The sequence below is a fragment of the Streptomyces coerulescens genome (assembly GCF_042657965.1).
GTDB lineage: Bacteria > Actinomycetota > Actinomycetes > Streptomycetales > Streptomycetaceae > Streptomyces > Streptomyces coerulescens.
This window is the reverse complement of the sequence record NZ_JBHSKM010000004.1, coordinates 1-57671: the sequence shown is the minus strand read 5'-3', so window position 1 is coordinate 57671 and position 57671 is coordinate 1. Positions and strand designations below refer to the sequence as shown.

The window sequence follows — 57671 nt, the reverse complement described above, 5'->3', positions numbered from 1 at the left end:
TACGCCGTCACCTTCAAGGTCGAGTCGCACAACCACCCGTCGTACGTCGAGCCCTACCAGGGCGCGGCCACCGGCGTCGGCGGCATCGTGCGCGACATCATCGCCATGGGCGCGCGCCCGGTCGCGGTCGTCGACCCGCTGCGCTTCGGCGCCGCCGACCACCCCGACACCAAGCGCGTCCTGCCGGGCGTCGTCGCCGGCATCGGCGGCTACGGCAACTGCCTGGGCCTGCCGAACATCGGTGGCGAGGTCGTCTTCGACGCCTGCTACCAGGGCAACCCGCTGGTCAACGCCGGTGCCATCGGTGTGATGCGGCACGAGGACATCCACCTCGCGAAGGCCTCCGGCGCCGGCAACAAGGTCATCCTCTACGGGGCCCGCACCGGCGGCGACGGCATCGGCGGCGCGTCGATCCTCGCCTCCGAGACCTTCGATGACGCCAAGCCGTCGAAGCGCCCGGCCGTCCAGGTCGGCGACCCCTTCCAGGAGAAGCTCCTCATCGAGTGCACCCTGGAGGCGTTCGCCGAGAAGCTGGTCGTCGGCATCCAGGACCTGGGCGCGGCGGGCCTGTCGTGCGCCACCTCCGAGCTGGCGTCGAACGGCTCCGGCGGTATGCGCGTGACCCTCGACGACGTCCCGCTCCGCGACTCGACACTCTCTCCCGAGGAAATCCTCATGAGCGAGTCGCAGGAACGGATGTGCGCGGTCGTCGAGCCGGAGAAGGTCGACCGGTTCCTGGAGATCTGCGAGAAGTGGGACGTCATCGCCACCGTCATCGGTGAGGTGACCGACGGCGACCGCCTGGAGATCTACTGGCACGGCGGCAAGATCGTCGACGTCGACCCGCGGACCGTGGCGCACGAGGGCCCGGTCTACGAGCGCCCCTACGCCCGCCCCTCCTGGCAGGACGAGCTCCAGGCCGACGATGCCGGCAAGCTGGCGCGGCCGGCCACCGGCGACGAGCTGAAGGACCAGGTCCTGAAGCTGGTCGGCTCGCCGAACCAGGCCGGCAAGAAGTGGATCACCTCGCAGTACGACCACTTCGTGCAGGGCAACACCGTCCTCGCCCAGCCCGAGGACTCCGGCATGATCCGCATCGACGAGGAGACCGGCCTCGGCGTCGCCATCGCGACGGACGGCAACGGCCGGTACGCCAAGCTGGACCCGTACACGGGCGCCCAGCTGGCCCTGGCGGAGGCGTACCGCAATGTCGCCACCACCGGCGCCAAGCCGCTCGCCGTCTCCGACTGCCTGAACTTCGGCTCGCCCGAGGACCCGGCCGTGATGTGGCAGTTCGCCGAGGCCGTGCGCGGCCTGGCGGACGCCTGTCTGCAGCTGGGCACCCCGGTGACCGGCGGCAATGTGTCGCTGTACAACCAGACGGGCGACGCGGCCATCCACCCGACCCCGGTCGTGGCCGTGCTGGGCGTCATCGACGACGTCGCCCGCCGCACGCCGGTCGCCTTCCAGGAGGACGGGCAGCTGCTCTACCTCCTCGGCGACACGCGTGAGGAGTTCAACGGCTCGGCCTGGTCGCAGGTCGTCCACGACCACCTGGGCGGGCTGCCGCCGAAGGTGGACCTGGAGCGCGAGCGGCTGCTCGCCGAGATCCTGATCTCCGCCTCCCGCGACGGCATGATCGACTCCGCGCACGACCTGTCCGACGGCGGTCTGATCCAGGCGGTCGTCGAGTCGGCGCTGCTCGGCGGCAAGGGTGCCCGTCTGGTCGTCCCGGACGGTCTGGACGCCTTCACCCTCCTGTTCTCCGAGTCGGCCGGCCGCGCCGTCGTGGCCGTCCCGCGCTCCGAGGAGGTCCGCTTCAACGACATGTGCGGTGCCCGGGGCCTGCCGGTCACCCGCATCGGCGTGGTGGACGGCGACGCGGTGGAGCTCCAGGGCGAGTTCACCCTGCCCCTCGCGCAGCTGCGCGAGACACACGAGGCGACGATCCCGGCGCTGCTCGCGTAAGCAGTCGTACGGCGTTCAAGCCCCCGTCCGGTCCACCGGGCGGGGGCTTCGGCATGTCGCCCCGCGCTGGTTGCACGTAATTACGTAGTTCCGTAATATCGAGGTGTGGAACTCGAACAACGCGTCGCCGACCTCGAACGTCGGCTGGCAGCGCTGGAGAACGCGCAGCGCACCGCCCCCCGCCTCGGCGAAGGCGACTTCTGGGCCCTGCAGGGGTTTAAGGAACAACTGGCCGAGCTGGGAGCGGCCGACGGAGGCGTGTTGTTCACCGGCGCCGTACGGCTGCCGACCGGGAAGCAGTACGAGTGGCAGCACGGGACGCTGACCGAGGGTCTGCTCGACGTCGACTGGACCGAGACCGCCGAGTCCTTCGCCGCCCTCGGGCACCCCGTCCGGATGCGGCTGCTGCGCGAGGTCCTCGGCGGTCGGTGCACCGCGGCCGAACTCGCCGAACTGGAGGAGATCGGCACGACCGGCCAGATCTACCACCACCTGCGCCAGCTGACCGGCGCGGGCTGGCTCCACACCACAGGCCGGGGCCGCTACGAGGTGCCGCCGGGGCGAGTCGTACCGCTCCTGGTGGCGCTGTCGGCGGCACGGCCGTAAGTCATCGACACTGGGGGAAACATGTCCGCACGCAAGCTCGCCATGATCGCCTTCCGGCTCCTGCTGATGTCCTTCTTCGCCGTGGTCACCGCGGACGCCTGGCTCGACTTCGGGTATCCGCACTGGTGGAACTTCCTGCCGCTGGTCCTGGCATTCGCCCTGGTCACCGCCGTCAACCGGACGGGCCGCACGCCCCAGGGACCGCCGAAGGACCGGGCGCCGATCGAGGTCCGACCGCCCGTCACCGGCCGCTGGTCGGCACTCAACAGCCCGGCCGACCGCACCCCGAGCCACGGCACGCACGCCTACGGTCAGACCTACGCCATCGACATCGTCGCCGAGCCCGAGCCAGGTACCCGCCCCGGGTTCAGCGCGCTGTGGCCGCTCGCCCGGCGGAACGCCGACTTCCCGGCCTTCGGCGCCCCTTTGCTCGCGGTGGCCGACGGCACGGTCGTACGGGCCGAGGACCGGCAACGCGATCATCTGAGCCGCACCTCGCTGTTCGGGCTGCTGTATCTGATGCTCGTCGAGGGGGCGGTGCGCGAGATGGCCGGCGTCCGGCGGATCGTCGGCAACCACCTCGTCCTCGACCTCGGTGACGGCACCCACGCGCTATACGCCCACCTCGGCCGAGGCTCGCTCACCGTCGCCGAGGGCGACCGGGTGCGCGCCGGCCAGGTGCTCGCCCGCTGCGGGAACTCGGGCAACTCCAGTGAGCCGCATGTGCACTTCCAGCTGATGGACGGCCCCGACCCGGACACGGCCCGCGGTATCCCCTTCACCTGGCGCGGCATCGGCGTCCCCCGCAACCGGGAGATCTTCGAGGCGCCCGCAGCGCAGTCGCAGCCCGCATAGGCTGCCGTCCATGCCCCCGGCCAAGAAGCGCGCCCGCACCTACGACCCCGCCAAGATCCGGACCGCGGTCATCGCCCAGTTCGGCCATGTACGGCGGGCCGTAGGCGCCCTCACCGACGATCAACTCGCCCTTCCCACCCGCCTGGAGGGCTGGACGGTACGGGACCTGGCCGCGCACGTGACCATGGCCGTGGAGACCGTCAGCCGTAACCTCGACCGCGACGAGCCGGCGAAAGCAGAGCTCACCCTCCTGGACTGGCCGTTCGCCACCGCGGCCCGCGCCGGCGACATCGCCGACGGCACCCGGGACCTCGCCGAGGCCAACCCCGACCTCGACGCCCTTTACGCCCGCACCGAGGAACGCCTCACCGCACACCTCGAGGCCGCCTCCGGCGAGCGCCTGCTCGCCGCGCGCACCGGCGTGATGACCCTCGCCGACTACCTGGTCACCCGCACCGTCGAACTCGTCGTCCACTCCGACGACCTGAACGCCGCCGTCCCCGGCCTCCGCATCCCCTACGACCGCCAGGCCCTCGCCGCCTGCACCCGGCTGCTCGCCGACGCGCTCGCCGTGAAGGCGCCCGGCGGTTCGACCGAGGTGCGGATCCCGCCGTACGCCGTGGTCCAGTGCGTCGAGGGTCCGAGGCACACCCGCGGCACCCCGCCGAACGTCGTCGAGACCGACCCGCTGACGTGGGTGCGGCTGGCGACCGGGCGGCTGGCGTGGCGGGACGCGGTCGCGGAGGCCAAGGTCAGCGCGAGCGGGGAGCGGGCCGACCTGGGCGGGCTGCTGCCACTGATGGGCTGACAGGCCGACAAGCGGAACCGGTCCCGTGTCCCTCCCGTCCCACCGGCATGGACACACTCGGCATGGACACAAAGCGACTGGCCGCCGTCGCCGCACTGACCCTCCTCCCGCTCGCCGCCGCCTGCGGCAGCGAGGACGCGGGCAGCGAATCGGTCGGTGCCGGGGCCGCGGCCTCCGTCACCGGCGTCCACTGGGCCGTCGACGGCGTCACCGTCGACGGGAAGAAGAGCGACGCCCCGGGCAGCGCCTGGCTGAGGATCGCCGACGGCGGCAAGGTCAAGGGCAACTTCGGCTGCAACAACTTCGGCGCCGACGCCGCCTTCGCCGACAGCCACGTCACCTTCGACCAGGTGCAGTCGACCGAGATGGCCTGTGACGGCGTCCCGCCGGACTTCGAGCAGAACCTCTCCCGCGTCCTCCTCGACGGCGACCTCAAGACCGAGGTCGACGGCGACAAGCTCACCCTCACCACCGCCGACGGCGACCGCGTCGCCCTCACCAAGCAGGAGGGCGCCTCCCTCTACGGCACGAAGTGGACCGTCACCGACCCCGACACCGGCGGCAAGGCCCACCTCACCTTCGACCGGACGACCGGAGAGGTCAGCGGCAGCCTCGGCTGCAACAAGGTGAAGGCCACCGCGACGGTCAGCGACGGCAGCATCACCCTCGGCACCGCGTCCACCACACGAATGATGTGCGACACCTCACTCATGAAGACGGAGAAGACGCTCCTCAAGCTCTTCGACGGCACGGTGAAGTACGGAATCGATCACCGCAACCTCACTCTGACCAGCGAAAACGGCGAGCGCGTGAACGCTGCCGCCGCAGAGTGATCATTTACAGGCGCGTATCCCCAATTCGGACCAGTGGTCGATCTCGCCTACACTCGGTGCCGTGCCACGTGGTGACGGTCGACTCAATCACGATCTGCTCCCCGGCGAGAAAGGCCCCCAGGACGCGTGTGGCGTCTTCGGTGTCTGGGCTCCGGGCGAAGAGGTCGCAAAGCTCACGTACTTCGGGCTCTACGCCCTCCAGCATCGGGGCCAGGAATCCGCGGGAATCGCGGTCAGCAACGGCTCCCAGATCCTCGTCTTCAAGGACATGGGCCTCGTTTCCCAGGTCTTCGACGAGACCTCGCTCGGTTCGCTCCAGGGTCATATCGCGGTGGGCCACGCCCGCTACTCGACGACCGGTGCCTCCGTGTGGGAGAACGCCCAGCCGACGTTCCGCGCCACCGGGCACGGTTCCATCGCGCTCGGCCACAACGGCAACCTGGTCAACACCGCCCAGCTCGCCGAGATGGTCGCCGACCTGCCCAAGCAGGAGGGCGGCCGCACCCCGCGCGTCGCGGCCACCAACGACACCGACCTGCTGACCGCGCTGCTCGCGGCCCAGGTCGACGAGGACGGCAAGCCGCTGACCATCGAGGAGGCCGCCCATCAGGTCCTCCCGCAGGTCAAGGGCGCCTTCTCCCTCGTCTTCATGGACGAGCACACCCTCTACGCCGCTCGCGACCCGCAGGGCATCCGCCCGCTGGTCCTCGGCCGCCTGGAGCGCGGCTGGGTCGTGGCCTCCGAGTCCGCCGCCCTCGACATCTGCGGCGCCAGCTTCGTCCGCGAGGTCGAGCCGGGCGAGTTCGTCGCCATCGACGAGAACGGCCTGCGCACCTCCCGATTCGCGGAAGCGAAGCCCAAGGGCTGTGTCTTCGAGTACGTGTACCTGGCCCGCCCGGACACCGACATCGCCGGCCGGAACGTATACCTCTCCCGGGTGGAGATGGGTCGCCGGCTGGCGAAGGAGGCCCCGGTCGAGGCCGACCTGGTCATAGCGACCCCGGAGTCCGGCACTCCGGCCGCGATCGGCTACGCGGAGGCGTCCGGGATCCCGTTCGGCGCCGGTCTGGTGAAGAACGCCTACGTCGGCCGTACGTTCATCCAGCCCTCGCAGACCATCCGCCAGCTGGGCATCAGGCTGAAGCTGAACCCGCTGAAGGAAGTCATCAAGGGCAAGCGCCTGGTCGTCGTCGACGACTCGATCGTGCGCGGCAACACGCAGCGCGCCCTGGTCCGTATGCTCCGCGAGGCCGGCGCGGCCGAGGTCCACATCCGGATCTCCTCGCCGCCCGTGAAGTGGCCCTGCTTCTTCGGCATCGACTTCGCCACCCGCGCCGAGCTGATCGCCAACGGCATGTCGATCGAGGAGATCGGCACCTCCCTCGGCGCCGACTCGCTGTCCTACATCTCCATCGACGGCATGATCGAGGCGACCACCATCGCCAAGCCGAACCTGTGCCGCGCCTGCTTCGACGGCGAGTACCCGATGGAGCTCCCGGACCCCGAGCTGCTCGGCAAGCAGCTCCTGGAGACCGAGCTGGCGGCCGGTCCGGCAGCCACGGCAGCGGCCGACGCGATCCGTCGCCCGTAAGCCCCGTAGAAACCAACCCGAAAGATCCCAGGCAATGTCTGAGACCAGTCCTGCCGGTGCTTCCTACGCGGCTGCCGGAGTCGACATCGAGGCGGGCGACCGCGCGGTCGAGCTGATGAAGGAGTGGGTGAAGAAGACCCAGCGCCCCGAGGTCCTCGGCGGCCTCGGCGGTTTCGCCGGCCTCTTCGACGCCTCCGCCCTCAAGCGCTACGAGCGTCCCCTCCTCGCCTCCGCCACAGACGGCGTCGGCACCAAGGTCGACGTCGCGCGCCAGATGGGCGTCTACGACACCATCGGCCATGACCTGGTCGCGATGGTCATGGACGACATCGTGGTGTGCGGCGCCGAGCCGCTGTTCATGACCGACTACATCTGTGTCGGCAAGGTCCACCCCGAGCGGGTCGCCGCCATCGTCAAGGGCATCGCCGAGGGCTGCGTGCTCGCCGGCTGCGCCCTGGTGGGCGGCGAGACGGCCGAGCACCCGGGCCTGCTCGGCGAGGACGACTTCGACGTCGCCGGCGCCGGCACGGGCGTTGTGGAGGCCGACCGGCTGCTGGGCCCGGATCGCATCCGTACGGGTGACGCCGTGATCGCCATGGCTGCATCCGGCCTTCACTCGAACGGGTACTCGCTGGTCCGTCACGTCCTGCTCAACCAGGCCGGACTCGCCCTGGACGCGCAGATCGACGACCTCGGCCGCACCCTCGGCGAGGAGCTGCTGGAGCCCACGAAGATCTACTCCCTGGACTGCCTGGCCCTCACCCGCACCACCGACGTGCACGCCTTCTCGCACATCACCGGTGGCGGTCTGGCCGCCAACCTGGCCCGGGTGATCCCGGACGCGCTGCACGCGACCGTCGACCGCTCCACCTGGACCCCGGCCCCGATCTTCGACCTCGTCGGCAAGACCGGCTCTGTCGAGCGTCTGGAGCTGGAGAAGACCCTGAACATGGGCGTGGGCATGATCGCGATCGTGCCGGAGGAGTCCGCGGACGCGGCCCTGGCGACACTGGCCGACCGCGGGGTCGACGCATGGGTCGCGGGCGAGATCACGGACCGCGGCGAGCACACCACCGGTGCCGCCCTGGTCGGCGACTACGCCTGAGAGCGGCGCGACAGCAGCGCAAAACCCGGTCCGGCGGGGTCACCGCTCAGGACCGGGTCAGGCACTGCTGGGTAGTCAAGCGCCGCGGCGTTGTTGCGACGTGGGACCGGACTCGTCGTCCTCGTCGTCCTCATCGTCGTCGTTGTAGAGATCCGCGTACTGGGCGTACGGGTCGTCTTCTTCGTCGTCCTCGAACGGCTCGCCGTTCGGCGGCTGGCTCGAAGTCGAAGCGCCCAGCTCGTTGGCCAGACGCGACAGGTCAGTCCCGCCGCTGTTGTACTTCAGCTGGCGGGCGACCTTCGTCTGCTTGGCCTTGGCCCGGCCGCGCCCCATGGCTCGACCCCCTCGGTGACGGGGCTCGACGGCCCCAGAGTCTTGACACGCGTTCATGATCTGGAACGGGCTCTCCTCGGAGAGACCGGTCCGTAGGGCTTCCACGGTACCTGAGCCCGCGCCCATACGGTACGTCGCCCGCAGCACGCGCGTGTGCCCAGGACCCTCGAGGTGCCCTGTCCTCGCTGGTCAACCGCGATTTTAACCACTTCTTGGCAGCCGACCCGCCGACGAACGTGAGAGTTCTCTCTAAGTGTGCGCCGACGGGTCCCTGCCCGTCCGGATCAGCGCGTCTTGCGCGCCGATGCCGCCTCGTGCATCCGCTGTTCGGCGATCCGGTCGGCTGCGGCAGCCGGCGGAATCCCATCCGTCTTCGCACGTGCGAATATGGCCAGCGTGGTGTCGTAGATCTTCGCGGCCTTCGCCTTGCACCGCTCGAAGTCGAAGCCGTGCAGTTCGTCGGCCACCTGGATGACACCGCCGGCGTTCACCACGTAGTCGGGCGCGTAGAGGATCCCGCGGTCGGCGATGTCCTTCTCCACACCCGGGTGGGCGAGCTGGTTGTTGGCGGCGCCGCACACCACCTTGGCGGTCAGCACCGGCACGGTGTCGTCGTTCAGGGCCCCGCCGAGCGCGCACGGGGCGTAGATGTCCAAGCCCTCGACGCGGATCAGGGTCGCGGTGTCGGCGACGGCGGTCACACCCTCCGGGTGCGCGGCGAGGATGCGGCCGACGGCCTCCTCGCGCACGTCCGTGATGAAGACCTCGGCGCCCTCGGCACGCAGGTGCTCCACCAGGTGGTGGCCGACCTTGCCGACGCCGGCGATGCCGACCTTGCGGCCGCGCAGCGACGGGTCGCCCCACAGGTGCTGGGCGGAGGCGCGCATGCCCTGGTAGACGCCGAAGGCGGTGAGCACGGAGGAGTCGCCCGCACCGCCGTTCTCGGGGGAGCGCCCGGTCGTCCAGCGGCACTCACGGGCCACGACGTCCATGTCGGCGACGTACGTACCGACGTCGCAGGCGGTGACGTAGCGGCCGCCGAGCGAGGCCACGAACCGGCCGTAGGCCAGCAGCAGCTCCTCGGACTTGATCTGCTCGGGGTCTCCGATGATCACGGCCTTGCCGCCGCCGTGGTCGAGACCGGCCATGGCGTTCTTGTAGGACATCCCGCGGGCGAGGTTCAGCGCGTCGGCGACGGCCTCTTCCTCGGTCGCGTACGGGTAGAAGCGCGTACCGCCGAGGGCGGGGCCCAGGGCGGTGGAATGGATGGCGATGACGGCCTTGAGGCCGCTGGCGCGGTCCTGGCAGAGCACGACTTGCTCATGACCCCCCTGGTCCGAGTGGAACAGGGTGTGCAGGACGCCGTGTGTTACGTCGGTCACTGTGGTGACTCCTGAGTACGGTGCGGCGGTTGGAGCGAGCTCCCGTACAGGTGGCGGGAGCTTGTTGAGCATGAGATTAGACCCGCGAGCGCCCGTCCAACCCGCAGTGCTCAGGATCACCTACTGGCGGAGTACGTCCGTGCGACGATTTGCATAGTTTTCCCGCGCATTTGTCAGCGGGTTTCGCAGGTTTCCCTGGCAGAGGGCGGGGGAGGGAGCAGGCGTGCCCAAGGTGTCCTCGGTGATCGTCCCGTACGCGACGTATCTGCGGGTCTATGAACCGCTGGCGGCCTTCCCGGAGCCGGAGCGCGGCCACTGGGCGCGTTACGCCCGCCGCCCCGACCGTCCCTCGTACCAGGACGAACTGCGCCGTTCCCTGGCGGACTTGCTGCCCACCCCGCCCGTCCCGGTGCCGGTGCACGAGAGCGGCGACGCCTTCGTGCTGGAGATCGACGGCGTGCTGTGCGTGTGCCCGTGGCGCACCCGGCTGCGCGGCTGGCAGGCGCTCGGGGAGCTGGGCGACGAGCTGCCGAGGCCCGTCCTGGACGCGGTGCTGCCCGAGTTCGTACGGCGGCAGGCGGCCCAGGACTACGAGCGCTGGCTGGCCCGCAACCCGGACGCCCGGCCATGGATCCGCACCTCGACCTGGCAGATCCCGCTGCACTGGTTCGTGCTGGTCTCGGACGAGGAGCGCCGGTTCGACAAGGGCTCGGGCGAGATTCCCCCCACGCTGCGCTACCGGACGCCGATGGTGCAGGCGCGCCGCCGGGTGGCGCGGGCCCTGCGGACGCTGAAGGACACGATCGACGAAGGACCGCTCATCGACGGCCTGGTGGACGTCGGGCGCTGGCTGGAGGAGTTCCATCCCCGCTCGCTGGTCGAGTTGGACTACGGCGGTCTGGTGCACACCCTCCCGGCCGGCGAGCTGGAGGACGACCACTCGGCGGCCGATGTGGCCGACGGCATCGAGGCGCTGCGGCAGGGCGACGGGGCGGGGGCCGGGGAGGCCTACGCACGGCTCGTGGAGCGATGGCGGTCGGTGCGGGACCGGCGCTCGGCCAACTGAGCCGCCGTCGGAGTGACCTGGAGCACAGCATGCGGTGTGATCTGACGCACTGTGTGAAGTAACGAACTGGCGTTTGACGGGACGCCCGTTTTGGGGTTTCGTGCTCGTTCTGAGGTCCTTGATGCCTCGTCAACAAGGGACGTAGGTCCCGATCCGGGCGCATGCATCAAGGGTGTGTCAACGGCCGCAAGCGTGACGGAATGCACGTACGCGGCTCTTGCGTCCCTAACCCCCCCTCGTGCCAAAATAGGACAAGGAGTCCGGGGAGGACTCCATCTCGACATTGCACGCTTTGGGGGGTCTTGAGACTCCTGCACGCCACTGTGACTGATCGTCACAGTGGCGTGACTGTCCGCTATGGCATGGTCCATCGGCATCCGTCGCTGATGACTACCTGGGAGGGCAATTCCATCGGTTTGGCCGACGCGGCTGGACAGATGGTGTAGTTGTAGTGCCGAGGACAAGCCGTTCGTCCTATAACCGACTCGACTCGCGTCCGCCATTTCGGGCAACGCGGGTCAAGGTGCAGAATTTAGAGGAAAGAACCGAGAAGGTTCGGTTCTCCCGAGGAGGCCGCTCATGACCGCTCGCACCCCTGATGCCGAGCCGCTGCTGACCCCGGCTGAGGTCGCCACGATGTTCCGCGTCGACCCCAAGACGGTCACGCGGTGGGCGAAGGCCGGGAAGCTTACTTCCATCCGTACGCTCGGCGGTCACCGCCGTTACCGCGAGGCTGAGGTCCGCGCTCTGCTCGCGGGTATCCCGCAGCAGCGCAGCGAGGCCTGAACAGCTGCATAGCCGGGCAAAACGGCGGTTCCCCCAACTCGCCGCAGCGCCCGGACCCTAGCTCCAAGCGACGCGGGTCCTGCCCCAACAGAGCCCACGCCCCAGCCAACAGAGCACTTCAGGCACGCAACAAGGGTGCGTCGTAGATCGCGCTGGACTCCGCCGAGTCCAGCGCGATCTTTTTTGTGCGCGGAGTGTGCGCCGGCCGGTGATCCTGTGAGTGGCCTTGTCGGAGTCTGGGGAGGGCTGTCGGATCTCCTGCGCGCTCACTCTGAGTGTTCGCCGTGTGTGAGCTGTGTGCGCGCCCGGAGCGAGGCGGGTGAGTGCCGGAGAAGGCCCGAAACCAGCGTGGATGCTGGTGCAATTGCACATATTAAATTGACCAGTTGTAGGAGGGGTGTAAGACCTACCCCCGAGGAAACTTATACGGTGACACCCGTCACATGCCACGGTGCTTGTTGCCTCTGGCCTATGTGCGCTAAAGGGAGACGCATGCTCCAGCGGCCAACGGCCGGACGGGAGTTGACGTGGCCCACGGTCATGCCGTGGACGGCGCCTCATCCTCGGTGACCTCGTACGGAACCGGCTGGTAGGCCCGCGTACCCGAGTCCATCGCGAGCCGCAGCAGCCGGTGGCAGATCGGGCAGTGCCGTGTGAGATGTCGATAGGAGGCAGCGGCCGACAGATGCGCGCGGAGCAGCGCCCGCGTCTCGTGCCTCGCCGTTGCCGCCATATGCCACCTCCAGGGGCCACGCGGGAAAGGGCCCTGATTTCTGGGTACCCAGTGAATGTGACGCCGTCAAGGTGGCATGCACCCAACCCGAGCTCTCGGTGGAGCGGCGGCAGGCGCGGCGTGGCATGCGGAAGGGCCCCGCATCCCTGGTCGGACGGACTTCGCTGGCGGCGGTCCTGACGGGATTTGCTGTACCCGATTGCGGCTGCGCCGCGGGCGCGGCCTCCGCCTTGGCAGGGTGGCGGGCGGTGGTGCGGCGGGATGCCGAAGGGCCCGCACCCTCTGTGGGATGCGGGCCCTTCTTCTTCACTGCGGTCCTGACGGGATTTGCTGTACCCGATTGCGGCTGCGCCGCGGGCGCGGCCTCCGCCTTGGCAGGGTGGCGGGCGGTGGAGCGGCGGGATGCCGAAGTGCCCGCACCCTCTGTGGGATGCGGGCCCTTCTCCTTCACTGCGGTCCTGACGGGATTTGCTGTACCCGATTGCGGCTGCGCCGCGGGCGCGGCCTCCGCCTTGGCAGGGTGGCGGGCGGTGGAGCGGCGGGATGCCGAAGGGCCCGCACCCTCTGTGGGATGCGGGCCCTTCTCCTTCACTGCGGTCCTGACGGGATTTGAACCCGCGGCCTCCACCTTGACAGGGTGGCGAGCACTCCAAACTGCTCCACAGGACCAGGTTTCGCTGCGCTATTCGTGCGTTGCGCTGCGAGAAGAGACTGTACAGGAGGGTGCGCCCGTTGGGCGAACTCACCCAGCGTGCACAGTCCGTCACGGAGCCAGCGCGTCGATCGTCTTCACGATCCGCTTGTCCGAGATCGGGTACGCGGTGCCAAGCGCGTGGGCGAAATAGCTGACTCGGAGCTCCTCCAGCATCCAGCGCACATCCAGCACCTGCTGCGGCACCGGACGCCCCTGCGGCATCTGCTCCAGCAGCCAGGCGTACTCGTCCCGCATCTCATGGACCTTCTCCATGCGCGTCGTGTCCCGCTGGACGTTCGTCGGCATCTGCTGCAGCCGACGGTCCACCGCGATCAGGTAGCGCATCAGATCGGGCAGCCGGCGCAGCCCCGCCTCCGTCACGAAACCGGGCTGCACAAGGCCGTCCAGCTGCCCCCGCACATCCGTGAGGTTCGCCAGCAGCGCGGGGCTGCGTACCGCCTTCAGACGACGCTCGGCGGCCTGCCACGCCGCCAGCACCTGCTGCACCTGGCCCACCGCACGGACCGTCGTGTCGACGATCTCGGCACGCACCTTCTCGTACAGCTTCCGGTACGACTCCTCGTCCCACGCCGGCCCCCCGAAGTCCCCGATCAACTTGTCCGCCGCCGCCAACGCGCAGTCGTCGAACAAGGCCTGGACCGACCCATGGGGATTCGCGGACAGGGCGAGCTTCTGGGCGTTCGTCAGGTGATCGCTCGCGTACTTCGCCGGACTGACCGGGATGTTGCGCACGATCAGCCGACGCGTGCCCTTCCACATCGCCTGCGCCTGCTCCGCCTCCGTGTCGAACAGACGCACCGACACCGTGTCACCGTCGTCCACCAGCGCCGGATACGCCTTCACCGGCTGACCCGCGCGACGGGTCTCGAACACACGGGTGAGCGAGCCGATGCTCCAGTCGGTCAGACCCTCGCGCTCCAGGGACTCCCCGCCCTCACGGGAGGCGGTGGCCGCCGCGGCCTGGGAGAGGGCCTTGCGCGCCTTCGGCTTCAGGCGGAGCTTCAGCGCCTCCAGGTCCTTGTCCTCCGCCAGCTTGCGGCGCCGCTCGTCGACGATGCGGAAGGTGACGCGCAAATGATCCGGGACCTTCGACAGATCGAAATCGTCGGCGGTGAAAGGCACACCCACCATGCGCTTCAGCTCACGCGCCATGGTCACCGTCAGCGGCTCCTGCAAGGGCACCGCGGAGTCCAGGAACCGCTTGGCGAAGTTCGGCGCCGGCACGTAGTTGCGGCGGATCGGCTTCGGCAGGGACCGGATCAGCTCCGTCACCAACTCCTCCCGCAGACCCGGGATCTGCCAGTCGAAGCCCTCGTCCGTGACCTGGTTGAGAACCTGCAGCGGGACGTGCACCGTCACACCGTCCGCGTCCGCACCCGGCTCGAACTGGTACGTCACCCGGAACTTGAGCTGCCCCTGCCGCCACGAGTCGGGATAGTCGGCCTTGGTGACCGCCTCCGCCGACTCCCGGATGAGCATCTCCCGCTCGAAATCCAGGAACTCCGGCTCCTCGTGCCGCTTGCGCTTCCACCACGAGTCGAAGTGGGCACCGGAGACGACATGCTCGGGCACCCGGGCATCGTAGAAGTCGAACAGCGTCTCGTCATCGACGACGATGTCCCGGCGCCGCGCCCGGTGCTCCAGCTCCTCGACCTCGCTCAGCAGCTTGCGATTGTCGGCGAAGAACTTGTGGTGCGTGCGCCAGTCCCCCTCGACCAGGGCGTTGCGGATGAACAGCTCGCGGCTGACCTCCTGGTCGATCCGGCCGTAGTTGACCTTGCGCTGGGCGACGATCGGGACGCCGTACAGCGTGACCTTCTCGTACGCCATCACCGCCGCCTGGTCCTTCTCCCAGTGCGGCTCGGAGTACGTCCGCTTCAGCAGATGCCCGGCCAGCGGCTCGACCCACTCGGGCTCGATCTTCGCGTTGACACGGGCCCACAGACGGGAGGTCTCCACCAGCTCCGCCGACATCACGAAACGCGGCGGTTTCTTGAACAGGGCCGAACCGGGGAAGACCGCGAACTTGGCGTTCCGGGCCCCGAGGTACTCGTTCTTCGCGCCGTCCTTCACGTCCTTCATCCCGACGTGGGAGAGAAGGCCCGCGAGAAGAGAGACATGCACGCGATCGGAGGGAGCGTCGTCCTCGTTCAGATGGATGCCCATCTGCTTGGCGACCGTACGCAACTGCGTATAGATGTCCTGCCATTCGCGAATGCGCAGGAAGTTCAGATACTCCTGCTTGCACATCCGCCGGAACGACGACGACCCCCGCTCGCGCTGCTGCTCCCGCACATAGCGCCACAGATTCAGATACGCGAGGAAGTCACTCGTCTCGTCCTTGAAACGTGCGTGCTGCTGGTCGGCCTGCGCCTGCTTGTCCGCCGGCCGCTCACGCGGGTCCTGGATGGACAGCGCCGCCGCTATGACCATGACCTCACGGACACAGCCGTTCCGGTCGGCCTCCAGCACCATACGGGCCAACCGCGGGTCCACCGGCAGCTGCGCCAGCTTGCGACCCGTCTGCGTGAGCCGCTTGCGTACGTCCTTCTCCGCCGGGTCGATCGCACCGAGCTCCTGCAGGAGCTGCACGCCGTCACGGATGTTGCGGTGGTCCGGCGGATCGATGAACGGGAACTTCTCGATGTCACCGAGCCCGGCCGCGGTCATCTGCAGGATGACGGAGGCGAGGTTCGTCCGGAGGATCTCCGCATCGGTGAACTCGGGGCGGGCGACGAAGTCGTCCTCGCTGTACAGCCGGATGCAGACACCGTCACTCGTACGCCCACAGCGGCCCTTGCGCTGATTGGCGCTGGCCTGGGAAACCGGCTCGATCGGGAGCCGCTGCACCTTCGTGCGATGGCTGTACCGGCTGATCCGGGCGAAACCGGGGTCGATGACGTACTTGATCCCGGGCACCGTGAGGGAGGTCTCGGCGACATTGGTGGCCAGAACGATCCTGCGACCCGTGTGCTGCTGGAAGACGCGATGCTGCTCGGCATGCGAGAGACGGGCGTACAGCGGAAGGATCTCCGTGAACCGGTACTGCTTCTTCGTCAGCGCATCAGCCGTGTCCCGGATCTCCCGCTCACCCGAGAGAAAGACGAGGATGTCGCCCTTCCCCTCCCCCATCAGCTCCTCGACCGCATCCGTGATCGCGGTGATCTGATCCCGGTCGGAGTCCTCCGAGTCCTCTTCGAGCAGAGGCCGATAACGCACCTCCACGGGATACGTCCGCCCGCTCACCTCGACGATCGGGGCATCGCCGAAGTGCCGCGAGAAGCGCTCGGGGTCGATCGTCGCCGAGGTGATGACGACCTTGAGGTCCGGCCGCTTCGGCAGCAGCTGCGCCAGATACCCGAGCAGGAAGTCGATATTGAGCGACCGCTCGTGCGCCTCGTCGATGATGATCGTGTCGTAGGCGCGCAGCTCGCGGTCGGTCTGGATCTCGGCGAGCAGGATGCCGTCGGTCATCAACTTGATGAAGGTGGCGTCCGGGTTCACCTGATCGGTGAACCGCACCTTCCAGCCCACGGCCTCACCGAGCGGCGTGTCCAGCTCCTCGGCCACCCGCTCGGCAACGGTACGAGCGGCGATACGCCGGGGCTGCGTATGCCCGATCATCCCCCGCACGCCGCGCCCGAGCTCCAGGCAGATCTTCGGGATCTGCGTCGTCTTGCCGGAACCGGTCTCACCGGCGACGATCACGACCTGGTGATCGCGGATGGCGGCCGCGATCTCGTCCTTCTTCTGGCTGACCGGCAACTGCTCCGGATACGTGACCGCCGGCAGACGGGTGCGCCGGGCGGCGATACGCTCCTCGCCCTTGGCGACCTCCGCCTCGATCTCCGCGAGCACAGCGGCCCGCGCCTCCGGCTTACGGATCTTGCGAGCACCTTCGAGCCGCCGACCGAGCCGGTGCGCATCGCGCAACGACAGCTCGTTCAGGCGGGGGGCCAGATGGCCGAGGGCGGGGGCGGGCTGCGTAGACATACGGACCCCAGGATCTCATCCCCCCGAAATCCATGGCGAACGCTTTTGCTCCGGCCCGCTCGAACCGACCGGGAACGGCCGCACACGAGAGAACCCCCGTCGATCACTCGACGGGGGTTCTGTCTGTGGCTGGGGCCGGGGTCGAACCGGCGACCTTCCGCTTTTCAGGCGGACGCTCGTACCAACTGAGCTACCCAGCCATCAAGGCCTTGTACAAAGCCTTGGCGGTCCTGACGGGATTTGAACCCGCGGCCTCCACCTTGACAGGGTGGCGAGCACTCCAAACTGCTCCACAGGACCTTGCGTTGCGTACGACAGTGTCGCACACCGTACTGCGTGCCCCCAACGGGATTCGAACCCGTGCTACCGCCTTGAAAGGGCGGCGTCCTAGGCCGCTAGACGATGAGGGCTATCGGCCCGCCTGGGCGCCTCTCAGCGCGTCGGGGACGTGAGAAGCATATGGGATGGCGGGAGGTATCGCCAAAACGGTTTACGGGGAGGGGCTGGGGGACGAGCCCGTCGGGCTCGGGGAGTCCGTCGCGCCCGGCTGGTTCTCCTCCACCAGGTGGCGTCGTACTTCCGCGGTGGTCAGGCCCAGGCCGCCCAGTTCGATCTCGTCCCAGGCCTGGAGGCGGCGGGTCTGGCGGTCGAAGTAGAGGACCGAGGTCTGGATGGGGTCGGGATGCTTGCCCTCGACCGCGCGCAGGCCGCTGCCGCCGGTGGAGCCCTCCAGGCGCAGCCGGGTGCCGTACCGCATGACCTCCATTTCCTGGTGGTGGAGGTGGCCGGCCAGGGCCAGTGGGACCTCGCCGTCGGTCTGGCGGGCGGCGGCCGGTTCGTGGGCGACGGCGACGTCGACGGGGGTGCCGGCGGTCTGCTGGTCGCGCAGGGCGGTGGCGAGGCGGGCGCCCGCGAGTTCGTTGGCGGCGTCGCCGCCGGCGATCTGGGAGCGGTCGGGGGTGAACTGGGGGTCGCCGATGCCGGCGAAGCGCAGGCCGGCGATGGTGCGTGCTGTGCCGTCGTCGAGGACGTGGACGTTCTTGAGGTTTTCGAGGTAGCGCTGGGTGAGGTGGGAGTCGTGGTTGCCGCGGACCCAGACGTAGGGGGCGCCGAGGTCCTCGATGGGGTCGAGGAAGCCGTTCTCGGCGGCTGTGCCGTGGTCCATGGTGTCGCCGGAGTCGACGATCACGTTGACCTTGTACTGGTTCACCAGTGAGGCGATGATCTTCCAGCTCGCCGGGTTGAGGTGGATGTCGGAGACGTGCAGGACGCGGATGGTGGACGGGTCGGGTGCGTAGGCGGGGAGGGTGGAGGTGGCGTCGTAGAGCTTGGTCACGTTGGTGACCAGGCGGGCCAATTCCTTTTGGTAGACGTCGAATTCGGTGACGATGCTGCGTGCGTTGCCGACCAGGGACGGGGCGGAGGACAGGAGTCCGGAGAATTTCGGTTCCAGGACCGACTCCGGGTTCCAGGTGGCGTAGGCGGTGCCGCCGGAGGCGGCCAGGAGGGTGAGGGCCATGCCGCCCGCGGCGAGGGCGCGGCGGGGGCGGCGGTAGACGGCGAGGCCGAGGGCGGCGGCGCCGGTGACGACGGCGACGCAGCTGCGGATGGCGAGGTCGCGGGTGCCGTGGGCGACGTCCTGGGCGACTTCCTCCTGGAGGCCGGAGAGCCGTTCGGGGTGGTCGACGAGGGCTTGGGCGCGTTCGGGGTCGAGCTGGTCGACGTTGACGTCCAGTCGTACGGGTGCGATGTGGCTGTCGAGCTGGAGGGCGCCGAGGGGGGAGACGTTGATCTTTGTGCCGCCTGTGATGGACGGGCGTAGCGTCATTGTCGTGTTCATGGGGCCGACGGGGACGCGTACGTTGCCGACGATGAGCAGGCCGAGCCAGGCGCCCAGGAGGACGACGGTGACCAGGCCCAGGGCGCGTGTCCAGGGGTGGGGCTGGGTGACGAGTTCCAGGGTGGGCAGCGGGCGGCGGGTCGAGTGGCGGCGGGCGAGGGCGCGCGGGGCCCTGGGGACGTGGCCGAGGGCCTTCATGACTGCGGCGGGGACGCGGGCCATTGGTCCCGTATGCCCAAGTGCGCGGGTGGGTATGCGGGGCTGTTGGCGGCTCCTTCCGGGGTGGGTCGTACCCGACAATGGGCGTGTGCTGGAGATGACGCGCGAGGAGTTCGAGGAACTGGTCGCCGAGGCGCTGGACCGGATTCCGCCGGAGCTGACGCGGCTGATGGACAACGTCGCGGTGTTCGTCGAGGACGAACCGCCCGCGGACGATCCGGAGCTGCTCGGGTTGTACGAGGGGACGCCGCTGACCGATCGCGGGGAGTGGTATGCCGGGGTGCTGCCGGATCGGATCACGATCTATCGGGGGCCGACGCTGCGGATGTGTGGGTCGCGGGAGGAGGTCGTCGAGGAGACCGAGGTGACGGTGGTGCATGAGATCGCGCATCACTTCGGGATCGACGACGAGCGGTTGCACGCACTCGGTTACGGGTGAGCGCGGACGGGCCGTGGGGCCGTGTCGCGGGGCGCGTGTCCTCTTGTGGGCGGCGGGAGTTGGGCAGGTTGACTTCTTCGCCCGCCACTGGAGGTGGCCCCCGTGCGCCCTTTGTCCGTACCTGTCCGTCTGGCCGCCACGGTGGTGGCCGTCGCCGCTGCCGCCGGCTGTATGAGTGTCGGCGACGACGACGGCGGTGGGAGCGCGAAGCCGTCGCATTCCGCGGGGCAGCGTGGTGGTGAGGCGCCGGACGGGGGTTCGGCCGTGTCGGGGGGTGGGTCCGGGTATGGCGCGCACGGTGACGACGGCAAGCCGGACAAGGCGAAGGGCAAGGGGAAGGGCAGGAAGAAGGCCGGGGAGTCGGCGTCGCCCTCGGCTTCGCCGTCGGCGGAGGTGAGTGTGTCGGCTCCGGTGGGCGGGGGCAGGCCGCCGAAGCCGGGGCAGTCCGAGAAGCCGGGTCCGACGCGGACGGTCGAGCCGACGCCGACCCGTACGGTGGAACCGGAGCCGACGCCGACCCAGGAGCCGACGACGGTCACGCCGACGCCCACGCAGGCGGAGCCTTCGTCGTCGGCGCACGAGGAGACGGGGCCGCAGTTGGGGCAGCGGGAGCCGGCGCCGGCCGCGGGGGCGCCGGCGTGAGGTTCGGGGGCGGGCGGCGTGGTCGGGAGTGACGTTGCCTACACCGGCCTTGGTCGGTTTGCCTCGGGGGGCTGGGGGTGCGTATGGTGGTAGATCGTTTGATCCCATTTGCCCGGCGCCAACGCAGAGCGCGCCGTGTGGCGCGTACTCTCCCTTGCCGTGGCGGACCGCATTGAGGCGGTCGTAATGCGAATCACGGAGTTGACGGGCGCGTGCCGACGAGACTCCGGAAGGTTTCGCTTACGCATGTCCATTTCCAGTACTGATCACGTCGTCGTGCCCGAGAACGGCGAGAACAACGACGAGACGACCGCCCCCGAGATCACCTTCGCGGACCTCGGTCTGCCCGAGGGCGTCGTGCGCAAGCTCGCGCAGAACGGCGTGACGGTCCCCTTCCCGATCCAGGCCGCGACCATTCCGGACGCCCTGGCCGGCAAGGACATCCTGGGGCGCGGTCGCACGGGCTCCGGCAAGACGTTGTCGTTCGGTCTGCCGACGCTGGCCCGTCTGTCCGGCGGCCGTACGGAGAAGCACAAGCCGCGCGCCGTCATCCTCACCCCGACCCGTGAGCTCGCGATGCAGGTCGCGGACGCGCTCCAGCCCTACGGCGACCAGCTCGGCCTGAAGATGAAGGTCGTGTGCGGCGGTACGTCCATGGGGAACCAGATCTACGCCCTGGAGCGGGGTGTGGATGTGCTGGTGGCGACCCCGGGCCGGCTGCGCGACATCATCAACCGCGGTGCCTGCTCGCTCGAGGACGTCGAGGTCGCCGTGCTCGACGAGGCCGACCAGATGTCCGACCTGGGCTTCCTGCCCGAGGTCACCGAGCTGCTTGACCAGGTTCCGGCGGGCGGTCAGCGGATGCTGTTCTCGGCCACGATGGAGAACGAGATCTCCACGCTGGTCAAGCGCTACCTGGTCAACCCGGTCTCGCACGAGGTCGACGCCGCCCAGGGCGCGGTGACGACCATGTCGCACCACATCCTGATCGTGAAGCCCAAGGACAAGGCACCGGTCACTGCCGCGATCGCCTCCCGCAAGGGCCGCACCATCATCTTCGTGCGCACTCAGCTGGGCGCCGACCGTGTCGCCGAGCAGCTGCGCGACGCCGGTGCGAAGGCGGACGCGCTGCACGGCGGTATGACGCAGGGCGCCAGGACGCGGACCCTCGCGGACTTCAAGGACGGCTACGTCAACGTCCTCGTCGCGACCGACGTCGCCGCGCGCGGTATCCACGTCGACGGCATCGACCTCGTCCTGAACGTGGACCCGGCCGGCGACCACAAGGACTATCTGCACCGGGCGGGCCGTACGGCTCGTGCGGGCCGTACCGGCACGGTCGTCTCGCTGTCCCTCCCGCACCAGCGCCGGCAGATCTTCCGGCTGATGGAGGACGCGGGCGTCGACGCCTCGCGCCACATCATCCAGGGCGGTGCCGCGTTCGACCCGGAGGTCGCCGAGATCACCGGCGCTCGTTCGATGACCGAGGTGCAGGCCGAGTCGGCCGGTAACGCCGCTCAGCAGGCCGAGCGCGAGGTCGCCCAGCTCACCAAGCAGCTGGAGCGGGCGCAGCGGCGTGCCGTGGAGCTGCGTGAGGAGTCCGACCGTCTTGTCGCCCGTGTGGCGCGCGAGCGGGGCGAGGACCCGGAGGCCGCGGTGGCCGAGGCGCAGGCCGCGGCGGTCGAGGCCGCCGAGGTGGCCGTGCCCGAGCAGCCGGTGGCGCAGGACGTCGACCGGGCCGAGGCTCCGGCGCCGTACGAGCGTCGTGAGCGTCGGGACAACGACCGTGGTGGCTTCCGTCGTGATGACCGTCGCGATGACCGGGGTGGGCGTTCGTTCGACCGTGACCGTGGTGGGTTCAACCGTGACCGTGGTGGCGAGCGCGGGTTCGAGCGTCGCGACAACGACCGTGGTGGCTTCCGTCGTGACGACCGCCGTGACGACCGTGGCGGCCGTTCGTTCGACCGTGACCGTGGTGGGCGTTCCTTCGAGCGTCGCGACAACGACCGTGGCGGCTTCCGCCGTGACGACCGTCCGGCCGGCCGTTCCTTCGAGCGTCGTGACGAGCGTGGCGGTCACCGGGGCAGCGACCGTCCCTTCAACCGCGACCGTCGTGACGACCGTCCGGGCTTCCGGTCCGGTGGCCACGACCGCCCGTACGGCCGTCGTGACGACCACCGCGGCACCGGCGGCTCGTCCTTCGGGCGCCGCGACGACAAGCCGCGCTGGAAGCGCAACGGCTGACGTCCGCCGGTAAGGCACCGAGCGCCGGGCCCCCATCTCTTCGAGTGGGGGCCCGGCGCTTTCTCGTGTGCAGGTCCGGTTGGAAACGCTCTCCTGACAGCTGTGAAGGAGCTGTAAGATCAGCCGACTTATGAGGGGGATGCGACGGCCTGGGGGCCGGGGGCATCTGAGAACAGTGCGCCGCTCCCTCTCCCGTGTTCAGGGGAGGACCGCCTTGGCCCGCCATGTCTTCGTACGTCGTTGGAGAGCGAGACGCGCGGCCGTCGCCGTGGCCGCGTCCGCCGCGCTCGCGGGTGGGCTGAGCCCCCTGCTGCCGGTCGCGTCGGCGGCGGAGGTGCCCCAGGAGACGGTCGTACCGTCGACCTTGCGGACCACCAATCTGGGGGCGGCGCTCCACTTCGCCGACACCACGACCGGTGCGAACGGGGCCGGCGCCGAGGGTGTCTTCCACCGGCTGGAGGGCAGCTCCCGGCTGCTGTGGACGCAGTACGCCGATGGCAGGACCTTCGAGGCACCGATACCGACCGGCTCGGCGAGTATGTCGGGCACGGGCACCGATGTCCTCGCCTACCGTACTTCGGACGGCCGGATCGACTTCTGGAACGCGGCGGACGGCAGCACTCGCACCTTCCAGCTGCCCACGGGCCACACCGTGCTGACCATCTACGGCAGCACGGTCGTCACCGCCGCCAACGTCACGAACGCCGACGGCACGGTCACGCGGGTCGTCCACCTCCTGGACGTACGCGAGGACGGCGCCGTCGCCGACACGCAGGTCGGCGGGGCGCCGACGGGCATGACGCTGGGGCAGCCGCGTGGCGCCGATGCCAAGGGCCTGATCTTCAACGCGACGCTCGACGGCACAGCCCGCCTGGTCGCCGTCGACCGCGCCACGGGCCGCGTGCAGAACTGGACCCAGCCGCTGCCCTCCCTGGCCTATGGCTACGTCAAGCTCTCGCCGGACCATGTCGCCGTCTACAGCAGGGCGTTGAACACCAAGGTGCTGGTGGTGCCCCGCGCCGACCTTTCGGCCGCCCCGGTGGAGGTGGGTCTCGCCGGAAGCCCCAGCGCCAACTACGTCGACGACCTGGCCGTCGTCGGCGACTGGCTCGTACACCAGCCGACCGGCAGCGTCCAGATCACGGCCAAGCCGATCGCGGGCGGTGCAGAGGTGACCCTGCTCACCTCGTCGCGCAGTGAGGTCACGGCCGTGTCGGACGGTGCCGCCGTCGCCATCGGCCGTACCGCCGCCGCCGACGACTGGGGCATCCAGCGCATCCACGCCGACGAGTCCGGCAAGCCGGTCGTCACGCAGGTCAAGGCGCTCCCCAGGCCGCCGGCGCCGATCCAGGGCATCTCCCTGGAGCAGGGCCGTCTGGTCGTCACCGACACCGGCGGCAGCACGCAGCGCAACGACTATCTGCGGACCGTCGCCGCCACCGGCGCCCCCACCTTCGGCGAGCGCTCCGAGTTCACGCCGACCTCCGCCGGGGTGATCGCCCCCTGCCCGGCGACCGACGTGGCCTGCTCCCAGATCTTCGGTACGGCCGACGGGCGGATCGCCTGGATGGAATACGGCTCTGAGACCGACCTGCTGCGCGTCAACGGCCCTACCGGTGCCGGCCTGTGGCAGCGGAGTGTGCCCATCGACGGCCGCATCCTCGATGTGTCGGGGCGGTACGTCCTCTACGCGACGCCCAGCAACAGGTACGTCTACAAGATCGGTGACCAGGCGGAGCCGTACGCCACGCGGGGCCCCGCGGCCCTGTCCGGCGACACCCTGTGGACGGCGGGCGCGAATCCCGGCACGGTCACCGCGTACAACCTGACGACGAAGAGGACCACCGAGACGGTGGCGCTCGACTCGGGCTGCGCACCGACCGAACTCCAGGCGCTCGGGCGGTACTTGTACTGGACGTGCGGTGGTGACAAGGCCGGGGTCCACGACCGTACGGCGAAGAGGTCCGTGGCCGTGCCGACGGGTGAGGCCAAGCTCGGGGACGGGTTCGTCGTCACGCACGACCGGCAGGCGGGGAAGCTGACGCTCACCACGGTCGCCGACGGGAGGGCCGCGAGCCGGGTCATCGGCGATCTGCCCGACACCGGGGTCTTCTCGCAGCGGGACGTGCGCTGGACGGTCGACGAGGCCGGCGCGAACGCGGCCTACGTGGACGACCAGGAGAGGGTGCATCTCGTCCCGTCCGGGGTCGCGCAGCAGCCGCTCCGTCTGCTGGGTCCCGCGCAGAACACCGCGACCGTCATGGCCCGCACGAGCGACACCGTGCCGGACACCCTCACCACCGTGCTGCTTTCCAAGCCCTCCTCCGGCTGGGACCTGACCGTGCGCAACCGCGCGACCGGCAAGGTCTACACCGACGGTGTGGACGGAACGGCGGCGCGCGGCGAGTTGGCCGTCGGTTGGCACGGCGCCGACCCCACGAGGACCGGGGACGCCTTCGTGCCGAACGGCTCCTACGACTGGACCCTGACCGTCACCCCGGCTGACGGCGTCGGCGCCCCGCTCCAGGTGCGCGGCACCGTCCGGCTCGTGAGGGGCGATGCGGTCCGCCGGGACCACGTCGGCGCGGCGGGCCGGCCGGACGGCGTCGGCGACCTGCTCACCCTCAACTCCTCCGGCGCGCTGACCTTCCAGCAGGGCACCGGCACGGGCACCTTCTCCGGGAAGGTCTCGGGCAGCGGCTGGTCGACCAAGGCGGTCGCTGTGCCGTTCGGGGACCTGGACGGCGACCGGTGCAATGACGTGCTGGTGCGGATGAGCGACGGTTCGCTGCGCGGCTATCGGGTCAAGTGCGGTCTGGCGCCGACGACTTCGATGCCGTACACCAAGCTCGGTACCGGCTGGAACGCCTACGACGTGCTCACCTCGCCCGGTGATCTGACCCGCGACGGGCGGCCCGATCTGGTGGCGCGCAAGGCGTCGACGGGGGATGTGTACCTTTTCGCGGCGAAGAGCGACGGGACGCTCGCTGCGGGGAAGAAGATCCGTTCGGCGTGGACCGGTTACACGAAGATCGTGGGCGCCGGGGACCTGAACGGCGACGGTCACGGGGACGTTCTCGCCCGCGACAGGGCCGGGACGCTGTGGCGCTACAACGGCCTCGGCAACGGGCTGTTGAAGGACCGGGTGAAGGTCTTCGCGAACTGGGGCACGGGCTACAACGTCATCGTCGGTACCGGGGACATCACCGGGGACGGCAGGGCCGACCTCGTCTCGCGGGACGGCGGCGGCGCTGTGTGGCGCAACAGCGGTGACGGCAAGGGGTCGTTCGGATCCCGGGTGAAGATCGCGAGCGGGTGGCAGGGCTACAAGGGCATCTTTTAGCCATGTTGTGACGCATGTCACGTCCCCGGTGAGGGAATCGCTGGGGACATGACAGATGACGCCATAGCGAGTGGGCTGTCGGACGGAAAGCTCTCGGATGCGGGGCTCTCCGACGAAGAACGGCTGGCCCAGCTCGGCTACACGCAGGTTCTCGCCCGCCGCATGTCGGCGTTCTCCAACTACGCGGTCTCCTTCACCATCATCTCGGTCCTGTCGGGCTGCCTGACGCTGTATCTGTTCGGGATGAACACCGGCGGCCCGGCGGTGATCACCTGGGGCTGGGTGGCGGTCGGCCTGATGACGCTGTTCGTGGGGCTGTCGATGGCCGAGATCTGCTCGGCGTACCCGACCTCCGCCGGGCTGTACTTCTGGGCGCACCGGCTGGCCCCGCCGCGCACGGCCGCCGCGTGGGCGTGGTTCACGGGCTGGTTCAACGTGCTGGGCCAGGTGGCCGTCACCGCCGGCATCGACTTCGGGGCGGCGTCCTTCCTCGGCGCCTATCTGAATCTCCAGTTCGGCTTCGAGGTGACACCGGGCCGCACGATCCTGCTCTTCGCGGGGATCCTGGTGCTGCACGGCCTCCTCAACACCTTCGGCGTGCGGATCGTCGCGCTGCTCAACAGCATCAGCGTGTGGTGGCATGTGCTCGGCGTCGCGGTGATCGTCGGAGCGCTGGCCTTCGTGCCGGACCGGCACCAGTCCGCGTCCTTCGTCTTCGGCGAGTTCGTGAACAACACGGGCTGGGGCAGCGGGGTCTACGTGGTCCTGCTGGGGCTTCTGATGGCCCAGTACACCTTCACCGGCTACGACGCCTCGGCCCACATGACGGAGGAGACGCACGACGCGTCCACGGCCGGCCCGAAGGGCATCGTGCGGTCGATCTGGACGTCGTGGATAGCGGGTTTCGTGCTGCTGCTGGGCTTCACCTTCGCGATCCAGTCGTACGAGGGCGCCCGCACCTCCCCGACGGGCGCGCCGCCCGCGCAGATCCTGCTCGACGCACTCGGCGCGACGGCGGGCAAGCTGCTCCTGCTGGTCGTCGTCGGGGCCCAGCTGTTCTGCGGGATGGCGTCCGTGACGGCCAACAGCCGTATGATCTACGCCTTTTCACGCGACGGCGCCCTGCCCTTCTCGCACCTCTGGCACACCGTCAGCCCGCGCACCCGGACACCGGTCGCGGCGGTGTGGCTGGCGGCGGGCGGGGCGCTGGTGCTCGGCCTGCCGTATCTGATCAATGTGACGGCGTACGCGGCGGTGACGTCGATCGCGGTCATCGGCCTGTACATCGCCTACGTCATCCCGACGCTGCTGCGGGTGCGCAAGGGGGACGCGTTCGAGCGGGGGCCGTGGCATCTGGGCCGCTGGTCCGGGCTCGTGGGGGTGGTGGCGGTGGCCTGGGTCGGCGTGATCACGGTGCTGTTCATGCTGCCGCAGGTCTCGCCGGTGACCTGGGAGACCTTCAACTACGCCCCGATCGCCGTCCTGGTCGTCCTCGGCTTCGCCTCGGCCTGGTGGCTGGCCTCGGCCCGGCACTGGTTCCTCAACCCCGAGCACGAGCGGAACATCGCGCGGGCGGCGGGTCGGGTGGGGGAGCCCGAACTGGTGGATCCGTAGCACTTCGGTGCGCGAGGGCTCATTCCGACACCCCGTGCCACCGCCGACGCGGCCGTGACCCCAATACCCGATCGGAGACACGGCCACGTCGGGCTATGCTCGGGGAGGCAACATCGTCCGGGCCCTTAGCTCAATTGGCAGAGCAGTGGACTTTTAATCCATTGGTTGTGGGTTCGAGTCCCACAGGGCCTACCGGTGCGGGGGAGGGGAAACCCCTTCTGACCTGCTACGCAGCGCCTGAGTCGGCTTCGGTCGAGTCGGGCGCTGCTTCGCTTTCGAGCCACTGGGTGAGCGGTGGGTGAACCTCGCCGAGGCTGCCCGGCTGCAACCGCGCGATGGCCCGGCGGCTCATCCGTTAGCCGCACCGACGGATGCCGGGGGCCGCTCCATTTCTTCGACACGGCGGACCCTGCCCCCGGCGTCCGAAATGGCCGCCCTGCGCCCCCACCCGGACCGGGCCGGCAGACGTGACACCCGCGCGTCAGCGGCCGAGAGCGTTCTCCAACTGCTTCTTGGTCATCGAGGAGCGTCCTTGGATGTTCCGTTTCTTGGCCTCGTTGTACAGCTGATCCTTGGTCGGGCCCTCAGAGCCGCTGTGCGAGCGCTGCCCGCCCCGTTGGGACGCCGACTTCCGGTCGCGGGTCGAGGATTTACTCGCTGACTTCGACTCGCCCGACCTGGCCCGCTCCTTGTTCACCGTCCGCGAGGCGATCTCCTTCGCCCGCTTTGTCGATTCACCGCGGTCCTCGGCACTCTTCTTGATGTGTTCGTACTGGCGCTCACGCTTGGAGCTCGATCCGGCCGGCATGACGCCTCTCCTTTCTCATACGGACTGTGGTGCGGCGCCTTCCTCGGACCTCACCACGAAGCGATGGGCAGCAGGGCGGCTCGGCTCACGGGTGCTCGGTCTGCTGGTCCGGCGGTACCCCTCCGCCTTCGCCGCCGCCCTTGTCACCCTTGTCGGTGCCGTGGGCACGGCCGCCCTTCTCCTGGGCCTGCCGGGCCTTGAGTTCGGCGCTGTCCTGCGGTGTCGCACCGCCCTTGTCACTGCGGCGCTGTTCTGGTTGCTGTGGGTTGGACATCTGCGGGCACCCCGCTCGCGTCGGAGTTCGTTCGGAGCAACCGAGTTCCCCGGGGAGGTCACCCGAAGCATGGGCCCGCAGGCACCGCCGCAGCTCTTCGCCGTACGGCTGACACGTCGTACAGCGCGGTGGCCCCGTGCGACACGGCAGCGACGCCCATCGTGGTGAGCACCAGGGGATTGGCGCGGGCGAGCGTGTCAGACGAGCAGCTCGAACAGGTACACGCCATGGCGGCCCACCGCCGCGAGAGTTCGGCTGTCCGGCCCCCATGAACACGCGGTCAGGGGCCCTTCGGTGCGCACCAGGGCCACGGTGTGGTGCCCGGCGGCGTCCCAGATCCGCACGGTGCGGTCACGGCCGACCGTGGCGAGCCACGCTCCGTCCGGTGCGACAGCCACCGCCGTCACACGCTCGGTGTGGCCGGTCAGGGTGGCACGGCAGGCCCTGGACGCCAGATCCCAGAGCCGCACGGAGCGGTCCTCGGACGCGGTGGCGAGCCAGGATCCGTCAGGTGCCACAGCTGCCGCCGTCAGACGCTTGGTGTGACCTGCCAGGCCGGGAAGGCGTGAGCCCGACGCCGAGTCCCATATCCGCAAGGAGCGGTCCTTGCTGGAAGTCGCCAACCACGTGCCATCCGGTGCGATGGCCATCAGATGGACCGGATCGGTGGGGTCGGTGAGGACGGCGGTGCACGTCCGGGACGCCACGTCCCACATCCGCACCGATCCGTCGTGACTGGCGGTGGCGAGCAGCGCCCCATCCGTCGTGATCGCCACTGAATGCACTGCCCTGGTGTGGCCGGCAAGCACCGCGACGCAGGTTCCGGACGTCAAGTCCCAGATGCGCGCCGTGCGGTCATCACCGGTGGTGGCGAGCCGTGTTCCGTCAGGCGTGACCGCGACCGACCGCAGTTGCCGGGTGTGACCGGTGAGCGTGGCGGTACGGGTTCTTGAGGCCGCGTCCCAGATGCGCACCGATCCGTTGTAACCACCGGTGGCCAGCCGCGCCCCGTCCGGCAGGACGGTCAGCAGCCAGAAGGCCCTGCCGTAGCCGGAGAAGGCGCGCTGGACGACCGCGGAGGGGTGATCGGGTGGAGTCCATCGATTGGTCAGGAGCGGATGCCGGGAAGCATCACGCGCACGTGCGGTGACCTGATCGCCCCAGAATTGGGTGGGCTGGAGGCGGCTGTAGAGGACACCGGCCAGCGCCCGCGCGGGATCCGTGGGCATGAGGAGGTGGGCCGCCTGGGCGAGGCTGAGCGCTGCCGCACGGGCCCGAGGAGTGTCGATGAGGGTGAGATCACTCCAAGGCGCGGTGGGTCCGCGCTGCGTCAGCCGGGTTTCGACCCAGCGTAGATCGCCTGCCACGGCTTCCGCCCGGGCGGTGAGGTTCGCCGCGAGCAAGTGCTCTATGAGGTGGTCGAGCAGGTAGCCCTCTTGAAGGCGCCACCAGGCGCTTCCGGGATCGGCGGCAGTCGGCGCAAGTGGCACGGCGGCGGGCAGTGTCGCGGCGACTGCGCTCACCAGACGCGCATGCAGGGCAGTGAGTGGAGCTGCGCCGAGACGGCCGCGCAAGTAGTCACGGATGACGTCGTGCAGGCGGATGCGGCCGCCTTCATCAGGTTTCAGCATCAGCAAGGACAGGCGTTCCATGGCGCGGCACAGAGCGCGTGACTGTCCTTCGGTGAGTCCACCTGTCTCACGCCACAGAAGTGCGACCAGGACGAGCGGGATGGCCTCATCCTCAGCGAAGACGGCGAGTTCGGCGAAACGGGCCGCACCGTCCGGGGGCAGCAGCGTGATCGCCGCCTCGATCGATGCCTGGACGGCTTGGCTGCGACGCTGGGGGTCGTCCAGGTCCCAGGCTCCTGCCGGTTCGTCCACCGCGGTGGGCCCCAACACGCGTAACTGCTGCAAGATCTGGGTCGCGGCGGCTGCGGGGGCAGCGCCCGTCGCCGTCTGCTCGGCGATCAGCCGGTTGGTCAGGTGCAGCAGGAGGGCCCACCGGCCTGTGGTCTCCAGGAGCGCGTCGATGATGTCCGCGGGAAGTGGCGGCAGTTGCCAGGCCAGCACCGCGCGGGCCTGGTCGGGAGACATCTCGTCGACCTTGATCGGTCGGGCGCCGTGCGGCAGCAGGTTGGGATTGCGGGTGGTGACCAGACGGACGCAGCGACGACCACCGCGCAGGAACGGGGTCAACTGCTCGTCCTCCCAGACATCGTCGAGCACCAGGAGAATACGAGGCCGCTGATCGAGCAGGCGGCCCAGGTGGTCGCCGGCCAGATTCGGATCGTCGAACTCGGTACTGTCCCCTGTGATGAACAGGGTCACCTCCGCGATCTTGGCCGCCACCGCCGCTCGGCCGCGGACATCCCGGCCGATGGTGACGGTGTAGATACGGGAGCGAAAGCGCCGTCGAACTCGCTTGTGCGCGCATACCGCGGTCGCCAGAGCCGTCTTGCCGAATCCTCCGGCGCCCCACAGTGACGTGGTGATTCCCACTGCGCGACGACCACGGCATACCGCCGCCACCGCGTCGAGGGTCTCCGAGCGGGCCACGAACCAACCGGGTACCTCCGCCGGTTGTGGAGGCGGAGGGTCGTCGCGGCCGGCGGAGGGGCGTCCCTGCTTCCATGTCATGACGCCGGCGACCGCTACGGACAGCACCACCAACACGGCGACCGACGGCCACGATTGCTGACGCAGACTGTCCAAGGGGCCAGGCCAGCGTTGCTCTGCGGTGGCCGCGTTGGCGGCCAGCGACAACAGGGCGGCCAGCACGAGGCTCGCAATGACGAGCGCCACCATCCCTATGCGTGCCCGCACTCCACACTCCCCGTGACAGCCTCGCAGCCAGGAGACACTACCTTTACTCCCGAGCCCGAACTGGTCGAATGCCGACACAAGCACAGGGGGTGCAGTAGGACAGCGAGGTCGGAACGGCCTCTACGCGGAGTCGACCGCCCGGTGTCGCCGCCCATCGAGGTCGGGCTGGATTTCCAAGGTGAAGGCCGCGTCCCGGTGGGTGCCTTCCCAACCGCGCCAGACGTGTATGTGGACGGGCCTCGCGGAGCCGGGGCGGTGGATGTTCCACTCGGCCCTCAGATCGCGGGCGACCAGGGTCGCGGCGTATTCGGCGTCGTGGTCGGGGCTGTCCGTGGTGATCCTTCCGCGCCACTGGTCGGGGTGGACACCGTAGGTGCGGCACCCGGCGGAGCCGTACGACTCGTCGACCCGGTACACCCACTGGGTCGAGCCGTTCGTGGATCCGGTCCGCCCGAGAAGCGGCAGGCGCTGATCGAGGGTGGTGCCGTTGTGGGGGAGGCCGGCCGGATGATCGTCGGCGCCGGGGCCGACCAGGTGTCGTGCGATGACTTCCCCTGCCAGTTGCCCGTAGAGCTCCATGATCCGGAGGTCCTGGTCGGACGGCCGGCCGGGCTGTGACGTGTGGGTCGAGATCATTCCCATCAGCCGCCCGGCGTGATCGACCAGCGGCGTGGACTGGACCGAGCGCACCCCGGAGATACGGAAGATCTCCTGGTGCGGTGTGAAGGCCTGGTCGTCGCGGACGTCGGCCGTGACCGCCTGCGTGCCTTGCCGGGCGGCCCGTCCGCAGACGGAGTGGTGGTCCCGGACCACCGCGAAGTGGTCGAGGAACTCGTGGCCGAAGCCGGACTGGGTGACCAGGACCAGTGAGTCGTCGCGAGGGTCCAGGAACTGGATGTTTCCGAATTCGGCGTCCACCAGCGCCATGGCCGCTCCGGCGACCCGTGGGAGCACGGCGGCCAGTTCGGGGACGTCTCGCAGTTCCTCGGCCGCGTCCTGCAGGGTCTTGAGGGCGGATGGCTCATCCAGGCTGAAGGCGACCCACGCGGCGAGCTGGTCGGCCGTGTGCGTGGCGGTCACTTTGTGCGCCGGTCGGGGCGGCGCGGAAGTGTAGGAGGCGGTCACATGCTCCAGCGGCCCGACGAGGTTGTGGGGATGATTCATGTCCACGACACCTCAATCCGGTACTTTTGCGACGATTCTATGCCTCTGCGGACACCCTGGACAGGGCGGCCGTGGGAAGCGGACGTCTACCGGTGCGCTCAGCCGGTGCTGAGTTCTGCCAGGTCGCCCAGCGGCAGGGTGTGCTGGGTCTGGAGGACCTTCGCGCGCAGGTAGCGGACATTGTCCGGGGTGGCGAAGACGCCGGTGGGGACCCGGTCCCGTACCTCGATGCCGAGGGCGCGCAACTGTTCCGCCTTGTCGGGGTTGTTGGAGAGCAGGTCCAGCTCGCCGATGCCGAGGGCGGTGAGCATCTGGGCGGCGGCCGTGTAGTCACGGGCGTCCTCGGGCAGGCCCAGGGCCGCGTTCGCCGCGTAGGTGTCCAGGCCCTGGTCCTGGAGGGCGTACGCGTCGAGCTTGTTGTAGAGCCCGATGCCGCGGCCCTCCTGGCGCAGGTACAGCAGGACGCCGCCGCGCTGCTCGATGCGCTCGACGGCCTCGCGCAGCTGAGGGCCGCAGTCGCAGCGCGCCGAGCCGAAGACGTCGCCGGTCAGGCACTCGGAGTGCAGGCGGACCAGCGGGGTGGTGCCGGGGGCCGGGTCACCGATGACGACGGCCACGTGCTCCAGGCCGTCGGTCAGGCCGTGGAAGGTGACGAGCTCGGCGTCGACGCGGTAGCCGTCCTGAAAGCGCAGCGGGACCCGGACACGGGCGCGCTGGGTGGCGGCGGTGAAGTCGGGCATGCGGGTTCTCCGGGTTCCGTACGAGGATCGTGGAGGGTCTGCTTCAGATTTGAAGCAGGACCTCGGTTCCGGACCCTACCCCATGCTTTAAATTTGAATCAACAGAAATTGTCCTACGGGCTCCAGGTCTCTGGGTCTCCCGGCCTCCGGGTCTCCGGTCACGAGCAGGGCTTGGCCGAACGTCGCCGCCAGGGCACGTCGTCCCCGGTGGCCGTCGCCGTGTCGCCCTGGAAGCCCTCGGTGACCTGCGTGAAGATCTCCTCCAGCTGCCCGACCTGCTCCGGGCTCAACCGGTCGAAGAGCACCGAGCGCACGGTCTCGACATGGCCCGGCGCCGCGCCCTCCAGGACCGTCATGCCCTCGTCGGTGAGCGCCGCGATGCTGCCCCGCTTGTCCCAGCGGCAGTTCTCGCGCCGCACCAGGCCGTCCTTCTCCAGCCGGGTGACGGCGTAGGTCAGCCGGCTGCGGGTGATCTTCAGCCGTTCCGCGAGATCGGTCATCCGAAGCCGCTGTTCCGGGGACTCGGACAGGGTGGACAGGATGGAGTAGTACATGTGCGGCATGCCGGCCTCCTGCTGGAGCTGCCGGTCCATGGCGTCCTCCATGAGGTGGACGGCACCGATGTACGCGCGCCAGGCGCGCTGCTCCTCGGGGGTGAGCCAGCGAGTCGTCATGCCACCAGTGTAGGTTTGTTTCAAACTTGAACCAAGATCGAGTCCGCCGAGCCGGAGAACTGCGCCGATGCCGTCGTACCCCTACGTCCTGCTGTCCGCCGCCGTCTCCCTGGACGGCTACCTCGACGACACCACCCCAGAGCGCCTGCTGCTGTCCGGGCCGGCCGACTTCGACCGGGTCGACGAGGTCCGCGCGTCCGTGGACGCCATCCTGATCGGCGCCGGCACGATCCGGGCGGACAACCCGCGGCTGCTGGTGAACTCGGCCGAGCGGCGGGCTGCGCGGACGGCTGCGGGCAAGCCGGAGTACCCGCTGAAGGTCACGGTCAGCGCGTCCGGCGAGCTGGACCCTGCGGCCAACTTCTGGCACACCGGCGGCGAGAAGGTCGTCTACACGACGGAGAAGGGCGCGGAGCGGCTGCGCCGGACGCCGGTCGCGGCGGACGTCGTCGCGCTGGGGCCGGAGCTGGACTGGCGGGCCCTGCTGGCGCATCTGCGCGAGGTGCGCGGCGTTGAGCGGCTGATGGTCGAGGGCGGCGGCACCATTCACACACAGCTGATGACACAGGGGCTGGCGGACGAGCTGCAGCTGGTGGTGGCCCCGCTGTTCGTGGGCGACCCCGAGGCGCCGCGGCTGTTCGGTCCCGGCGGCTATCAGGGCGGCCGGCTGCGGCTGCTGGAGTCGCGCCGCATCGAGGACGTCGTCCTGATGCGCTACGCGCCGACGGCGCCCGGCACCGGTACCCTCCCCGCCGCCGCGGACCGGCACTGGCTGGCGCTGGCGTGCGAGCTGGCGGAGCGGTGCCCGCCGTCGGAGACGGCCTTCAGTGTCGGCGCGGTGGTCGTCGCGGCCGACGGGACCGAGCTGGCGCGCGGGTACTCCAGGGAGGGCGGCGATCCGGTCGTGCACGCGGAGGAGGCGGCGCTGGCGAAAATCGCGGCCGGGGATCCGATGCTCGCCTCCGCCACGGTGTACAGCAGCCTGGAGCCGTGCACGCACCGCTCGTCCCGGCCCGTGCCCTGCGCGCGGCTGATCCTGGACGCGGGGGTCCGCCGGGTGGTGACGGCCTGGCGGGAGCCGGACACGTTCGTGACGGGGGCCGACGGGAGCGGGATGCTGGCGGCACGTGGCGTGGACGTCCTGGTGCTGCCGGAATACGCGGAGCGGGCCAAGGCGCCCAACGCCCACCTGCCGGCCTGAGCACCCGTCCGTGGCGGCGCCACGGAAAGCCGTGTGCTTCGCGTCCCGCGGATGGCGTACTATGGATTCACCGACGCGGGGTGGAGCAGCTCGGTAGCTCGCTGGGCTCATAACCCAGAGGTCGCAGGTTCAAATCCTGTCCCCGCTACTCAGGACTCAGGGCCGGAACTCAACAGTTCCGGCCCTGAGTGTTTTCCCGGGCGTCAGTGTTTTCCCCGGCGTCAGTGTCTTCCCGGCCCCGCCACCGAGGGTGACCGGTCGACCGCCCTCCGCATAACAACTGACATACCGTCAATACCTGTGTGACTGCTGAGCTCTGGCCAACTCGCCCGATTTAGGCCGCTCGTGACCCGTAAGTCCAGGCGAAAATCGTTAATGATCAAGAGGAACAGCTTGGAATCCGCACCCCGGGTCTATTAACGTTCGATAACGCAGCGCGGTCGTCCCAGCCGTCACAAGAGGCGGCTCCGTGCGCACGCGCCGAGTCCCGCAAGGGAGCCGGGGAACCACCACCCTGGGGTGAATCGCGCGAATATCGCCGGGAAGTCACGGTTGATATACGCGCGTAGGAGACCTTCCTGCTCCGAACCCGTCAGCTAACCCGGTAGGCGAGAAGGAAGGAAAGGAGTACGCCCACGTGGCGTCCAACCGGCCTGCTCCGCAAGCCCCGTTCGTGCCGAGTCAGCGCAGCACGGAAACCTTCGGCTACGACCGCTACCGCACCGACGAGGGCCCGTTCGAGGAGTGGAACCCCACCGCGGAGTCCATTCGTCCCGTGCGCGGCAGGCACCGCGTCTCCAAGCAGCGTGGCGGGGGACTCGCCCGCAGCTCCACGGTTCTCGGCGTCGGCGTCATAGCCGCCGTCGGCGCGGGCGGCATGGCCAGCGCGAACAGCGGCAAGCCGCCGGTCGCCATCACCATGCCCGACCTGCCGCTGATCTCCGACGACGACTCCTCCGAGCCCGCCGAGGACACGGCCACCGCGCTCAGCACCATGGGCGAGGCCACCGAGCAGACCGCGCAGGGCGGCTCCGACGCCGGCGAAGCGCTGCGCAGCCGGATCATCGCGCAGGCCGAGCTCCAGCAGGACCAGATCGACAGCAAGGCCGCCGCGGCCGCGGTCGCCGCCGCCGAGAAGGAAGCCGCCGAAGCGGCCGCCAAGGCGGAGAAGGAAGCCAAGGCCAAGGCCGCCGCCGCGAAGGCCGCCGCCGAGGAGGAGGCCCGCAAGAAGGCCGAGGCCGAGCGCCTCGCCGAGCTGGCCAAGCAGTACACGCTGCCGACCTCCTCGTACACCATCACCTCGACGTTCGGTCAGGCCGGCGCCTACTGGTCCTCCGGCTACCACACCGGCCTCGACTTCGCCGCCCCCACGGGCACGCTGATCAAGGCGATCCACTCCGGTGAGGTCACCTTCGCCGGCTGGGACGGCTCCTACGGCTACAAGACCGAGATCACCCTCGACGACGGCACCGAGCTCTGGTTCGCGCACCAGTCCTCGATCAGCGTCAGCGTGGGGCAGAAGGTCAACACGGGCGACGTCATCGGCCGCGTGGGCGCCACCGGCAATGTGACCGGCGCCCACCTGCACCTCGAGGTGCACCCCGGTGGCAGCTCCAGCGGCATCGACCCGATGGCGTGGCTCCAGGGCAAGGGCCTCACCCCCTGAGCGACCCCTCGCCGGTCATCCACCCCTGAGACACCCCTCGCCGGTCATCCACTTCTGATCCCCGGCGGTCCTGACGGCGACCCCCCGACGTCAGGGCTGCCGGTTTCGGCATGTCTCCAAAACCTTTCGGCACAGGGCCTTTCGGCACCTGCCGCGCCCCGGCGGACCGATCACATCCGGTACGGGTTGTACGCGGGGTACGGCGCCGTCGGGCCGTACGTCCGCCCATCGGCCTGACCGTACGACTGCCAGTGGACCGGCGCCGCATACACGTGCCCGTACCCGTGCTCGTGGCCCCGCCAGGCCTGTGCGGCGGCCGCGTGCTCCAGGGCCGGGCGGGCGAACTCCCGGCGGCGCCACAGCTCGTGCAGCAACTCCTGTTCCCGTACGACGAAGTCCGCGCCGGCCCGCCCGCGGCGCCCCCGGTGCCGTAGGAACGCCAGCGACGTGGCGCATGCCTCGTACTGCGCCACGGTCCGCGCCGCCGCCCGGCCGCCGTGCCGGCGCGCGTACTGCCGGGCCACCCGCCGGTCCCGCATCGAACCCAGCGCGAACGGCTCGCCCGGCGAGAGCCAGCCGGCGACGACATAGGCGGGCAGTTCCTCGCGCACGGTCCGCAGCTCACGCTGACGGGTCCAGATCACCAGCCAGGTCAGCAGCCCGAACGCGGGCACCATGAGGGTCGCGTACACGGCGAAGAAGCCGTACTCGCCGAAGGCCGAGGAGCCGTTCCACAGGGCGTGCATGCCCATCGCGAGCAGCAGGCCGAGGAGCGGGAGCAGGACGCGGCGCACCTGCCGGCGCTCGCCCGACAGCGCGGCGATGCCGAAGCCGATGCCGGTCAGAACGGTGAAGAGCGGGTGCGCGAAGGGCGACATGATGACGCGGACGAAGAAGGTCGCCGCCGTCACGGAGGCGATGCCGCGGTCGCCGGTGAGCTGGTCGGTACCGAAGGCGGTACCGAGGTAGAGGATGTTCTCGGTGAAGGCGAAGCCGGTGGCGGTGACCCCGGCTATCACCACGCCGTCGACGATGCCGGTGAAGTCCCGGCGGCGGAAGAGGAAGACCAGCAGCACGGCCGCCGCCTTCGCCAGCTCCTCCACCACGGGCGCTATCACGGTCGCGCCCAGAGTGTCCGCGTGCGACGGGTCCGCCGTCGCGGTCGCTATCCATCTGGTCGCGAAGCTGTTGGCGACGATCGCTATCAGCGCCGCCGCGCAGGCGCCCCAGGCGAAGGAGAACAGCAGATTGCGCCAGGGGCCGGGCTCGACCCGGTCCAGCCAGCGGAAGGACGCCACCAGCAACGGCACCGGCAGCACGGCGAGCCCGAGTCCGACCAGGAACCCCTCGGTGCCGGTCTGCTCGCGCACCAGCGCGAGGATGACCAGCCCGGACAGCGCGAGCAGGGTGCTGAGCGCGCCGTAGCGCACCCAACGCCTGTGCCACCAGTGCGCGTGCCGCAGTGTGCCGCCGGTGGGACCGGTGGGTTGCGTCGGGTACGGGGGACTGGTGGCCACGGCATTGACCCTAACGAGGCAGGGGCGCCGCCCGCAGCAGCGCGAGGGGGCTCGGGCGCCGGTGAGGGGTTGCTGTCGATGCTGCTGTCGTCGTCCCCGGGGGGACGGTCGTCGGTGCTGGTCTTCCCGCTGCTCCTACCGCTGTACGCGGCGGAAGAGCAGGTCGTTCACCACATGACCCTTGTCCAGTCCCTGGCCTTCGAAACGGGTCAGCGGCCGGAACTCGGGACGGGGCGCGAAACCGCCGTCGGCGACGGTGTTCTCGAAGTCGGGATGCGCGGTCAGCACGTCGAGCATCTGTTCGGCGTACGGCTCCCAGTCGGTGGCGCAGTGCACCAGCGCGCCGGGCCGCAGCCGGGTCGCGGCGAGGTCGAGGAACTCGGGCTGGATCAGCCGCCGCTTGTGATGCCGCTTCTTGGGCCAGGGGTCCGGGAAGTAGACGCGCAGCCCGTCCAGCGCGTCCGGCTCCAGCATCTCCCGCAACAGGATGATGGCGTCGCCGTTGCCCACGCGGATGTTGCCGAGCCCGTGGTGGTCGGCGAGGTTGAGGAGGTTGCCCTGTCCCGGGGTGTGGACGTCGACGGCGAGGATGTTGGTGCCGGGGTCGCCGGCGGCCATCTGCGCGGTGGCCTCGCCCATGCCGAAGCCGATCTCCAGGACGACGGGGTTGTCGTTCCCGAACAGCTCGGCCAGGTCGACGACACGCTGCCCGTCGATGTCCAGTCCCCACTTGGGCCACAGCCGCTGCAACGCGTCCGCCTGCCCCGCGGTGACCCTGCTGCGCCGCGGCTGGAAACTGCGGATCCGCCGCTCGAAGTGCGACCCGGCCGGATCGGCCTTGGGCCCGTCCGGGAACCGCGGCTCACCCTTGGCCCGGGTGTGCCGGACGGAGACCCCGGGGACATGGCGCAGACCCTCCCCGCCGGTCTCGGGCTGAGCGGGGGTGGCGGGCCGGGGGGCTTCGGAGGCGTTGAGGGAGTCAGACACAGTGGGGTCGATTTTACGGGGAGCGCGACACACCCGGTTCACACCGAGCCCAGCGCCGCCAGCGCCCTGCGTGCCACCTCCCGCCCGATCGGCAGGGACGCCGTCGCCGCGGGGCTCGGGGCGTTCAGTACGTGCACGGCCCGGGGGCCCTCGCGGATCAGGAAGTCGTCCATGAGCGAGCCGTCCCGCAGTACTGCCTGCGCCCGCACACCAGCCGCCGCGGGCACCAGATCGTCGGACGTCACCGCGGGCAGCAGCCTGCGCACCGCCACCGTGAACGCCGCCCTGGACACCGAACGCCGCAGCTCACCGGCGCCGTACCGCCAGTGCCTCCGCGCCATCCGCCAGGTCCCCGGCCAGGTCAGCGTCGTGGCGACCTCGCCCGGCCGTACGACACCCCAGCGGTAGCCCTCGCGGGCCAGTGCCGGCACCGCGTTCGGTCCGATGTGCACGCCTCCGTCGATCCCGCGCGTGAGATGCACCCCGAGGAACGGGAACGCCGGATCCGGCACCGGATACACCAGCCCCCGCACCAGCTCGGGCCGGGCCAGCGAGTAGTACTCCCCCCGGAACGGCACGATCCGCACCTCCGGCTCGTCCCCCGTCATCCGGGCCACCTCGTCGCAGTACAGCCCGGCGCAGTTCACCAGGACCCGGCCGCGTACGACGTCCCCGGCCGTCGTACGTACGGCGACTCCCAGGTCCGCCCGCCGGTCGACGTACTCGACCTGCGCGCCGTACCGGATCTCGGCCCCCGAGCCCTCGGCCAGCTGCCGGGCGACCCCGACGAAGTCGCACACGCCGGTCGTCCCGACGTGTATGGCGGCGAGGCCGCGCACCTGCGGTTCGTACTCCGCGATCTGCGCCGCCCGCAGCTCCCGGACCGGAATGCCGTTCTCCCGGCCGCGCTGCACCAGGGCGTGCAGGCGGGGCAGCTCCTCCCGCTCGGTGGCGACGATCAGCTTGCCGGTGACGGCGTGCGCGATGCCGTACTCCGCGCAGAACTTGACCATCTCGGCGGCGCCCCGCACCGCGTACCGCGCCTTGAGGGACCCCGGCCGGTAGTAGATCCCGCTGTGGATGACCCCGCTGTTGCGTCCCGTCTGGTGCCGGGCCGGTCCCGGCTCCTTCTCCAGCACGGTCACCCGGGTGCCCGGGGCCGCACGCGTGATCGCGTACGCCGTGGCCAGCCCGACGATGCCACCGCCGACCACGAGCACGTCACAGTCGTAAGCGATCGCCCGCACCTGCTCCACCTCCCGGGTTCGATAATGCCTTGCGCCACTGACAGCGCGGCCAAACCCACGGAACGCCGCGTTCCGCCGAAGGCCGCCGGCGCTGGTGCCATGCCGGGAGCCGCGGGGGAGACGCGGGGGAGACGCGGGGGAGACGCGGGGGAGACGTTCTCGTCGAGGACGGGGGTGAGCAGGCGGGGGCCGAGAGGGCGGCCCCTGCCCAGTGTGGGGTGGGCTGCCTAGGCCGGCGCCATCAGCAGCGGCCGCGCCCGCTCCCGCAGCTCCACCACCCGAGGCTCGTCGCCGTACGGCTCCAGACGGTGCAGCAGGTCCTTCACGTACTCGGTGGTGCGCGCGGACGATATCCGCCCCGCGACCTCCACCGCCCGCACGCCCTGCTCGCACGCCGCGTCGAGATTGCCGGACTCCAGCTCGGCGACCGCCGACACCACCAGCCGCAGCCCGTGCGAGCGCACGAACTCCTCTGTCGGCTTCGACAGGGCCTGCTCGGTGAACCGCCGTACCTGTCGCGGTGCCTTGAGGTCCCGGTAGCACTCCGCGGCGTCCGCGGCGAAGCGGTCGTAGGAGTAGAAGCCGAGCCAGGACGGGTCGTTGTCGCCCTCCCGGGAGCGCTCCAGCCAGCCCTCCGCCGCCTTCAGGGCGGCGCCGGCCGCCTGCGCGTCGTTGGCGCGCGCGTGTGCGCGTGCCTCGACCAGGCGGAAGAAGCTCATGGTGCGGGCCGTGGCGAGCCCCCGGTTGCGTTCCAGCGCGGCCTGCGCGAGGTCGACGCCCTCGTCGCCGAAGCCCCGGTAGGTCGCCTGGAGCGACATGGACGCAAGGACATATCCGCCCAGCGGTACGTCGGCCGCCGCGCGGGCGAGCCGCAGCGCCTGGATGTAGTACCGCTGTGCGGCCTCCTGCTGCCCGGTGTCGAAGGCCATCCACCCGGCGAGGCGGGTGAGTTCGGCACTCGCGCCGAACAACGCCCGTCCGACCTCGTCGGAGTACGAGCCGAGCAGCAGCGGTGCCGCCTCCACTCGTAAGCACTCGGGCACCATGGACGAACGCCAGTCGCCGCCTCCGTACTTGGAGTCCCAGCGTCTGGCGTCCTCGGCGGCCTCCCGCAGCTTCTGCACATCGCTGTGGCCGACTTTGAGCGGTGCGCCGGAGCCCTCGGCGGGGTTCACCTCGCGCGCGACCGAACTGTCGGCCGGGGTTATCAGCCACCGTGAGGCGGGCGTTGCGTATGCGCTCACCGCGAACGATCCGGCGAGCGACTGCCAGATGCCGCCGGATCCCGCGCGGCGGCCGGCGAGGTCGAGACGGTAGAGCTCCGTCGCCGACTTCACCGCCTGTCCGACGTCCCGGGGGAAGGCGAGGCCCACTTCGGGTGCGGGGTCCGCGTCCGCCAGGCCGATCTCGTGGAGCGGCACGGGGCGGCCGAGCTTCTGGCCGATCGCGGCGGCGATGAGGTGCGGGGCGGCGCCCTGCGGCACCATGCCCTTCGACACCCAGCGTGCCACCGACGTCTTGTCGTAGCGAAGAGTCAGGCCCCGCTGTGCGCCAAGGTCGTTGACGCGCCGAGCGAGTCCTGCGTTGCTGATTCCCGCGAGGGCGAGAACGGCGCCGAGCTTTTCGTTCGGCCCGCGTTGCTCCCTGGACATGAGCCACCCCTCGACACAGACGGCTGCCGCGCTGGCATAACCACGCGGCATTCGTAAACCCAGCGTAGTTCGCCGCATCCCAAGCGTTAAGGGGCATTCTTCCGGATGGCGGGATTGTGGTCCGTACTCAAGTGCGCACCCCCTACGCACAGTTGTGACGTGCCCCCGGTGTGTGGCCGTGCGCCCGTCCGTGCGCTCTTCTCCGGCCAACTCGGGAGCGGTTCCATGGCTCATGCGTGGGTCGGCCCGCTGTACTGGATCCAGTGGGCTGGGGGATTCCGCCGCCTACATCCCCGCGGGCGGCGGAACGGTCCGGGGGGCGCACTCCGTTCCCCGGACTGCGCACGCATCGAGCACGGCGAGTAGTGCGGAGGGCTTGTACGGAGCGTGCGTGAGCCTGTCCCTACGACGCTGATTTGGCCGAAAATCGACCCCGCCTTTCGCGGGTGATTGCCCCTCCTACCATGGCACTTGAGGGCGCGCGGGGAGTTTTTGGGGAGCGTATCGGGGGCGCATTCGCGCCGCAGATGGTGCTGGATCCTGACGCTCCGCACGCCTGGACCTGCTCGTCCCGCCCGAGTGGATCCCCTCGCCCCGCCGGGTGGATCGCTTTGCCCCGTCCGGGTGTTCAGAGCGCGTGCCGCCCGCCGTCGGGACGCTCGCACCGGCCCTGAGCCGACCCGATCGACCGATCCCGACCTGCTCCGCCGCCGCTCCGGCGCGCGTCCTTCATGGCAGCATGGTGAACCGGTTCGTACGGTGCACTGTTTGTCCACAGCCTGTGGAGGCGTCCATGCGGTGGTTGGTGGGATGGAGCAGCACCGCCGCGGTGGCCGCCGGAATCGGTTCCGCCGGGGCAACCGGAGGCGACGGCGAGACCGTGCACCCGGTGGGGTCCCAACTCCTGTGGGGCGACCCCGACCCGCTCTGGGCGGTCGGCGACTGGCGCCCCGACGAGGTGCGCGTGATCAAGGCCGACGCGCAGAACCGGATCGCGGTGCTCGGCACCTGCGGGGCGAGCGACGAACAACTCCGCCTGGGCCTGTTCGCCGCGCGCGGAGGGGCACTTCGGCATCTGACGGCCTGGTCCGGCAGCTACACGGCCGTCGTCCAGGTCGGCCGCAGGCTCATGGTGTGCGGCGATCTGGCGGGCGCCCGGCCGGTGTTCTACACGCCTTGGGCGGGCGGTACGGCGTACGCGACCGCCGCGCTGCCCCTCGCCGATCTCATCGAGGCCAACCTCGACTTCGGACACCTCGCCGCCCTGCTCGCCGCCCCCGACGTACCGGCCGCCCTGCACGACTCCACCCCGTACGACGGCGTACGGCGCATTCCGCCGGGGCATGCGCTCATCCTGCGCGCCGGAGCACGCGAGATCGCCGGATACGAACCCGTCGCCTCGCTGGCCGTGGCGGCACCGCCGGCGGACCCGGACAGCGCGGTGGACGCCGTCCGCGACACCCTGGTGGAGGCGGTACGCGCGCGTCTGTCCGCGCCCCGCCACGTCCCCGACATCGACCCCGGCCCGGTGCCGGGGATGGGGCCGGCCGAGCGGCGTGCCGCGCGCGGGATGCCGGTTCCGGGCATCGGCGCCGACCTGTCCGGCGGCCCGGCCTCGGCCACTCTGGCCCTCCTGGCCGCCGGCCTACCGGGCATGCCGGGCACGGTGCTGGGCCACGGCACGGGCGCCGGCGAACGCCTCCTGGCCGTCACCTTCAACGACCTGGCGGTCGGCGGCCGCGAGGCGGAACTGGAGCGGGCGGGCGCCCTGGCGGCCAACCCGCGCCTGCACCACGTGGTGGTGGCCGGCGGCGAGGAGACACTGCCGTACGCCGACCTGGACGGTCCGCTGACCGACGAGCCGGGTCCGAGCCTGGTGACGGCGGCCCGGCACCGCGCCCGCCTCGCGTCCGGCAGCGCCGACCACTTCACCGGCTACGGCGCCCGCCAGGTCCTGGACGCCCACCCCGCCCGCCTCGCGGACCTCCTGATGGACCGCAAACGGCGTCACCTGGTCCGCCCGGTCGCGGCCCTGGCGAAGGCGGACGGCTCGGTGCTGGTCCCCGCGCGCGTGTACGGCGCGGCACGGAAGCTGGCCCGCACCCCGTACCGCACGGGCCTGGAAACCCTGGCGGACCGCCTCATGCACCGCCGTTTCGACGAACCCGGAGGTGCCGTAGGGGCCTCGCTCGCCGCGCTCACCTGGGCCAGACCGGGCCCTGCGGCGCGCTGGCTGACCGGGGAGGCGCTGGCTGAAGTATCGGTTCGCCTGCAAGCGGCGACGAGCCGCAACGGAGTGGGTCCGGGCCAGCGTCCCGGCGACCACCGCGCGCGTGCGGCCCTCGCCCGCTACGCCGCGGACATCCGCATCCTGGAGCAGGCCGCCGAGATCCGCTCGCAACGCCTGCACACCCCCTTCCTCGACAACCAGGTCGTCCGCGCCTGCCGGGCCCTGCCGGAGGCCCTTCGCGTGCAGCCCGGCGCCCGCGCCGCGATCCTGCGCACGGTCCTGGAGGGCGCCGGCGTGGCCGACCTCCCGCCCGGCTGGGGCGTCCCCTCGCACGCCTCGGCGGCGGTGGCGGCACGTACGGGTCTGAGGGTGGCCACGGACTCCCTGATGACCCTCTTCGGCACCCCCTTGCTCGCCCAGGCGGGCCTGGTGGAGGCCCGGGTGGTCCGCAAGGCCCTCCGCGCGGCGGCCGAGGGCGAGCCCCTCCCCCTGGACGGCCTGGCCGACCTGGTCTCCCTGGAACTCTGGCTCCACCGCCTACTGTCCCGCCGAGGCACCTGCTGGACAGGCACCCCGGCAAGACAGCGCGCGGTACCGGCGGGGATCACCCCGCAGCGGGGGGCGCTGGGGGCGGGGGCGGCGGGGCGGCGGAGGTGACGGGGGAGACAGGGACGATGGGGTAGGGCGGCGAAGGTGGGCACCACCCAGCCGGTCTGCACCATCCAGCCCGTCCGGCGTTTGAGGACGAGGCCGTTCAGACCGACGGGGGGTCAGGGGGCGGAGCCCCCTGGACGGGGTCGAAGGGGAGGCAGCCCCTGGGGATGGGACGGGTAGGGGCGGCGGGGGCGCAATCCTCCAGGCCCGCACCTGACGGATCACAGAACCTGACGGATCACAGAACCACCGCCACAATGACCCGGTGCGGTACAGAATCCTGGGCGTCACCCAGGCAGAGGACGACCAGGGCACCGTCATACCCGTCGGCGGCCCCCGCCTACGCGCCCTGCTCACCGCCCTGGCCCTGCGCCCCGGCCACCTCACCACCCCCGACACCCTGATCGACGAGGTCTGGGCCGGCGCCCCGCCCCAGGACGCCCCCGCCGCCCTCCAGGCCCTCGTCGCCCGCCTGCGCCGCACCCTCGGCAAGAACACCGTCACCTCAGCCCCCGGCGGCTACCGCCTCACCGCGACGACGGACGACGTCGACCTGTTCGTCTTCGAACGCCTCGTCCACGAAGGCACCGCAGCGCTCGCCCGAAACGACCCGTCCACCGCAGCCCACACCCTCACCACGGCCCTCGAACTGTGGCGCGGCCCCGCCCTCGCCGACCTCCCCGACCGCACAGCCGCCGCCACCCGCCCGGACGCCCTGCGCCTGGAGGCGACCCGCACCCGCATCGAGGCGGACCTGCGACTGGGCCGCGCCCACCACGCCGTACCCGAACTGCGGGAACTGACCGCGGCGCACCCGTACGACGAACCGCTGCACGCCCTCCTCATCCGCGCCCTGCGCGACACATCCCGCCCGGCCGACGCCCTCGCCGCGTACGAAGCGGCCCGCCGCGCCCTGGCCGACGGCCTCGGCACCGACCCCGGCCCGCAACTCCGCGCCCTGCACACCGAACTACTGTCACCGCCCCGCACCGACACGCTGCCCGTCGGCCCCCGGCCCGTCGGCACACTCCCCAAGGCGCCTCCCTCAGCACCCCCCGACGAACCCAGCGTCTCCCCCTATCGAGGACGCCCAGAACGAATCGGCAGCCCTGAACGAACCGGCAACCTCCGTCCACGACTTACCTCTTTCGTGGGCCGGGAACTGGAACTCGACGCCATCCGTTCCGAATTGCACAGGGCCCGACTGGTCACGCTCACCGGACCGGGCGGCTCTGGAAAGACCCGTCTCGCCGAGGAAGCCGCCGCCGGGCTCCCGCAGGCATGGCTCGTCGAGCTCGCCCCGCTCGACCGGCCGGAGGCGGTGCCCGGCGCGGTGGTCAACGCCCTCGGTCTGCGCGAGACCGTGCTCCTGACCAACGAGCTCACGGCCCAGCAGGACGACCCGCTCGGCCTGCTCATCGAGTACTGCGCCGAGCGCAGCCAGCTCCTGATCCTTGACAACTGCGAACATGTCATCGGCGCCGCCGCCACCCTCGCCGAGACCCTCCTCACCCGCTGCCCGGGCCTCACGATCCTCGCCACCAGCCGTGAACCCCTGGGCATCCCCGGCGAGTCGGTACGCCCGGTCGAGCCCCTGCTCCCCGACCACGCGCACCGCCTCTTCGCGGACCGCGCGGCGGCCGTCCGCCCCGACGCCGCCACCGCGCTGCGCGAGGCCCGCGAGCAGGAGGCCGTCGCGGAGATCTGCCGCCGCCTCGACGGTCTGCCGCTCGCCATCGAACTGGCGGCGGCCCGGCTACGGCTGCTCACGCCCCGGCAGATCGCCGACCGCCTCGACGACCGCTTCCGCCTCCTCACCTCCGGAAGCCGTACGGTCCTGCCCCGCCAGCAGACCCTGCGCGCGGTGGTCGACTGGTCCTGGGACCTGCTGGACGAGCATGAGCGCACGGCACTGCGTGAGATGTCCGTCTTCGCGGGCGGCTGGGACCTCACGGCCGCCGAGGCCGTCTGCACCGCACCCGCCGCGGACGTTCTCGGAGCCCTCGTCGACAAGTCCCTGATCGTGGCCACCCCCGGCGAGCGGGACGGCTCCGACGGCATGCGGTACCGCATGCTGGAGACCATCCACGAGTACGCCGTGGAGCGCGCCGCCGAGGTCCCGGAGCTGCGGCTCGCGGCCGAGCGCCGGCATCGGGCCTGGGTGCGCGCGCTCGTGGAGGAGGCCGACCCGCTGCTGCGTTCCGCCGGCCAGCTCCCGTGGATCTCCCGCTTGGAGACCGAGCTGGACAACATCCGCGCGGCCCTGGACCGGGCGCTGACGGCGGGCGACGAACCGGACGCCACGGCCATCTCCCTGGCCATGTGCTGGTTCTGGTGGCTGCGCAACTACCGCGTCGAGGGCGCCGCCTGGGCCGACCGGATCCTGCGCCTGTGCGCCACCCTGGACGCACAGGCGGCCGCCCTGGACTCCGGCACCGTCCCCGCGCCCGACGGCACCGCCCCTCCCACCGCCGATCGCGCACCCGGCCCCATCACCGATCGCGCACCCGGTCCCATCGCCGACCTGGAGGCCTTCCTCGCCGACCCGGAGGGGCAGGCCCGCCACCCGCGGCACGGGCAGCGGATGAACCTCCGCCTGCAACACCTCTTCCTCTCCATCGAGTTCGAGCCCGTGGAGCACTGGCAGGACGAGCGCTGGTACTCCTACATCGAGCACGTACGGGCCCACTTCGCGCGCGGCGGCCCCGAGGCGGCCCGTATGCCCGGCATGGTCTGGCCGCTGACCCAGTACGTCCTGGGCGACACGGCGAACACCCGGCCGGTCATGGACGCGGTGCTGGCCAACTGCCGCGTGTACGGGGGCGACTGGGAGGTCGGCTGCATCCTGATGTTCCGCACGCACATGCTCGTCGACTCGCCCGGCGGCCTGGAGGGGGTCGACGACGACCTCGCGGAACTGCGGATCCTCAGCCGTCGGGCCGGTGACCGGTGGATGCGGGCCCAGGTGTCCAGCGCGGCCGGGGAGGCGGCCATGACGCGCGGTCACTACGAGGAGGCCGAGGCCGAGTTCGAGGAGGCGCTGCGCCTCGCCCAGGAGGTGGGCGCGTACGCCGAGACGCCGTTTCTCATCGCCCGGCTCGCTGAGATCGCCTACCGCACCGGTGACCGTGCGGCGGCCCTGGCGGCGCTGGACGAGGCGGGCGCCGCGGCCGACCGGTACCGCGTCGCGGACTCACGGGCGTTCGTCCTGCTGATGCGGGCCTACCTGGCGCTCGACGACAAGGACACGGCACGCGCGCGTGAGCTGTACGAAGCGGCCCGCGCGCAGACCGAGCGGGCCACGCTGCCGCCCCAGTTCCTCGTGATGCTGAACATCGTCGACGCCCTGACGGTGACAGCGGAGTCGGGCCCGGAGAAGGGCCTGCCGCGTCTGGCCGACACCCTGCGCCTTGCCGTGGAGAACCACTGTGCCGACGAGATCACGGCGACCCTCACGGACGCCGCGGCGGATCTGCTGGCCCGGCTCGACGATCCTGCACGCGCGGCCCGGCTGCTCGCCGCCGCGGACCGCTTGCGCCGCGGCCATCCGCGCCCCATGCCGGAGCGGGAGTACGCCGAGCGGGCCGACGCACATGCCCGGATGGCCCTGGGCGCCGAGCGCTTCACGGCCGAGTACGAACGGGGCCGCGCCCTCACCCAGGACGAGGTGCTGGACGACCTGGCCGAGGCCGTGCGCGGCCTCCTGCCGCCCGACGGCCGGGCGCCGTGAGTCGCGCCGTGAGTCGGATGCCCGCCCGACGGCCGGGTGCCCTGACCCGGATGCCCGCCCGACGGTCTACCGGCAGCTGAACTTCGACTCTGCCCAGTCCGCGAGCAGCAGGCTGCCGACGGTGCCGCGCGGCTCGACGACCAGGCGCACGGTCTCACGACCGGTGAGGTTCACCCGGACGGGCACCGCCGTGTCCCCGGCCTCGACGACCGAGGACCGCCACAGGCGCACGCCGTCGGCGTAGACCGAGAAGGAGAACTTGCCGAGGCCGAGGTTCATGTCGTCGACGCCGACCAGTGCCTCGTAGGCGGCGCACTGCCGGTTGAGGTCGATGGTGACGGAGGACCGGCCGTGCACGGTGACGCCGTGCGCGTACCGCTGCCCGGCGATCGACACACTGTCGCGCTGCCACACCCAGCTGCTCTCGTGCAGCCGCATCTCGGGCTCGCTGCCGTCACCGGAGAGGTCGTACGAGAGCTCGCTCCACTGGTAGTCGGCCGGGGCCGGCGGTGGCGTCGGGGTGGGCGTGGGTGTCGGGGTCGGAGTGGGGGTCGGTGTCGGCGTGGGCGTCGGAGCGGGCGAGCGCGTCGGCGTGGGCGACGGCTTCGGGGTCTGCTCGGGTGCCGCGGCCGGGACGATCGCCGGGGGCCGCGGAGTGGGCTCCTCCTTCGGCGGCTGCGGAGCGGGCGGCTTCGGGGTCGGCGTCTCCTCGACGACGGGGGAGGGGACGGGGGGCTGCTTGGCGTCGTTGTGCTCGGCCGGCTTGTCGTTGCCGGCCAGCGCGAGGACGATCGCCGCCGCGACGCCCACGGCGACCACACCCGCGGCGATACCGGCCTTCAGCGGCGCGCCCACCCCCTCGGAGGCCGCCGCACCGCCTCCCGCGCCGCCGGGCGAACCTCCGCTCGCAGCCCCGGCCCCGCCGGCCACCCCGGCACCGCTCGACGAACCACCGCTCGCCGCCGCGGCCGCTCCCGCGGCACCGGCCGCACCCGCCCCGGCACCGCCGGCGATGAGCCCGGCGGCCTTGGCGTACCCGGCGACACCGAACCAGCCGATGACCGCGACCGGTACGACGGCCGGGATACCGCTGGCGACTTCCTTGATCTGGCCGGCGGCCAGCCGGCACTTGGCACACTCGTCCAGATGCTTGCGCAGACCCCGCTCGGCGCGGGTGCGCAGGCTGCCGCGGGCGTAGGCGCCGAGCCGGTCGGCGTAGCGGGAGCACTCCGCGTCGCCGGCGAGGCTGGCGCTGACATGGGCCTGGAGGTAGGCCTGCTTGAGGCCCTCGCGGGCGCGGCTGGCGAGCACGCGTGTGCCGTTGGCGTCGAGCCCGAAGAGTGTGGCGACCTCGCTCGGCGACTCGTCCTCGACCTCGGTGTGCCACAGCACGGCCTGCCAGCGCTCCGGCAGCGACCGGAAGGCCTGCATGGCCATGGACTGCTCGGCCTCGTGCATCGCCCGTACGTCCGCGCCGAGGTCGAGCGTGTCGTCGTCGGACACCTGGGCCACCCGGGAGGACTGCGCGGCGAACACCGCGAAGTCGTCGACGAGCTGCTCTCGGCGGGCCGACTTCGTCCAGTCGGCGGCGGCCCGCCGGATCGAGGTGAGCAGATAGGCGCGTACGGCGTGCTCGGGACCGGATCCGCCGCGCACCGCCTGGAGCATGCGGGCGAAGACCTCGGCCGTGAGGTCGTCGGCGGTGTGTCCGTCACGGCAGCAGGTGCGGGCGTACCGTCGTACCGCCTCCGCGTGGCGCCGGTACAGCTCCTCGTAGGCGCTGTCGTCGCCGGAGCGCATCCGGCCGATCAGGTCGGCGTCCGACGGCGGCAGCTCGCGCGGCGGTGGCAGCGCGCTGTCCTGGCGCCGGTCGCGCTGGGCCGGGACACCGCCCGGTGGCACGTCCGCGGGGCCGCCCTGGCTCGGCACCTGGGGAGTCGACGACTCCCCGTCGTCACCGCGTGACTCGTCCCACCCGTCAACGCTCATCGCGGAAAGCCCCCGCCGCCAGCTCCACCAGTCCCGGACAATGGGTCAGGGTGCCACATTGGCTTTTGTTCAGGACCCACCCGTACGGACATCCACCCGTCCGTGGGGACTTCCCGCAACCCAGTACTAGCTCTTGCCCCGGCGGGGAAGGCTCAATCAGCCGTCACCGGACGTGAGTTGACGTCGGCACCCGAAATGCCCGGCATGTTCCGCGAGGGAGTGCGAGGCGAGGGGTGCGAGGTGAGGGGGCGCGAGGCAAGGGTGGTGCGGCACCCTGCCTCCCGGTCACCTCTTGCCGATCCGTCACCCCGTCGACGTCACGGTCGTCGCATCGGCCCGGCTCACGCCTGAGGCCGCGACCGCAACCCCTCCAGCAGGATGTCCAGCAGCCGTGCCGAGGCCGCCGCCTGCTGCGCCGCGTCCGGCAGCGAGGGCGCCGCCGTCGCGATCACCAGCAGGACGTCCGACACCGAGACGTCGGCCCGCAGCTCACCCGCCGCGCGTGCCCGCTCCACAAGCTGCCCCACCACGTCGAGCAGGGCCGCCGCACCCGCGTCGTCCGCCGGGTCGGCCGAGACCGCCGGCCGCTCGGACACCAGCCGCAGCTCACCGGCGCCCGGCTGTATCCGCTGCTGCGGCACCCGAGCCTCGTCGAGCCCGGAGCCGTCCTCGGCGACCCCGACCCGCAGCACCTGCGGCGGCAGCAGGCGCCCCGCGCCCGAGGCCACCGATGTGCGCAGGAAGCGGGACAGCGCCGACCACGGCTCGTCCTCCTGGCCGAGCGCGGCACGTGCCTGGTCGGTCAGCCGGGACGTCTCCTCCTCGGCTATGCGTCGCACCAGGACGTCCTTGCTCGGGAAGCGCCGGTACACGGTCCCGACGCCGACCCGCGCGCGCCGCGCCACGTCCTCCATCGGCGCGCCGTAACCCAGCTCGCCGAAGACCTCGCGCGCCGCACGCAGTACGTGCTCCAGATTGCGCTGTGCGTCCACGCGCAGCGGCGCCGAACGCGGTCCGTCCCCGCGTCCGTTGCCCGCAGCCGCGCTCAACGTGCCGCCCACCGCTCCGCCGCCATGTGTGATGGCGGACGCGGAAGACCAACGAGAATCCTGAACATGCATAAGCGATCCCCCGGTAATGACGTCTCCCCCCGGAGACTCTCCCCGTCATTGCAAAGCCGGAGCGTCGCGGAACAAGCCCGGACCACGAGTCCGTTTCGTGTGACTCGCGGACCCAAGAGCGCATCCCCCTACACCCCGTCGACATACGAACATAGTTGAGCGAGGGTCAATTCAGAAGGGGCAGGTTCCGCACGGAGCGCCCCTCGATCGGAGTACGGGTCGTTTACGTCCCGATTGCGCCACCTACGACCCCCCGGCGCACACCCGTTGACCTGCGAAGACTCCACCCACTCCGGCAATTCGGCCAAATCGTGGCGCCGTCGGCCGCCGGTCACACAAATTGTCGAGGCTGTGGACAAACGCAAGCGTCGGGTGCGTCATGGGATGGTGAAGGAACGTGCGCGCATTCTCGTTGTCGGCGGCGGCTACGTCGGGATGTACACGGCCCTGCGGCTCCAGCGGAGGCTGAAACAGGAACTCGGGCGGGGTGAAGCCGAGATCACCGTCGTCACTCCCGACCCGTACATGACCTATCAGCCGTTCCTGCCCGAAGCGGCGGCCGGCTCGATCTCGCCCCGCCATGTGGTGGTACCGCTGCGCCGCGTCCTGTCCGAGTGCCGGATCATCATCGGCGAGGCCACCGCGATCGACCACGCCAAGCGCACCGCCACCCTCACCACCCTCGCCACCGAGGAGGAGGGCACGGGCACCGAACAGCTGTCGTACGACGAACTCGTCCTCGCCCCCGGCTCCGTCTCGCGCACCCTGCCTATCCCCGGCCTCGCCGAGCACGCCATCGGCTTCAAGACCGTCGAAGAGGCCATCGGCCTGCGCAACCACGTCCTCGAGCAGATGGACATCGCCTCCTCCACCCGCGACCCCGAGATCCGCGACGCGGCCCTCACCTTCGTCTTCGTCGGCGGCGGCTACGCGGGCGTGGAGGCACTCGGCGAACTCGAGGACATGGCCCGCTACGCCGCGCGCTACTACCACAACGTCCGGCCCGAGGACATGAAGTGGATCCTGGTCGAGGCCTCCGACCGCATCCTGCCCGAGGTCGGCGAGGACATGGGCCGCTACACCGTCACCGAACTGCGCCGCCGCAACATCGACGTACGTCTGCACACCCGCCTGGAGTCCTGCGCCGACCGCGTCGCCGTCCTGAGCGACGGCTCCCGTTTCCCCACCCGCACGGTCGTGTGGACGGCCGGCGTCAAACCCCACCCGATCCTCGCCGCCGGCGACCTGCCACTTAATGCGCGCGGCAGGCTGAAATGCACCCCCGAGCTGACGATCGACGGCACCACGCACGCGTGGGCCGCGGGAGACGCCGCCGCCGTCCCCGACGTCACGGCCGCGGACCCCGACGCGGAGTGCGCGCCCAACGCCCAGCACGCCGTACGCCAGGCGAAGGTCCTCGGCGACAACATCGTCCACACCCTGCGCGGCGAACCCCTGGAGACGTACGCGCACAAGTACGCGGGCTCCGTCGCCTCCCTCGGGTTCCACAAGGGCGTCGCCCAGGTCTACGGCCGGAAGCTGAAGGGCTACCCTGCCTGGTTCATGCACCGCGTCTACCACCTGAGCAGGGTGCCGACCTTCAACCGCAAGGCCCGCGTCCTGGCCGAATGGACCCTGTCGGGCCTGTTCAAGAGGGAGATCGTGTCCCTCGGTTCGCTCGAACATCCCCGAGCGGAGTTCGAACTCGCGGCCGGTGGAAAGCATCCACACAACCCGGGAGACGACACGAAGGGGTCGTCCTGACCGGACCCAGGAACTCCACCGACCGGGCAGGCGTCTGACGGGTGTCGGCCAGGTCGGCCGCACTGCCAGACTGATCCCGAACCGATCCCGACCGATCCCGAGCTGGACGACCCCTTGGACAACCCTGGACGGGCAAGCGCCCGCCCTTCGCACCACGAGGATCTCCCCACAGTGCCGCAACCCCGGGGTGCTGCCGCCCCGCAGACCCCCGGCCGCGTCCGGAGCCGGCCGAAGACGACGACACGAGGCAAGGATTCGTGAACTTCACGCGCTGGAGCGCCCGGCTCCCCGGAACGCAGCGCCGCGCCGCAGCGCGGACCGAGAACACGGCGGCGGCCACCCCGGACCGCCGGGGAGAGAGCCCGAGCCCCGTCCCCGCGGCCCGCGTCGAACAACTCACCGACGAAGGCGAACCGATCCCCGCAGTGGACGAGCTGCCGGTCCGTGAGGTCCTTGATCGTGTCCCGGCCCTGGTCGCCCTGGTCCACGGCACCGACCACCGCCTCGCCTACGTCAACGACGCCTACACGACGGCCTTCGGCGCACGGCCCCTCGGGGAGCCCGCCCGCGATGCCCTGCCCGAACTGGCCGAACTGGGTCTGCTGCCGCTCCTGGACCAGGTCCTGCGCAGCGGCAAGCCCCGCACCCTCAAGTCCCGCAAGGCCCCCGACGGCCGCTCCTACACCTTCACCTGCACCCCCGTCGCCGAGGGCGACGGCGGTGGTGTTCTCGTGTTCGCCACCGACGTCACCGACCACGCGGAAGCCGCCGAGCGCCTGCGCGCCAGCGAACGCCGCCAGCGCGAAACGGCCGTCACCCTCCAGCGCTCCCTGCTCCCCCAGGAGCTCGAAGAACCCGACGACCTGCGCATCGCCGCCACCTACCACCCCGGCGGCACCGAGGCCGCGGTAGGCGGCGACTGGTACGACGTGATCACCCTGGGCGGCGGACGCACCGCACTCGTCATCGGCGACGTCATGGGCAGAGGCGTGCGGGCTGCCGCGGTCATGGGCCAGCTCCGCACGGCGGTGCGCGCCTACGCCCGCCTGGACCTCCCGCCGCACGAGGTACTGCAACTGCTGGACGGCCTGGCCACGGAGATCGACGCCAACCAGATCGCCACCTGCGTCTACGCCGTCCACGACCCGAACGAGGGCCGCCTGGTGTACGCGTCGGCCGGCCACCTCCCGATCCTCGTCCGCGACGAGACCGGCGCCGTCCAGCGCGCCGACGAACCCACCGGTCCGCCCCTCGGCACCGGCGGCTGGATGCACGCCTCCGGCTCGATCGCCCTGAGCCCCGGCTCCACCGCCGTCCTCTACACCGACGGCCTGGTCGAACGGCGGGACGAAGACCTGGACGAGGGAATCGCCTCCCTGGAACGCGCCCTCGCCGGCGCGACCGGGACCCCTCAGGTCGTCTGCGACCGCCTGGTCCGCTCGGCCGGCGTCACCGCCGACCACGACGACGACGTCGCCGTCCTCGTCCTCCAGCACCCGGCCCGCACCGGCCCCGACAGCGACCTGTTCCGCAACGCCGCCCTGGAACTCCTCGGCGGTGTGGAGGCCGCCCCACGCGCGCGTGCCTTCGCCTCCGGCGTCCTGACGAGCTGGCGCTTCCCGACGGACCTGCACGACCTGGGTGTCCTCGCGACCAGCGAACTGGTCGCGAACTCCCTCCAGCACGGCACCCCGCCCATGCGGCTGCGGCTGCGCCGCACGGACCGCCGCCTGACCATCGAGGTCACCGACGGCGACGACCACCTCCCGCGCCGCCGCCGAGCCGAACCGGTCGACGAGTCGGGCCGAGGCATCGCGATCGTCGCCACGATCGCCTCGGCCTGGGGCTCCAGACGAACACCCGGGGGCGGAAAAGCGGTCTGGTGCGAGTTCCTCCTCCCCAAGGGGAGCCGCTAGCGGCCCACAGGGACACCGCCAGCGGCCCACGGGGAAGGTCAGGCGTGCGCCCGGGGCGTCCCCGCCGCCGAGGCGGCAGCGCCCTGCGCCACGACCCGGCTCTTCCCCCGCCACGGCTGGTCCTGCACCGCGGTGAGCTGCCTGCCCAGCCGCAGTGCCAGCCAGGTGATCCCCAGCGAGAACAGCAGGAACGTCACGACATACGGCCCGTGCAGCGCCGCCCCCATGGGCCCGCCCACCGCCGGCCCCACCGCCAGCGCCAACTGCTTCACCAGGGCGAAAGCGGAGTTGTACTGCCCGGCCATCCCGCTCGGTGCCAGGTCCGCGACCAGCGGAGCGACGGTCGGCGACAGCATCGCCTCACCCAGCCCGAACAGCGCGTACGTCGAGATGAAGGCCGCCGTCGCCATCTCCTGGCTCCCGTCCCCGAGCCCGGCGTACCCCGCCGCGACCCAGGCCACGGCCCAGATCAGCCCCACGGCCGCGATCACCCGCGACCGCCTGCGCCGCTCGACGAACTTCAGCACGGCGAACTGCGCCACCACGATCATCGCGGTGTTGGCCGCGAGCGCGGTCCCCAGCGCCGACGTGGAAACACCGGCCGCCTCGACGCCGTACGCGCTCAGCCCCGACTCGAACTGGCCGTAGCAGGCGAAGAACAGGACAAAGCCCAGCACACACAGCTGCACCATCGCCCGGTTCTGGAGCATCTGCTTCCAGCTGCCCTTCGCCGACCGCCCCGCCGGCGCCCCGTCGACCCGCGGCGCGTGCGGCATCCGCACGGTCGCCATCACCACGACGAGCAGCAGGAACATGGCCGCCTCGATCGCGAACAGCAGAGTGAAGGAGGAGACGCTCGTCGTGTCGACCAGATGGCCACCGATGAGCCCGCCGACGCCGAGTCCCAGGTTCTGCAGGAAGAACTGCGTGGCGAACGCCCGCGACCGGGTCTCGGCCGAGGAGCAGTCCACGATCATCGTCGCGAGCGCCGGCTGCATCACGGCCTGACCCGCCCCGAGTGCCGCCGCCGACAGCAGGACGGCAGCCGCGGTCCCGGCGAGTCCCAGGCTCAGCGAGCCGAGCGCGGCGGTGACCAGAGCGGCGAGCAGCACCGGCAGCGGGCCTCGCCGGACGATGGCCCGCCCGGCGAACGGCAGCACGACCAGCGCGGCCACGGCGAAGACGGCGAGGACCATCCCCGCCGTCATGGCACCGAGCCCCCGCACCTGCGCCACATAGACGTACAGGTAGGGGACGGTGAAGCCGAGCCCGAACGCGCTGAGTGCGTTGCCCACGTGAATCCGGCGCATCGCTGCGCCCATCGCCCTGGTCACGTTCACCTCTCCTCAATGAAGACCCATCGATGTAGGTCTGAAGACTTCGAAGCTAAAATTAGAAGCTAAACAGTACACCTTGAAGGACTTCAACGCCAAGCAAGCCCGTGCCATACTCGGCCCATGGGCGACACCCCCGACATCGGCGAACCGACACTCGAAGAGCAGATCGCCGCCTACCAGCGCGAGTTCCAGGACCTCGACCCCCAGGTCGAGCAGATCGTCTCGGCGCTGTCCCGCCTGAACCGCCGTATGAACGTCGCCTACGGCCGCCAGACCTCCGCCCTCGGGATCAGCAACGCCGAGTGGGAGGTCCTCAAGGCCCTCGTCCTCTCCGGCGCCCCGTACCGCATGGGCCCGAGCGACCTCGCCAAGCGGCTCGGCCTCACGCCGGCCGCGATGACCCACCGGATCGACCGCCTGGTCGCCGAAGGTCTGGTCACCCGGGAGCGGGACGAGTCCAACCGCGTTCGCGTCATCGTCGAGCTGACCGCCGACGGTCGGGAGAAGTGGCTGGAGGCGATGCGCCTCGCGACGGTCTTCGAGGAGGACCTCCTCCAGGACCTCTCGCCACAGGAGCGCACCTCGCTCGGCGATGTCCTCACCCGCCTGCTCCGCAGGGTGGAGCACGCCCAGCCGGACGCCGGCGGACGCCTCAGCGACCTGGACTGACACGGGCCCCCGACCGCGTAAAAGATCTTGACAGGGGGCGCTTGACAGCCCCATGCCCGATCCGTAAAGTTCTCCGGGTTGCCGCCGAGCCGTAACGGTTCTGCGACAGCACCTCCCGCCGCGAGAGCGGCAACCAAACCACCAGCACGATCTCCCACTCGGGTCGATTTCGGCATGCCCGAATTCAATTTGAATGGGACTCGGCGGCCCGATTAGGAATCGCCGAGCGGATCCGCTAAGGTTTGAAACGTCGGAACGGCCCAACGGCCGGGAAGACAGGCCCCGCTGACTGGGGGTCAGGCCCGAAAGGATCTGATAAAGTCGGAACCGCCGGAAAGGGAAACGCGAGAGCGGGAACCTGGAAAGCACCGAGGAAATCGGATCGGAAAGA

Annotated in this window: 39 protein-coding genes, 6 tRNA genes and 1 riboswitch (1 of these 46 running past the window's edge); of the genes, 23 read left to right on the top strand and 22 right to left on the bottom strand. The window is 70.6% G+C overall.

The genetic code is table 11. From position 1 onward, the window contains the following. The 7 genes from purL to purM form a co-directional block, all read left to right on the top strand. Positions 1 to 1968: the 3' portion of a phosphoribosylformylglycinamidine synthase subunit PurL gene (purL, locus tag ACFPQ9_RS08590; protein WP_380849223.1), read on the top strand. Its footprint begins 291 nt before the window's first position; only the last 1968 of its 2259 coding nucleotides appear in the window; the start codon falls outside the window, past its left edge; the stop codon is at positions 1966 to 1968. 105 nt (positions 1969 to 2073) lie between these two features. Continuing rightward, the gene (locus ACFPQ9_RS08585) at positions 2074 to 2574 is read left to right on the top strand and encodes an ArsR/SmtB family transcription factor (RefSeq protein WP_380849220.1); all 501 of its coding nucleotides are present in this window, start codon (positions 2074 to 2076) and stop codon (positions 2572 to 2574) included. Positions 2575 to 2595: 21 nt separating this feature from the next. After that, on the top strand, positions 2596 to 3429 hold the full coding sequence (locus ACFPQ9_RS08580) for a M23 family metallopeptidase (RefSeq protein ID WP_380849217.1): 834 nt from the start codon (positions 2596 to 2598) through the stop codon (positions 3427 to 3429). A 10-nt stretch (positions 3430 to 3439) separates the two neighbouring features. Further along, the gene (locus ACFPQ9_RS08575) at positions 3440 to 4237 is read left to right on the top strand and encodes a maleylpyruvate isomerase family mycothiol-dependent enzyme (RefSeq protein ID WP_380849214.1); all 798 of its coding nucleotides are present in this window, start codon (positions 3440 to 3442) and stop codon (positions 4235 to 4237) included. Between the two features lie 62 nt (positions 4238 to 4299). Continuing rightward, positions 4300 to 5070: an META domain-containing protein gene (locus ACFPQ9_RS08570; protein ID WP_380849211.1), complete on the top strand. Its 771-nt coding sequence runs from the start codon at positions 4300 to 4302 to the stop codon at positions 5068 to 5070. Between the two features lie 61 nt (positions 5071 to 5131). Next, positions 5132 to 6661: an amidophosphoribosyltransferase gene (gene purF, locus ACFPQ9_RS08565; RefSeq protein WP_380849208.1), complete on the top strand. Its 1530-nt coding sequence runs from the start codon at positions 5132 to 5134 to the stop codon at positions 6659 to 6661. A 34-nt stretch (positions 6662 to 6695) separates the two neighbouring features. Beyond that, positions 6696 to 7766 carry a phosphoribosylformylglycinamidine cyclo-ligase gene (purM, locus tag ACFPQ9_RS08560; RefSeq protein ID WP_380849205.1) on the top strand — a complete coding sequence of 357 codons (1071 nt, stop codon included), beginning with the start codon at positions 6696 to 6698 and terminating at the stop codon, positions 7764 to 7766. A 75-nt stretch (positions 7767 to 7841) separates the two neighbouring features. Here purM and ACFPQ9_RS08555 read toward each other — a convergent pair whose 3' ends face one another. Next, positions 7842 to 8099, bottom strand: a complete 258-nt coding sequence (locus tag ACFPQ9_RS08555) for a DUF3073 domain-containing protein (protein WP_194044211.1) — start codon at positions 8097 to 8099, stop codon at positions 7842 to 7844. A 284-nt stretch (positions 8100 to 8383) separates the two neighbouring features. Next, positions 8384 to 9481, bottom strand: coding sequence for a Leu/Phe/Val dehydrogenase (locus ACFPQ9_RS08550; protein WP_380849202.1), 1098 nt, complete (start codon positions 9479 to 9481; stop codon positions 8384 to 8386). A 223-nt stretch (positions 9482 to 9704) separates the two neighbouring features. On the opposite strand from ACFPQ9_RS08550, the gene ACFPQ9_RS08545 reads away from it, so the two are divergent. Both ACFPQ9_RS08545 and bldC read left to right on the top strand, forming a co-directional pair. After that, positions 9705 to 10547, top strand: a complete 843-nt coding sequence (locus ACFPQ9_RS08545) for a DUF8083 family protein (protein ID WP_380849199.1) — start codon at positions 9705 to 9707, stop codon at positions 10545 to 10547. A gap of 579 nt (positions 10548 to 11126) precedes the next feature. Next, positions 11127 to 11333, top strand: coding sequence for a developmental transcriptional regulator BldC (gene bldC, locus ACFPQ9_RS08540; protein WP_003949541.1), 207 nt, complete (start codon positions 11127 to 11129; stop codon positions 11331 to 11333). 538 nt (positions 11334 to 11871) lie between these two features. Here bldC and ACFPQ9_RS08535 read toward each other — a convergent pair. The 7 genes from ACFPQ9_RS08535 to ACFPQ9_RS08505 all read right to left on the bottom strand — a co-directional run bounded on the left by ACFPQ9_RS08535 (position 11872) and on the right by ACFPQ9_RS08505 (position 18836). Further along, positions 11872 to 12066 (bottom strand): DUF6274 family protein, encoded by a 195-nt coding sequence (locus ACFPQ9_RS08535; RefSeq protein WP_380849196.1) that lies wholly within the window; start codon positions 12064 to 12066, stop codon positions 11872 to 11874. A 594-nt stretch (positions 12067 to 12660) separates the two neighbouring features. Then, positions 12661 to 12735, bottom strand: a tRNA-Asp gene (locus ACFPQ9_RS08530). A 94-nt stretch (positions 12736 to 12829) separates the two neighbouring features. Then, on the bottom strand, positions 12830 to 16774 hold the full coding sequence (gene hrpA / locus ACFPQ9_RS08525) for an ATP-dependent RNA helicase HrpA (protein WP_380849193.1): 3945 nt from the start codon (positions 16772 to 16774) through the stop codon (positions 12830 to 12832). 126 nt (positions 16775 to 16900) lie between these two features. Then, positions 16901 to 16974: transfer RNA gene (locus ACFPQ9_RS08520), tRNA-Phe, on the bottom strand. A 22-nt stretch (positions 16975 to 16996) separates the two neighbouring features. After that, positions 16997 to 17074: transfer RNA gene (locus ACFPQ9_RS08515), tRNA-Asp, on the bottom strand. A gap of 37 nt (positions 17075 to 17111) precedes the next feature. Then, positions 17112 to 17184, bottom strand: a tRNA-Glu gene (locus ACFPQ9_RS08510). A gap of 80 nt (positions 17185 to 17264) precedes the next feature. Then, a complete protein-coding gene (locus ACFPQ9_RS08505) occupies positions 17265 to 18836 on the bottom strand; it encodes a metallophosphoesterase family protein (RefSeq protein ID WP_380849190.1) in 1572 nt (523 codons plus the stop codon). Positions 18837 to 18921: 85 nt separating this feature from the next. On the opposite strand from ACFPQ9_RS08505, the gene ACFPQ9_RS08500 reads away from it, so the two are divergent. From ACFPQ9_RS08500 to ACFPQ9_RS08475, 6 genes are all read left to right on the top strand, one after another. Continuing rightward, entirely contained in the window at positions 18922 to 19272 is a 351-nt protein-coding gene (locus ACFPQ9_RS08500; protein WP_194044223.1) for a metallopeptidase family protein, read from the top strand. Positions 19273 to 19374: 102 nt separating this feature from the next. Beyond that, positions 19375 to 19914: a hypothetical protein gene (locus ACFPQ9_RS08495; RefSeq protein WP_380849186.1), complete on the top strand. Its 540-nt coding sequence runs from the start codon at positions 19375 to 19377 to the stop codon at positions 19912 to 19914. Positions 19915 to 20160: 246 nt separating this feature from the next. Then, entirely contained in the window at positions 20161 to 22158 is a 1998-nt protein-coding gene (locus ACFPQ9_RS08490; RefSeq protein ID WP_380849183.1) for a DEAD/DEAH box helicase, read from the top strand. 214 nt (positions 22159 to 22372) lie between these two features. Continuing rightward, entirely contained in the window at positions 22373 to 25501 is a 3129-nt protein-coding gene (locus tag ACFPQ9_RS08485) for an FG-GAP repeat domain-containing protein (RefSeq protein ID WP_380849180.1), read from the top strand. Positions 25502 to 25549: 48 nt separating this feature from the next. Then, positions 25550 to 27115, top strand: a complete 1566-nt coding sequence (locus ACFPQ9_RS08480) for an amino acid permease (protein WP_380849177.1) — start codon at positions 25550 to 25552, stop codon at positions 27113 to 27115. A gap of 119 nt (positions 27116 to 27234) precedes the next feature. After that, positions 27235 to 27307 (top strand) — tRNA-Lys (locus ACFPQ9_RS08475). Between the two features lie 289 nt (positions 27308 to 27596). Here the strand turns inward: ACFPQ9_RS08475 and ACFPQ9_RS08470 are convergent. The 6 genes from ACFPQ9_RS08470 to ACFPQ9_RS08445 form a co-directional block, all read right to left on the bottom strand. Beyond that, complete coding sequence (locus tag ACFPQ9_RS08470; RefSeq protein WP_380849174.1) at positions 27597 to 27923, bottom strand: plasmid stabilization protein; 327 nt, start codon at positions 27921 to 27923, stop codon at positions 27597 to 27599. Between the two features lie 85 nt (positions 27924 to 28008). Then, a complete protein-coding gene (locus ACFPQ9_RS08465; RefSeq protein WP_380849171.1) occupies positions 28009 to 28197 on the bottom strand; it encodes a hypothetical protein in 189 nt (62 codons plus the stop codon). Positions 28198 to 28394: 197 nt separating this feature from the next. After that, positions 28395 to 31022: an NB-ARC domain-containing protein gene (locus ACFPQ9_RS08460; RefSeq protein WP_380849168.1), complete on the bottom strand. Its 2628-nt coding sequence runs from the start codon at positions 31020 to 31022 to the stop codon at positions 28395 to 28397. 120 nt (positions 31023 to 31142) lie between these two features. Further along, positions 31143 to 32186, bottom strand: coding sequence for a GAF domain-containing protein (locus ACFPQ9_RS08455; protein WP_380849165.1), 1044 nt, complete (start codon positions 32184 to 32186; stop codon positions 31143 to 31145). A 98-nt stretch (positions 32187 to 32284) separates the two neighbouring features. Then, the gene (locus tag ACFPQ9_RS08450; protein ID WP_380849162.1) at positions 32285 to 32926 is read right to left on the bottom strand and encodes a GTP cyclohydrolase II; all 642 of its coding nucleotides are present in this window, start codon (positions 32924 to 32926) and stop codon (positions 32285 to 32287) included. A gap of 158 nt (positions 32927 to 33084) precedes the next feature. Continuing rightward, positions 33085 to 33600, bottom strand: a complete 516-nt coding sequence (locus ACFPQ9_RS08445; RefSeq protein ID WP_380849159.1) for a MarR family winged helix-turn-helix transcriptional regulator — start codon at positions 33598 to 33600, stop codon at positions 33085 to 33087. 67 nt (positions 33601 to 33667) lie between these two features. Here ACFPQ9_RS08445 and ACFPQ9_RS08440 point away from each other — a divergent pair, with 67 nt between their 5' ends. From ACFPQ9_RS08440 to ACFPQ9_RS08430, 3 genes are all read left to right on the top strand, one after another. Next, positions 33668 to 34801: a dihydrofolate reductase family protein gene (locus tag ACFPQ9_RS08440; protein WP_380849156.1), complete on the top strand. Its 1134-nt coding sequence runs from the start codon at positions 33668 to 33670 to the stop codon at positions 34799 to 34801. A gap of 74 nt (positions 34802 to 34875) precedes the next feature. Further along, positions 34876 to 34949: transfer RNA gene (locus ACFPQ9_RS08435), tRNA-Met, on the top strand. Between the two features lie 320 nt (positions 34950 to 35269). Beyond that, positions 35270 to 35427, top strand: a riboswitch (cyclic di-AMP (ydaO/yuaA leader). An 11-nt stretch (positions 35428 to 35438) separates the two neighbouring features. Continuing rightward, positions 35439 to 36467: a M23 family metallopeptidase gene (locus ACFPQ9_RS08430; protein ID WP_380849153.1), complete on the top strand. Its 1029-nt coding sequence runs from the start codon at positions 35439 to 35441 to the stop codon at positions 36465 to 36467. A 170-nt stretch (positions 36468 to 36637) separates the two neighbouring features. Here ACFPQ9_RS08430 and ACFPQ9_RS08425 read toward each other — a convergent pair whose 3' ends face one another. The 4 genes from ACFPQ9_RS08425 to ACFPQ9_RS08410 form a co-directional block, all read right to left on the bottom strand. Continuing rightward, a complete protein-coding gene (locus tag ACFPQ9_RS08425) occupies positions 36638 to 37984 on the bottom strand; it encodes a PrsW family intramembrane metalloprotease (protein ID WP_380849150.1) in 1347 nt (448 codons plus the stop codon). 135 nt (positions 37985 to 38119) lie between these two features. Further along, positions 38120 to 38971 carry a tRNA (guanosine(46)-N7)-methyltransferase TrmB gene (gene trmB / locus ACFPQ9_RS08420; RefSeq protein ID WP_380849147.1) on the bottom strand — a complete coding sequence of 284 codons (852 nt, stop codon included), beginning with the start codon at positions 38969 to 38971 and terminating at the stop codon, positions 38120 to 38122. Between the two features lie 38 nt (positions 38972 to 39009). Next, positions 39010 to 40218 (bottom strand): L-2-hydroxyglutarate oxidase, encoded by a 1209-nt coding sequence (lhgO, locus tag ACFPQ9_RS08415; RefSeq protein WP_380849144.1) that lies wholly within the window; start codon positions 40216 to 40218, stop codon positions 39010 to 39012. Between the two features lie 227 nt (positions 40219 to 40445). Further along, a complete protein-coding gene (locus ACFPQ9_RS08410; protein ID WP_380849141.1) occupies positions 40446 to 41870 on the bottom strand; it encodes an MFS transporter in 1425 nt (474 codons plus the stop codon). Positions 41871 to 42663: 793 nt separating this feature from the next. On the opposite strand from ACFPQ9_RS08410, the gene ACFPQ9_RS08405 reads away from it, so the two are divergent. Both ACFPQ9_RS08405 and ACFPQ9_RS08400 read left to right on the top strand, forming a co-directional pair. Next, complete coding sequence (locus tag ACFPQ9_RS08405) at positions 42664 to 44757, top strand: asparagine synthase-related protein (protein ID WP_380849138.1); 2094 nt, start codon at positions 42664 to 42666, stop codon at positions 44755 to 44757. A 262-nt stretch (positions 44758 to 45019) separates the two neighbouring features. Further along, positions 45020 to 48484 (top strand): AfsR/SARP family transcriptional regulator, encoded by a 3465-nt coding sequence (locus tag ACFPQ9_RS08400; RefSeq protein WP_380849135.1) that lies wholly within the window; start codon positions 45020 to 45022, stop codon positions 48482 to 48484. 66 nt (positions 48485 to 48550) lie between these two features. On the opposite strand, the gene ACFPQ9_RS08395 is transcribed toward ACFPQ9_RS08400, so the two are convergent. Both ACFPQ9_RS08395 and ACFPQ9_RS08390 read right to left on the bottom strand, forming a co-directional pair. Next, positions 48551 to 50473 carry a sigma-70 family RNA polymerase sigma factor gene (locus tag ACFPQ9_RS08395; RefSeq protein WP_380849133.1) on the bottom strand — a complete coding sequence of 641 codons (1923 nt, stop codon included), beginning with the start codon at positions 50471 to 50473 and terminating at the stop codon, positions 48551 to 48553. Positions 50474 to 50814: 341 nt separating this feature from the next. After that, on the bottom strand, positions 50815 to 51594 hold the full coding sequence (locus ACFPQ9_RS08390) for a TetR/AcrR family transcriptional regulator (protein WP_380849130.1): 780 nt from the start codon (positions 51592 to 51594) through the stop codon (positions 50815 to 50817). Positions 51595 to 51978: 384 nt separating this feature from the next. On the opposite strand from ACFPQ9_RS08390, the gene ACFPQ9_RS08385 reads away from it, so the two are divergent. Then, entirely contained in the window at positions 51979 to 53358 is a 1380-nt protein-coding gene (locus ACFPQ9_RS08385) for an NAD(P)/FAD-dependent oxidoreductase (RefSeq protein ID WP_380849127.1), read from the top strand. A gap of 257 nt (positions 53359 to 53615) precedes the next feature. Next, entirely contained in the window at positions 53616 to 55274 is a 1659-nt protein-coding gene (locus tag ACFPQ9_RS08380) for an ATP-binding SpoIIE family protein phosphatase (protein ID WP_380849124.1), read from the top strand. A gap of 38 nt (positions 55275 to 55312) precedes the next feature. Here the strand turns inward: ACFPQ9_RS08380 and ACFPQ9_RS08375 are convergent, their stop codons facing one another. Further along, on the bottom strand, positions 55313 to 56584 hold the full coding sequence (locus tag ACFPQ9_RS08375) for an MFS transporter (RefSeq protein WP_380850042.1): 1272 nt from the start codon (positions 56582 to 56584) through the stop codon (positions 55313 to 55315). Between the two features lie 147 nt (positions 56585 to 56731). On the opposite strand from ACFPQ9_RS08375, the gene ACFPQ9_RS08370 reads away from it, so the two are divergent. Beyond that, entirely contained in the window at positions 56732 to 57280 is a 549-nt protein-coding gene (locus ACFPQ9_RS08370) for a MarR family winged helix-turn-helix transcriptional regulator (RefSeq protein WP_380849121.1), read from the top strand. Positions 57281 to 57671: the final 391 nt, after the last annotated feature.

Excerpts from the sequence above, each read along its gene's own strand:
- ACFPQ9_RS08580 (WP_380849217.1), top strand. The coding sequence starts at position 2,596 with ATGTCCGCACGCAAGCTCGCCATGATCGCCTTCCGGCTCCTGCTGATG.
- ACFPQ9_RS08575 (WP_380849214.1), top strand. The coding sequence starts at position 3,440 with ATGCCCCCGGCCAAGAAGCGCGCCCGCACCTACGACCCCGCCAAGATC.
- ACFPQ9_RS08570 (WP_380849211.1), top strand. The coding sequence starts at position 4,300 with ATGGACACAAAGCGACTGGCCGCCGTCGCCGCACTGACCCTCCTCCCG.
- purM (WP_380849205.1), top strand. The coding sequence starts at position 6,696 with ATGTCTGAGACCAGTCCTGCCGGTGCTTCCTACGCGGCTGCCGGAGTC.
- ACFPQ9_RS08555 (WP_194044211.1), bottom strand. The coding sequence starts at position 8,099 with ATGGGGCGCGGCCGGGCCAAGGCCAAGCAGACGAAGGTCGCCCGCCAG.
- bldC (WP_003949541.1), top strand. The coding sequence starts at position 11,127 with ATGACCGCTCGCACCCCTGATGCCGAGCCGCTGCTGACCCCGGCTGAG.
- ACFPQ9_RS08535 (WP_380849196.1), bottom strand. The coding sequence starts at position 12,066 with ATGGCGGCAACGGCGAGGCACGAGACGCGGGCGCTGCTCCGCGCGCAT.
- hrpA (WP_380849193.1), bottom strand. The coding sequence starts at position 16,774 with ATGTCTACGCAGCCCGCCCCCGCCCTCGGCCATCTGGCCCCCCGCCTG.
- ACFPQ9_RS08505 (WP_380849190.1), bottom strand. The coding sequence starts at position 18,836 with ATGGCCCGCGTCCCCGCCGCAGTCATGAAGGCCCTCGGCCACGTCCCC.
- ACFPQ9_RS08490 (WP_380849183.1), top strand. The coding sequence starts at position 20,161 with ATGTCCATTTCCAGTACTGATCACGTCGTCGTGCCCGAGAACGGCGAG.
- ACFPQ9_RS08480 (WP_380849177.1), top strand. The coding sequence starts at position 25,550 with ATGACAGATGACGCCATAGCGAGTGGGCTGTCGGACGGAAAGCTCTCG.
- ACFPQ9_RS08470 (WP_380849174.1), bottom strand. The coding sequence starts at position 27,923 with ATGCCGGCCGGATCGAGCTCCAAGCGTGAGCGCCAGTACGAACACATC.
- ACFPQ9_RS08465 (WP_380849171.1), bottom strand. The coding sequence starts at position 28,197 with ATGTCCAACCCACAGCAACCAGAACAGCGCCGCAGTGACAAGGGCGGT.
- ACFPQ9_RS08455 (WP_380849165.1), bottom strand. The coding sequence starts at position 32,186 with ATGAATCATCCCCACAACCTCGTCGGGCCGCTGGAGCATGTGACCGCC.
- ACFPQ9_RS08450 (WP_380849162.1), bottom strand. The coding sequence starts at position 32,926 with ATGCCCGACTTCACCGCCGCCACCCAGCGCGCCCGTGTCCGGGTCCCG.
- ACFPQ9_RS08445 (WP_380849159.1), bottom strand. The coding sequence starts at position 33,600 with ATGACGACTCGCTGGCTCACCCCCGAGGAGCAGCGCGCCTGGCGCGCG.
- ACFPQ9_RS08440 (WP_380849156.1), top strand. The coding sequence starts at position 33,668 with ATGCCGTCGTACCCCTACGTCCTGCTGTCCGCCGCCGTCTCCCTGGAC.
- ACFPQ9_RS08410 (WP_380849141.1), bottom strand. The coding sequence starts at position 41,870 with ATGTCCAGGGAGCAACGCGGGCCGAACGAAAAGCTCGGCGCCGTTCTC.
- ACFPQ9_RS08405 (WP_380849138.1), top strand. The coding sequence starts at position 42,664 with ATGCGGTGGTTGGTGGGATGGAGCAGCACCGCCGCGGTGGCCGCCGGA.
- ACFPQ9_RS08395 (WP_380849133.1), bottom strand. The coding sequence starts at position 50,473 with ATGAGCGTTGACGGGTGGGACGAGTCACGCGGTGACGACGGGGAGTCG.
- ACFPQ9_RS08390 (WP_380849130.1), bottom strand. The coding sequence starts at position 51,594 with ATGCATGTTCAGGATTCTCGTTGGTCTTCCGCGTCCGCCATCACACAT.
- ACFPQ9_RS08385 (WP_380849127.1), top strand. The coding sequence starts at position 51,979 with ATGGTGAAGGAACGTGCGCGCATTCTCGTTGTCGGCGGCGGCTACGTC.
- ACFPQ9_RS08375 (WP_380850042.1), bottom strand. The coding sequence starts at position 56,584 with ATGCGCCGGATTCACGTGGGCAACGCACTCAGCGCGTTCGGGCTCGGC.
- ACFPQ9_RS08370 (WP_380849121.1), top strand. The coding sequence starts at position 56,732 with ATGGGCGACACCCCCGACATCGGCGAACCGACACTCGAAGAGCAGATC.